This is a genomic window from Nocardia sp. NPDC046473, from assembly GCF_040645995.1.
GTDB lineage: Bacteria > Actinomycetota > Actinomycetes > Mycobacteriales > Mycobacteriaceae > Nocardia.
This window is the reverse complement of sequence record NZ_JBEYZJ010000001.1, coordinates 294162-346479: the sequence shown is the minus strand read 5'-3', so window position 1 is coordinate 346479 and position 52318 is coordinate 294162. Positions and strand designations below refer to the sequence as shown.

Here is a 52318-nt window from a genome sequence, read left to right as displayed (position 1 = left end):
CGACCTACACCGCCAAGCCCTCGCCCTCTACCACCAACTCGGCAACCGCCTCGGCGAAGCCAGCGCACTCAACAACCTCGGCATCGTCCGAACCCGCACCGGCCTGCATGCCGAAGCCGTCGACCTACACCGCCAAGCCCTGGCGCTCTTCCACCAGCTCGGCTACCGGCGTGGCGAAGCCGAGGTACTCATCGATATCGGGAAGCTGCTGCTCGAAACGGGCGAGCCCGGCGGGGCGGTGGGCATGTTCACCGAGGCCCTCGACTGCGCTCGCGAGATCGGCAGCCAACTCGAGCAGGGGTACGCGCTGGAGGGCATCGGCCGGTGCCGAGTCGGCATGGGCGATCTAGGCGGTGTCGTCGAGTTGCGGACAGCGCTGCAGATCTACCAGTACATCGGAGCACCGGAAGCTACCGCGGTGGCCGCCTATCTGGCCGGCCTTTAGCTCGGCTGACGCTATGTCTGGGTTTCGGACCGCTGCGCTGTGTCGGCGGGCTGCTGGGTGCGGTCGATCATGGTTGTGTCCACGATCTGCATCGGACTCAATTCAGTCTTGGTGACCTCGTCGAAGAGATATCGATCGACGGCAACTCTGATTGCCCTTGCCCTGCTCAAATTCGACGCAATGCAGAAATTTGCCAACCGCTCCGTGGTCGATGCATCGAGGTAGATATCTGTCGGCACCGCGAAACGCAACTTGACGCTCCGCCGCGTGCCGCTGCTCGTCAGCGGGTCGAAATCATCGGACGGTATTCCAGCTATGCCGAGAATTCGGTAAGTATCGGCATTTCCGGCACGCGCTTGCCTGTCGAAGGAATCGAGCATTGCGACCACGGCCGCCCGAATCAATACTTCGCTCGATGCGGCCCACTCCCGCGCAAGGATGCCGATCAGTGACGTGACGACTGGTGTGAACCCCACGGTGAGCCGCGTTTCGACGATATGGCGCTTCATGAACTGCGCACCCTGCCTTCCCACCACGGGCAAATGAAGCTGTAAGCAAAACTAACCAAGAACGTGACAGTGCGTCGCCAAACATAATAACATGCACATCCCCCGACGCCGAGACAGTTGAAACACCATGCTCGATTCCGGATACGACTCGGTGACGTAACGCTTTTCCCGATCGGCGGCGGTTTCCACTGGTGAGAGCCGACCGGCGGTGCACGGCGTCGAGCTGCCGGTGCCGCGATCGGCCGCGGTACCACCGGCAGGGTTGCTACGCGGAGTGCGCCGGCGTAGGCCGCCCCAGATGCGCCTCGATATTTTGCGTCGGCCTGCGGACACTCAAACCGTCCTCCACAAAGGCCGGAGTGACGGTGAACCCGGAACCGCCCAACCCACCGAGGTGCAGCACACCGATATCGCCGGTGCTACTCCGCGGCAGCCACTCCCCGACTGCCCGCTCCGCGGCGGGCCGCAACCCATACCAATACCGATTCTCGCCATCGGCAAGGGCCGGGCCGAACACCGGCAGACGTTCGAGCAGCCTGTCCCGGATTTCGTGAATTGCTTCGATGACATATCGCGGCGCACGGGTCAGATCCTCGAGTCCGTGCTCGAGATCGGCGTATTCATCGGATTCGGTGATAAGCCTGCCTGCGGTGCCACCCAAACAGACGTGCCCACATGCCCTGTGCGGAATGCTGTAAGTCAACTCGTGGTCTCGATCCTTGTCCATCAACACGATTCGATCGAAAGGCGCAGGCACTTTCGCCAGATCGACGAGTAGCACCAGGCCGAAGTTTCCTTCGATTCGTTTGTCATCGAGCAGGAATTGCGCCCGGTCGCCTGCCGCGACACAAGCTACTTCCGCGCTGAATTCCGCTGCGATATCCAGCAGGTCCGCGAGATCGCGTATGTGGCGGACCAGTGGCGTGACACCGGGGAACCGACTGATCATGCGATACAACCGAGGCATGAGAGTACATGCGGAGATCACAGATCCGGCGTCGAGGAGCACGGCTCGGTTGTACAAGGGTGCCGAGAAGTCGATCGGGTTCGCGATCGCCGCCTTGCCCGGATACCCGCGGGGCAGTTGCACATGATGGTCCCTACTGAGGAATACGCTTCCGGTGCGCTCGACGAAGTCGGCGAGCCCCAGTTCCGACAGCATCTGCCAACGCTCGAATGATCGCTGTGCCCATGCAGCTATTCTCGGGTCACCATTGAGAAAAGGCATATGCCATCCGCTGGCACCGAAGCTGGCAATGCTGGAGTCGTGCGCGTCGGCGATCCACAGGATCTGAATCGGGCTGAATGCACGTCGGCCGGCCGAATACAGTTCGAACACGATCTGATGGCCGACAATCCCGTGGCCGACAACGACCGCTCGCCCGGTACGCAAAGCGGTCTCGACGAAAGTCTCCGGCTTGATCGCCTCGCTATGTGTGGAGGGAAGGTCATACATAAGAGGCACCTCTTCCACGAGCTCGAGGACCCCTTGTGTGCGTCAGGCCCCGACACTCTCGAGAGTGACGCGACTATGGCACGATGTCAAGCAGAGCTTAGCGAGTATTTCCGAACCGATAAGCACTGCTTGATCGCAACCGGTAGCCCGCCGGCTCGCGATAGCGATCGTCCGCCCCCTCCAACGATCCGGGCGGGCCCAAGCGAAGGACGGCTATGCGCGAGGTGAAGCTGGCAGCAACGCTGAAGCATCTCGTCGACGAGGGTGAGTATCGAGGCAACAGAAGGCTGGTTTGTACCGAGCTCGGTATCACCTCGGCCGCCCTGTCCCAATATATTAACGGCCAAACGCAGCCCAGCCTGGAGAAATTGGTAGCAATCGCCGATTTGTTTAAAGTATCGCTTGACTTCTTGATGTTCGGCGAAGACACCGTCACGGGACCGAGTGGCGTGCTAGAGTACGGGCCGCTTGCTCGCTATCTCGAGGCAGGTCTCTCCTCCGTACGAGACGATATCGCTGCCCAGTCGGCCTTTGTTGCGAAGATCGGGACAATCATGACCGACCAGATCGCTGCGGCGGCCCGGACCGCCGCAAAACGTCCGGCGACCTTCTACGGGATGCTCGACCAAGAACAAGCCCTCGAGCTCGAACGCTTCAGCGAGGCCAGCATTGTCGTCACCCTGGCCCTCGACGACGCCGTCGAGGTCAGTGGCGCCATCGAACAAGGCGTGACGGCCGGCAACTTCCTCGCAGTCGTTGCCGAGAATATCTCCAGAGGGCGCACCTATCACTTTGTCCTGTCACCGGATATGCCGGATCGCGAGGTACGTGTTCAACAATACCGCGCCCTGCTCCTGCGCCAGGATCTCGACGAAAAAGATCTGGAACGCTGCAAGTTCAGTGTCGCTTCGGACACTTTGTATGTCGGTTTCAACTTCTTCAAATTGGACGTCGAAAGCCTGCGGCAGCAGAGTCCTGTTCTGTATCAGTACGTCAAGCCCTACATCGGCAGCGACGACCGGATCGGCTACATAGAGCCGCCGTCTTCGCCCATTCGAGCCTTCTTCCTGGTAGATCCGGAACATCAGGTACTGGCGTCGCGCGCGCTGGACCGCTATGTTTCGACAACTGGGCCCGCTTTCTGACCCACGCAGCACCACATTCACGCCCAACTACCACCTCAACTACCATGAAGGGCCTCATAGGTGAGCCTTTTCCGCTGGACGACCTACAACGTGAACTCCTTGCTGCCACGGGGTTGGCAAGAGCAGGTCATGCAGGTCGCCCAAGAAGAGTATGTCGGCCGTACGCTGGTCAGCAGCCACTCGACATCACGCGAAGCCGCAGCATACGAGCTTCGGTGTGGCGGGGTCGGCGGAAACGCGCTGCGCACCCGCTTGCCCTGGCTGAATAAACTCTATGAGGGCCGTTTCCTCGAACTGGCGCAGTCGATGTCGAATGAAACCGTCACCACAATGCTGGACGATCGATTCAGCATGGTGCTCAACATTCAGCGCGAGACCGAACGATACGAATGCCATGTGGATACGAACCCCATCGAAGGCTTACTTTATTGCACAAGCCATTACCCGGGCGATGGCGGTGAACTCGTGGTATCGAACCGGGGCGACGTCGGCTCTATCGAAGAAGTCGACGAAGATTGCGCAATAATCGAGCCGAGGGCCGGCTACCTGGTGTTCTTCGACGCCCGATACCACAGCCATTACGTCCGGCGTCTCACCGATCCGAGCAACGTCAGAATTGTCGCGGCAATGAATTACTATACCGAGTCCTGCCCGGAGTGGAAAGTGCGACCATCGGACTTGAATCGCCATTTGTCCGGCCACGACTAGTGTCGTGAATAGTCGGCGCCGACGTCCGATGAGCTCGAACCAGCTAGCTCCCGGCGACCGAGTCGAGTGTGCTGTCAGTCGAGCTGCTGAAAGAACAACGGATTCACCAACGAACGATCTTCCCGGGGCTGTACCTGGTCCCGCCCGCCGCCACCCAGGCGCTCCAACTCGCTCGGTAGCCACGACCTGACATACGGCAAAGCACCCGCAGGCGATCGCCTGCGGGTGCTTTGCCGTTCGTGCCTGTCAGCTGCTGATCTCTTCGACGCGGCGGCCTCGCCCGCGCAGGATGGGGCGGATACGGCGGGGTGGCCTGCGGACCTCTGGTGCGTCCGAGGCGACCGACGGGTCCTGGACTCGGGTCTTGCCTGCCTCGATCCATACCGTGGCGTCGAGGGCGCCGTGCCGGGACTGTTCCGCGCCGCGGATGGCGGCCTCGCAGCGGCGGGCCAGATCGCGGCGATCGATGCCCGGCCGCTGGACCGTTTCGAGTACGACCTCGGCGATCATGCCGCGTGAGCGCAGCACCCGGCGGGCGGACGAGGCGAACGTGTCCTCGCCGACGAAGCCGGGAACCGTGCACTGGACGCCGTGCCGATCCAGGTAGCGCAACCGCACCGGCTGGACCGGAGTCGCGGTGTCGACCGCCGCCTGGAACAGCGCGGGCCGCATGCTGCCGTAGGCGCGACCGCACCAGGTGGTGCCCTCGGGGAACACCGCGATCCGCTCGCCCGCGGTGAGCCTGGCACTGATCTGCGCGATCACCCCGGGCAGCGCGCGCAGCTTCTCCCGTTCGATCGGGATGACCCGCATCAGCGTCGCGAGCTTGCCGAGCACCGGCCAGTCGACCATGTCGGCCCGCGCGACGAAGCCGAGCGGCTGCACCGCGGCGAGCGCGACGATATCGGTCCAGCCGATGTGCCCGACGACGACCATGACGCCGGTGCCGGACGGCCCGTAAACGGCGGGCGCGGTGCTGCCCTCATCGACAGCACCGCGCTCGTTCGGGTCGATCCGGCGATCGACGACCCGCAATTCCATGCCGAGACAATTCAGCAACGTGCGCGCGTAGCCGCGCTGCAGACGTTCCCGCTTACCTTGCGGCGTAACCAGATTCACCATCGGGAAGCTCACAAGCAGCCCGGCGACGCCGAGCAGCCTGCCGAGCACCCGGCCGGTGCCGACCTGGTCGATCGACTCGATGCAGCCGGGCCCACACGGGCTCGACGGCATCCACGCGTGTGCGGTGGCCTGTGCGGGCGGCGCGTCGAAGACCACGGTCCTCACCGCCCCCCGTCGAAGGTCGCGGCGGCGTCTTGTAATCGGTTCAGGTAGCGGGTGTTGATGGTGTCGAGCCCGAGGATGGCGACGAAGTCGGCGACCCCGAAGTCCGGGTCGTGCGCGGGCTCGCCGCAGATCTCCGCGCCGAGGCGCAGGTAGCCGCGCAGCAGCGGCGGCAGCTTGGGGCGGGCGGGCGGTGTCATGTCGTCGAGGGTCTTGCCGTCGACGACCACCGGGCGAATCGGGTGCACCCGCTGTTCCGGATCCGAAGCGTGCCGGCCGAGCAGCAGGTCGCGCACGCCGCGCACGTTCACGCCGGGTTCGTCGGCGGGGCTGTCCTGCATCGGCACCGAGACGCAGCCCATCACCCAGTCGTAACCGGTGAGCTGGATGTAGTGCAGGATGCCCGCCCACATGAGCGTGAGCACCGAGCCGTTGCGGTGGTCGGGCACGACGCAGGCGCGGCCCATCTCGACGATCCGGCGACCGGCCGGATCCAGTTGGGAGAGATCGAATTCCGTGGCCGTGTAGTAACCGCCCGCGGCGGCGACCTTGTCCGGCGGCAGCATCCGGTAGCAGCCGACGAAGTCTTCGGTGAGGTCGTCACGGACCAGCAGGTGATCGCAGTGCTCGTCGAACCGGTCGGCGTCGAGGCCGGTGCCGTTGTCGGGGATGTGGAATCCTGGCTCGCTCGCGAACACTCCGTAGCGCAGTCGCTGCGCCGCCGCGCGATGCTCTGCGTCGGATGAGACGACCAGCGAGTACCGTGACCGTTCCACCCCGGAGTCCGTCGAGCGCGCCGGGGCTGTCAACACGGACGTAATAGTCATATCGTCAATGAACCCAGCCGGACACTGCGCTGGAGCAACCCCGAAGTGTCCCGCCGATGCCGGTTTAGTGAACGAGACGATGATCACACCGAGCGTTCACCGGACCGTCGCGCCCCGTTCGCGCCCTCGCGCCGCAACCGCGTCTTTTGCCTGATTAACGCTTCTCGGCGAACACATTTCGCGATGCGGCCGCATCGCGAAGGAGCCGCATCGCGAGGTGCTCGCGATGCGGCTATCGACGTTAGAGCTGCCTTATGCGGCGGTTCTCTCCGCTTCGCGGGCCGGCTTGGCGACCTTGTTCACCTCGGCGAAGCCGGGGCGTCCGGTGCCGATGAAGGCGATCAACCAGGACGCGACCGCGGCGAAGCGGTTGCGGAAACCGACCAGGTAGAACAGGTGCACCGCGAGCCACATGAACCAGGCGATCAGGCCGCGGAAGGTGATCTTGTCGTTCAGCTTGGTCACCGCGCTGAACCGGCTGATCACCGCCATGCTGCCCTTGTCCCAGTACTTGAACGCGGTGCCCGCCTGCTTCTTTCGGCGAATGATGTCGGCGGCGTGCCTGCCCTCCTGCATGGCCACCGGCGACTGGCCCGGGTAGCCGTTCAAGGAGGTCATGTCGCCGATCGCGTAGATGTCGGCGTAACCACCGACGGTCAGGTCGGGATTGATCAACAGCCTTCCGGCCCGGTCGGTTTCGACGCCGGTGGCCTCGGCGAGCACCTTCGCGAACCCGCCGACCTGCACGCCGGCCGACCAGACGATCGTCTCCGCCGCGATGCCGCGCTCGACGCCGCTCTTGTCCTTGACAGTGACCTTGCCCGGCTCGATGTCGGTGACGAAGGTGCCGAGCAGCACGTCGACGCCGGTGCGGGTCAACGACTTCTTCGCGTACTCGGACAGGCCGCCGCCGAACGGGGGCAGCACCTCGCCGGCGCCTTCGACCAGGGTGACCGAAACTTCTTGGTGGTAGTACCTTTTCGCGAGTTCCTTCAGCTGGCCGGCCACCTCGACGCCGGTCGCGCCCGCCCCGACCACCACGAAGCTCAGCAGCCTGCGCTTGGTCTCCTCGTCGGCGCCCGCCGCCTCGGCGAAGACCCGTTGGATCTGCGCGCGAAGCAGTTTCGCGTCGTCGATGGTCTTGAGCGAGAAGGTCTTCTCGGCGAAATCGTCACGGCCGAAGTAGGACTGGCTGGCGCCGGTGGCGGCGATCAGCGAGCCGTACCGGATCCGACGCTGCTCGCCGTTCTGCTCATAGGTGACGATCGCCTTGTCGGGATCGATGGCGACCACCTTGCCCAGGCGCACGTCGGCCTCGCGGTGACGGCGCAGAATGGCGGCGATCGGCGGCGCAATCTCCTCCGATGCCAGCACACCGGTCGCTACCTGGTACAACAACGGTTGGAACAGGTGCTCCGGCGTGCTGGAGATCAGCACGTAATCGATACCCGACTTGGCAAGTTGCTTGGCGGCGGAGAGTCCGCCGAACCCCGATCCGACGATGACGACACCCGCGGTTTCGATTCCCGCATCCACGTACTGCATGACAGCCTCCTTCTCTCATTACCAACCGTCATCGGGAACGAGGATATTTCAGGAGTTAGGGCGCATAATTCAGATGACTCTTATCTCGATCCGTCATTAATCGGAGGCGCTGTGGAACTTCGGCAGCTCACCTACTTCGTTGCCGTCTGCGAGGAGCTCAGCTTCAGCGGTGCGGCCGCGAGGTGCTTTATCTCACAGTCCGCGATCAGCCACCAGATCTCCCGGCTCGAGCGCGACCTAGGCGTGCAATTGTTCGAGCGTTCGACAAGATCAGTGGTGGCCACCGACGCCACCGCACGGCTACTTCCCCTTGCGAAACAGATGCTGAGCCTCGAGTCGGCGATCCGGGCAGCGGTGCGCACCGTCGGCCCGCGCATCCGGCTCGCCGCCAACATGTCCTTCGCGACGCGATCACTGTCGGCGATCGCGGGTGCCCGCGCGACGCACCCGGAGGCGGAGATCGAGTTCGTGATCAAACCGTTCCGGCAGCGGATCACCGCGGTGGCCGACGGCGACTGCGATCTCGCGCTCATCCGCGGCAGCGTCGATCAGCCGGGGCTGGAAGTGGAGCAGCTGTGGGTCGAGGATCTGGTGATCGCGACCTCCAGCGCGCATCCGCTGGCCACCAGGGAGACGGTGACCCTGTCCGATCTGAGCAGGTATCCGTTGCTGCTGCCGCCCGAGCAGGAACAGGTGTTGCTGCACACGGTGATTCGGTCCGCGTTCGCCGAGCTGCCCACCGGGCCGACCTTCGGTCCGCCGATTCCACCCGATCACACCGCGACCCTCGAACTGATCAACCGGCCGGACGCCTGGACCGTCCTCTACGCCGAAAGCTCCACCGAGGGCCTGGTCGTCCTGAAACTGGCCGACCAGAAGCTCCGCATCCCGGTGTCCGCGGTCCTACGCAGCGACGTCCGCCGCTCCCCCATCCTCACCACCCTGCTCGCCGGTCTCCACCGCCCCTGATCGACGGAACGCCCCCGGGCCTGAGCCCGGGGGCGTTCGCTATGAATACCGCAGTGCACAAACGGGTTTCACTCAGGCGTTCTCCCGAGCGAAGCTGCGGGCACCGATCACCATGAGTACCAAGGCAACCGCGACGGTGATGCCGGTGCCGAAGTAGACGTCGGTGCTGCCGAAGTCGCCGCGGAACAGCGCCCGGGCGGCATCGACGGTGTGCGAGAACGGATTCACCTTCGCGATGTACTGCAACCAGTTCGGGCCGACGGTCATCGGCAGCAGGATGCCGGACAGCAACATGACCGGCAGGGTCAGGGTGTTGAGCACGGAGGCGAGCGTGCCCTCATCCCTGGCCCAGAGTCCCAGCGCGTAGGACGCGGCCGCGAGGCCGGCCGACATCACCGCGATCAGTAGCACCGAAAGCACCAAACCCAGTGGGTCCGGCCGCAATCCGAACGCCAGGACCGCGACGCCGACCAGAACCAAAGCCTGGACGATCAGCACGACCATGTCCTTGAGTACCCGGCCGAGCAATAGTGCACCCCGGTCCGCGGGCGTAACCCGTTGCCGCTCTATGACTCCCGCACGCAGCTCCGAGACGATGGCGAATCCGGCATACAACGAACCCATCAAACCGGTCTGAATGACCAAGGCCGGTGTGAGGATCTTCCAGGGGTCGACATCGGTGCCGAGCGAGGGCGCGATCCCCTTGATCAACGGACCGAACAGCACCAGATACAGGATCGGCTGAGACAGGCCGATGATCACCCACATCGGGTTGCGCAGGTTGGACCGCAGTTGGGACCAGAAGATCAGCCCGGTGTCGTGCGTGAACCTCATGACCGATTCCCTTCGCGCAGTGAACGTCCGGTGATAGTGAGGAAGACATCGTCGAGGCTCGGCCGTTTGACGGTGATCGCGCCCGGCGTGATCCCCCGCTCGTCCAGCGCGCGCAGCAAGGGAACGACGGCGGCATCGCCTCGCTCGACCGTCAGGTGCACCACCGTTGCACCCGCGTCGGCCGCGCGAACCCCCGACCGCACGTCGAGTACCGCCTCGGCCACCTGTAGCGCGAGATCGGCTTGCTCGTCGGCGATTTCGAGGCTGACCACGTCACCGGAGATCCGTCGCTTGAGCTCGTCGGGTGCCCCCTCGGCGACGACGACACCGTGATCCATCACGAGCAGCCGATCACACAGCGCGTCAGCTTCTTCCAGATAGTGCGTGGTGAGCACGACGGTGGTGCCCCGATCTCGCAGTCCGCGAATGTGTTCCCACAGGTTGGCCCGGCTCTGCGGATCCAGGCCGCTGGTCGGCTCGTCGAGGTAGATCAGTTTCGGGCCGTGCATGAGGCCGAGCGCGATGTCGACCCTTCGCCGCTGGCCGCCGGAGAGCTGGCCGCATTTGCGCCCACCCAGTCCGGCCAGATCCAGCGCCGCAAGCAGCTCTTCGGCGTTGCGCAGCGCCTGCGTCTTGGTCAGACCGAAAAGCCTTGCCTGCAGCACCAATTCGTCGATGACGAGTTCGAGGTCGTTGCTCATGCCGCCCTGCGCGACATACCCGATGCGCGACCGCACGGTCCGTGCCTCGGTGCGCAGATCAGCGCCGGTGATGGTCGCCTCGCCCGCGGTCGGCTCGAGCAGCGTGCTGATCATCCGCAGCGTAGTGGTTTTGCCCGCGCCGTTCGGGCCTAGGAGACCGAGGATTTCGCCGTCGTGCACGGCGAAATCGACCCCCTTGACCGCCTCGACGGGACCGGTTCTGGTTCTGAAGGTTCGGGCAAGCCCACGCACCTCGATGACCGCGGTACGTGTGCGGCCACGAACGGTGTCGATCGTTTCCACACCGCTTACGGTAGGAACGATCGACCAAATAGTCAAGCTTTACTATTCAGGCTTGATCATGACATCGGCGGTTCCCCGGTGTTCATCGCGGCATTCACGCCACCCCACGCATCGAGTTCACCGGTTTCGATGCGCTCCAACGTCTTTCGTGACCAGTTCAGATCCGCCCTGATGTGATCGGCGGACAGCCGCATCGCATCGGCGACGTGGTGCGGCTCGGCCTCGGCGGGATTGCCACTGCCGGCCAGGATCCGGGCCACCTCCCGCTCGGTGAAGACCAGCTCGGCCTCGAACTTGAGAATCCGGCTGTTCAACGCGGCAATGACTTCATCGCGCGGTGCCGCCGGAAACAGCGCGACCGCGGCGAAGTACGGATTCTTCGGCTGCTCGGCGGAGAACAACGACTCACGCAGCATCTCGCCGAACTCCTTCTCCCCCTCGCTGGTGAGCCGATACGTGGTCCGCTCCGGCCGAGCCCCGTCCTGCGCGACCCCCTCGATCGCGATCAGCCCGTCGCGCTGCAAGGTATTCAGCGCACCATAGATCGACCCCGGCTTCACATTCGCCCAATCGTCGGCGTGCCAGGACAACAGCTCACGCCGAACGTCGTACCCGTGCACCGGTTGCAGCAGCCGAACGATGGCGAGCACCAGCATCCGCGTCGTAGGAACAGCCATACTCGCAGGCTAGCGCACCCGCGGCGCCTCCTTGGAACACGTTCCCACACAACCGGTTCCAGCTGACCAGAGACTCGAATCCAAGTACCGGAGCGGACACCAGCCATTGATCACCAGCTGCGATCAGTCCCGGCGGTCCACAAAGTTAGGATCTACATTAATTGCGCCGGTCAGCCGCCAAACACCACGTTCGAATATCAGATCGCCTGAAACGACAATTGGTTGCTTGCTCTGATGCGCACGAATTGCCCACGCATATTCTTCGCCGGCCAGCGGGACATGGACCTTTCGCAGGCGACCATCTACATGAGTAGACAAAACGATACTGCTGGCCTCTTGATCCTCGTCACCGGAATCGTCTCGATTAAGCGTACGAACTGTGCCGAGCAGCGTCACATAACGCGGCGGCTCCTCGCGCCGAACCAACCGTTCCCGCACGCGGGGCAGACCCGCCATTGCATTGCGATCGACGATGATTCGCGACGTGCCGACGTCAGGGCGCGGCTCAGCGGCCGCCCAATCGAACGACAGCTCCAATGCGCGTAGCATTTCCGGCTGGGTGAGCTCCTGCACTGACTCCACCAAACTTGCGCTCAAGCCCAGTTGTCCGGCCCGGTCGAGTGCACCTTCGTCCCAATCGAGGGCAAGCTGACGAGTCGACTGCAAACCCGTGGCCAGCGTTGTCATCACCTTGCGCGGAAAAGGCACAGCCGGCGACCCGTCGTCGTGTGACGGCAGAACTTCACCGAGACGAGTTACGACAGTGAATACGAAACTGCCCCGTTTCGTGTGCCCCAGCCGGATGTCATCTTCGAGAAATTCGGTGACAATGGCCGACCTCCTGCCGCGGTGCGAATGAGTTGGATCATCTGCGGTTGTAGCGGCGGCCCGCATCATCGTAAACAATGCTTCCAGAGTCTTTTCGGCTTGCCGAAAAGGGATTGTCCCATCCGTCATTTCCTGGTCGAGTCGAACGAAGAAAAGGTCGGCACGTGCTGCGACGATACGCTCTGCCAGCTGCCCGGGATTCCAATCATAAATGGTGGCAAGAGCTTGCAGCGTGTCACGAAAACGCACGGAGAAGTCGGCGTAGTCAGTAGCCAACGGCAGCATGACACGGCCAAGCGGACCGTCCGCGCCCGGCAGCCGCCAGATCTCTCTGACGTCTTGGTCCCGGGCCTCGAGCTGCCAATCGTGGCTGGCAAGGTACTGGGACACAGCGGGCGGCGACAAAGTGGACGCGATCTCCTGGAGACCGTCGAGCGGAACCTCTTTCACCACTGACCTCCTTCGCCGATTGCCTGCATGATGCCTTTAAGGCTGCTCACATCGAACAGGTTGTTCCTGGGCAGATGGACCGTCTTGCTGGCCTTACCATCCTCGATCGCGCCGAGTTCTCTCGCATGCTGCCAGTACATTCGGCTCGAACTGGTCAACCCTGCTTCAGACAGGTCCAGTAGTTGTTCAGGATCCTCAGGGACGAGCAGGACGCCGAGCAGTGCCGGGGCGAACCGTTTCGGGTTCACCAACTTGAGAAACCGATCGCGCTCCAACGACCATGCCAGGTGCTCGGCTCCGAGCAGCCGTTGCTGCGTCGTGCACTTGAGCTGCATCTCGAACTCAGGGCAGTAGTACCGCACGTACTCGGCAGACGACGCAACCGTGATGTCGACTCCGTCATAGTCGGTCAGATGACTCTTGATGGAACAGCCTGCGGCGGCAGCAACCATATGTATGAAGGCGAGGCTGAACTGCTCCTGTCGGGCGGTCATCGACAGACCACCGTCCTGTGCCGATGACACCGCGCCCAGGGGCATACTCCCGCTGCCGCCGTCAACGTCCACCATGCAAACCCTCCCCCGATTCCCCAGAATATGCACCGTGTGGCGCCCCACGCAGACAATAGCTGCCTTGGTCAGCCCGTCACCCAGCAACGAAAAAGGTGGCCTCGACTGAACTTTCCAGCCGAGGCCACCAATTATCGCGCGAAGCGAGCGATCAGCCCTTGTGGGACTTGACCGCTTCGGTCAGCTGCGGGGCGACGTTGAACAGGTCGCCGACGATGCCGTAGTCCGCGATCTCGAAGATCGGGGCCTCTTCGTCCTTGTTGACCGCGACGATGGTCTTCGAGGTCTGCATGCCGGCCCGGTGCTGGATGGCGCCGGAGATGCCGAGGGCGATGTAGAGCTGCGGCGAGACCGTCTTACCGGTCTGGCCGACCTGGAACTGGCCCGGGTAGTAGCCCGAGTCGACCGCGGCGCGCGAGGCGCCGACGGCGGCACCGAGCGAGTCGGCCAGCTCCTCGACGACCGAGAACTTCTCGGCGGAACCGACACCGCGACCACCGGAGACGACGATGTTCGCCTCGGTGAGCTCGGGACGGTCGCCACCGACGATCGGCTCGCGCGCGGTCACCTTGACGACGCCGTCTTCCTGCGCGGGCACCTCGACGGTGACCTTCTCGCCGGCGCCGGCCTGCGCGGACGCCTCGATGGCGCCCGGGCGCACCGAGATCACCGGCACGTCGCCGGTGGCCTTCGCGTCGACGGTGAACGCGCCACCGAAGATGGAATGCACGGCGGTGCCGTCGGACTTCACGTCGATCACGTCGATCAGCAGGCCGGAGCCGATGCGGGCGGCGAGGCGGCCCGACACCTCCTTGCCTTCGGCCGAGGCGGCGACGATGACGGCGGCCGGGGAGACCTGCTCGGTCAGCGCGGCGAGCACGTCGATCTTCGGGGTGAGCAGGTAGTTCTCCACGTCGTCGGACTCGGCGATGTAGATCTTCTCCGCACCCGCGGCGGCCAGCGCGTCGGCCAGCTTCTCGCCGGTGCCCGCGGTGCCGAGCACGACGGCGGCCGGCTCACCCAGGTTGCGGGCGGCGGTCAGGAGCTCGGTGCTGACCTTCTTGATCGCACCGTCTGCGTGCTCGATGAGCACAAGTACTTCAGCCATTTGTGTTCTCTCCTAAGCAGATCGGCGGGATCAGATGATCTTCTGACCGACGAGGTACTGGGCGATCTTGGTGCCGCCGTCGCCCTCGTCCGCGATCTTCTCGCCCGCGGTGCGCGGCGGCTTCGGGGTGGCTCCGGTGACGGTGGTGCCCGCGTTCGCGACACCGACGGTCGACGGGTCGACGCCCAGATCGGCCAGCGTGAAGGTCTGCACTTCCTTCTTCTTCGCGGCCATGATGCCCTTGAAGGACGGGAAGCGCGGCTCGTTGATCTTCTCGGTCACGCTGACGATGGCCGGGAGGGTGGCCTCCAGCTTGAAGACGCCATCATCGGTCTCGCGCTCGCCGGTGACCTTGTCGCCGTCGATGGTGAGCTTGCGCAGGTGAGTCAGCTGCGGCAGGCCGAGGTACTCGGCGATGATCGCGGGGACCGCACCGGCGCGACCGTCGGTCGCCTCGTTGCCCGCGATGACCAGCTCGACGCCTTCGACCTGGCCGAGCGCGCTCGCCAGCACCCAGGCGGTCTGCACGGCGTCGGAGCCGTGGATCGCCGGGTCGTTGATGTGGATGGCCTTGTCGGCGCCCATGGACAGCGCCTTGCGGATGGCCTCGGTGGCCCGGTCCGGACCGGCGGCCAGCACGGTGACCTCGCCGCCCTGCGCCTCCTTGATCAGCAGCGCTTCTTCGACGGCGCGCTCGTTGATCTCGTCGAGGACGGCGTCGGCGGCTTCGCGATCGAGGGTGTAGTCACCATCGGTCAGCTTGCGCTCGGACCAGGTGTCGGGAACCTGCTTGATGAGTACGACGATGTTCGGCATCGGTCTTCGTCGACCTCCTGTTCTGGTTACACGTATGGAGTGGTCGCACAGGCGGCGCCGTACGTCCGTGTGAGTAGCTCAGGGCGTGACACTACCCTACGTTAAGTTACCCGTGGGTAACTTAGCCGCTTCTCTCTCATAACGCCAGACCCAGCGATATCGTGCCGGGCTGGAGCACCCCCGCCGAACGGTCCATCTCGACTGGTAGCGGCATCCCGGTGACCGGGTGCGGGTATCCCGCAAACAGTCAGTGCCAGTAACGTCGGAGCGCATGAGCGAGCGAAGCGAGCGAGCAATAAGCACAGCCGAGCACTCGCTCGTGACGGAACCGAGCGCCAGCGAGGTGGAGTCATGAGCGAGGCTGTGATCCCTGCCGCAGTGGACGACCCGACGGGCATGACCGGCGCCCCGGAGACGACCGTCGGCGCCGTCGAACCGCTGCCGTTGACCGGCGAACGGACCGTCCCCGGCATCGCCGAGGAGAACTACTGGTTCCGCAGGCACGAGATCGCCTACGCCCGCCTGCTCGATCGGTGCGCCGGAAAAACGGTGCTGGAGGCCGGATCCGGCGAGGGCTACGGCGCGGACATGATCGCCTCGGTGGCCACCAAGGTCACCGGCGTCGACTACGACACCGGCGCGGTCGAGCACGTACGCGCCAGGTACCCGCGGGTGGAAATGATCCAGGGCAACCTCGCGGCACTGCCGCTCGATGACGCCTCGGTCGACGTTGTGGTGAACTTCCAAGTGATCGAACATCTCTGGGATCAAGGTCAGTTCCTCCGGGAGTGCCTGCGGGTGCTGCGCCCCGGTGGTGAGCTGCTGATCAGCACGCCGAACCGGATCACTTTCTCGCCTGGTCGCGATACCCCCCTCAACCCATTCCACACGCGCGAACTGAGCGCCGCCGAGCTCACCGAGCTACTGGTCGAGGCGGGCTTCGAGGTCGCACAGATGACCGGCGTGCACCACGGCGCGAGCCTGAAAGCGTTGGACGCCAAGCACGGTGGGTCGTTCATCGACGCGCAGATCGAGCGGGCGCTGGCCGGCGAGCCGTGGCCCGCCGAGCTCACCGCCGACGTCGCGGCCGTCACCATCGACGACTTCACCCTGATCGCCGAGGACATCGATGCGAGCCTCGATCTGGTCGCCATCGCGGTGAAGCCTTGAGCAACGAGGCTGTTCCCGGCCAGTTCACCCTGGTCTTGCACTCCCATCTGCCCTGGCTGGCACACCACGGACGTTGGCCGGTCGGCGAGGAATGGCTCTACCAATCCTGGGCGGCCTCTTACCTTCCGGTCGCCGAGGTATTGAGAACACTTGCCGCCGAAGGGCGTTCGCATCTGCTCAGCCTCGGCATCACGCCGGTGCTCGCGGCCCAGCTCGACGACCCGCACTGCCTGTCCGGCATGCACCATTGGCTCGGCAACTGGCAGCTGCGCGCCGACGAGGCGGCGATGGCGGGCAACGTCGCCCTCGGCCAGCACGAACATCGTTTGGCCACAGCGGCTTTGGCGGATTTCGAGGAGCGCTGGCGGCACGGTGCCGCGCCGGTCTGGCGCGAGCTCATCGACGCCGACACGATCGAACTGCTCGGCGGCCCGCTCGCCCATCCGTTCCAGCCGCTGCTCGATCCGCGGTTGCGTCAGTTCCAGCTCGCCGAGGGGTTGAGCGACGCGCAACATCGCTGGGGTCACACGCCCACCGGCATCTGGGCGCCGGAATGTGGCTACACGCCGGGCATGGAGGTCGGCTACGCCGCCGCGGGCGTGACCCATTTCATGGTCGACGGGCCCGCGCTGCGCGGCGACACCACCCTCGGCCGGCCGGTTCGCGAGTCCGATGTGGTCGCGTTCGGGCGTGATCTGCAGGTGAGCTATCGGGTCTGGTCGCCGAAATCGGGCTACCCGGGCCAGAGTGCCTACCGTGACTTTCATCACTACGACCACGCGACGGGTCTCAAACCGTCCCGGGTCACCGGCAAGACGGTGGCCGGTCCGGACAAGGCGCCCTACGACCCGGAACTCGCCGCCGCGGCGATCGGTCGCGACGTCGACGACTTCGTGCAAACAGTCCGCGAGCGACTGATCAGCGAATCCGAGCGGATCGGCCGACCCGCCCTGGTGGTGGCCGCGTTCGACACCGAATTGTTCGGTCACTGGTGGCACGAAGGACCGCAGTGGTTGGCCCAGGTGTTGCGGGCGCTGCCCGAAGCGGGCGTCACCCTCGGCACGCTGGCCGACGCGCGGGAACGCGGATTCGTCGGGGAGCCGGTGCCTTTGGCCGATTCGTCCTGGGGCTCCGGCAAGGACTGGCGGGTCTGGGCCGGGGATCAGGTACAGGACCTGGTCGAACTCAACGACGACATCGTGCGGCTCACGCTCGACACGATCGACAAGATGCGCGCCGTCGACGGAGCGACCGCGCTGCGCGACAACGTCGCCGACCAGTTGCTGCGCGAGGCCATTCTCACCGTGTCCAGCGACTGGGCGTTCATGGTCAGCAAGGACTCCGCCGCGGGCTACGCGCGCGACCGCGCGCACCGGCACGCGCACGCCGTGCGGGAGATCGCGGCCGCCGTCGGAGCGGGTCAACTCGCGAAAGCACAGCAGTTGGCGGCAGGATGGGGGTCGGCTGACGGACTCTTCCCCGGTGTGGACGCGCGACGACTCGGGAGCGCCGGGTCCGGAGGAAGCTTCGCCGCGGCTGCCGAGCACGCCGCGTCCAGCGCAGAAGGACATGCATGAAGATCTTGATGGTGTCGTGGGAATACCCGCCGGTCGTGGTCGGCGGGTTGGGCAGGCATGTGCATCACCTGGCGACCGAGCTGGCCGTTGCGGGCCACGAGGTGGTCGTGCTGGCACGCCGCCCCTCCGGCACCGACTCCTCGACCCATCCCACCCACTCCTTCATCGCCGAGGGTGTGCTGGTGGTCGCGGTCGCGGAGGACCCGCCGTGCTTCGACTTCGGCGAGGACATGCTGGCCTGGACGCTGGCCATGGGCCACGCGATGGTGCGCGCCGGTATCGCGCTCGGTAAGCCGGGTATCGGTGACGGCTGGGCGCCCGACGTGGTGCACGCGCACGATTGGCTGGTCGCGCACCCCGGTATCGCGCTGGCCGAGTACTACGACGTGCCGCTGGTCTCGACCATTCACGCCACCGAAGCCGGACGGCACAGCGGCTGGGTCGCGGGCAAGGTCAACCGGCAGGTGCATTCCGTCGAATGGTGGCTCGCCAACGAATCCGACGCGCTGATCACCTGCTCGGCCTCGATGCAGGACGAGGTGGAACGGCTCTACGGCCCCGAGCGAGTGCCGATGACGGTGATCCGCAACGGAATCGACGTGGGCGCCTGGACATTTCAGCCGCGCTCGCCGCGCACCGGCCCGCCGCGGCTGCTGTATGTCGGCAGGCTGGAATACGAGAAGGGCGTGCAGGACGCGATCGCCGCGCTGCCGCGCATCCGCCGCGCGCACCCCGGCACCACGCTCACCGTTGCCGGCATCGGCACCCAGTTCGAGTGGTTGCGTGAGCGCGCCCGCGGGCACCGGGTGGCTCGGGCGGTGAACTTCGCCGGCCAACTCGACCACGCCGAGCTGCTCGGCTGGCTGCACGGCGCCGACGCCATCGTGCTGCCCAGCCGCTACGAACCCTTCGGCATCGTCGCACTCGAGGCGGCCGCCGCGGGCACCCCGCTGATCACCTCCACCGCGGGCGGACTCGGCGAGGCCGTCATCGACGGTGTCACCGGAGCCTCGTTCGCCCCCGCCGACGTCGACGGCCTCGTCGACGCCGCCCGCGCCACCCTCGACGACCCCGTCGCCGCGCAAGACCGCGCCTACGCCGCCCGCGAACGCCTCACCGCCGATTTCGCCTGGGACGTAGTGGCCGCCGAAACCGCCCAGGTCTACCACTCCGCCAAACGCCGCGTCCGCAACCCCCTCGGCCGCCCCACCATCATCGAGCGCCCCCTCCCCGAGCGCGACCCGAAGTAGGCCCCCACAGCCGACCCACCTCAGCCGAGCCACCGCCGCGCACGAATCGGTCCCCCGCGCACAGTTTCGCTGACAATTACGTACGCGCCAGAACAATTCACGCGCAGCAGACAAACATCGCCGCGCCAAGCCAGTCCCCGCCCCGGCGCCAACAGTCAGCCCTGACGCCGCGCACGTCCCATCCTGCCGCGCACCTCTCAGCCTGCCACGCACGTCTCGCCCTGCCACGCACCTCTCGCCCTGCCACGCACCTCTCGCCCTGCCACGCACCTCTCGCCCTGCCACGCACCTCTCGCCCTGCCACGCACCTCTCGCCCTGACGCGCACCTCTCAGCCTGCCACGCACGAAATTGCCGACAATTCTGTGCGCTGCACAACAATCCATGCGCAGCAGGCAAATTAGCGCCGCGCGATCGCTACCGCGCACTCTTCGGTGGGCAGCGCACCTCCCATCCCGCAGCGCACAAAATAGCGAGCCACCCCGTGCGCAGCAGAACAATCTATACGCAGCAGGCAATCGCACCGCGCTGAGCCAGTCCCCATCCGGCCGGCCTCGACCGTCAGCGCAGGTGACGCGCACGTTTCAATACGCGGCGTACAAATTGTCGGCAGTTTCTATGCGCAGCAGAACAATCTGTGCGCAGCAGAACAATCTGTGCGCGGCGAACAATCTGTGCGCGGCGAACAATCTGTGCGCGGCGAACGAACAGCGGCGCGCGATCGCGCCCTCACGGCAGCCAACGTTCACGAATCGTTCCGGAGCGGATCCGTCCCGTCTAGCGGCCGACGCGCACGTTTTCCCTTAGTGCGCGCGGAATTGCTGGCTATTGTCCGCGCGCGACGCCAAAATGTGCGCGGGGCAACGTTATCCACAGGCGGGTGGTTGTGCACAGGGGGCGCTTTTCGGAGGTTGGGGGCGAGGGCGGGGGTGCACTATGTGCGGATGGAGGCCTTACCGGTACAGCGACGCGAGGCGTTGGCGAAAGGATTCAGTGACGCCGAGTTGCGGCGATTGACTGCTCGGCGCAGTTTGCGCCGGCTCCGGCCAGGCTCGTATGTGCTACCCGAGGCGTACGAGGCAATGGATCGGGAAGCGCGCTACCAGGTGCTCGTCCGGGCGACCGCAGGACATCTGTCGGCGCCGGCGGTGATCAGCCACCAGTCTTCGGCGGCGGTTCACGGTTTGCCACTGTGGGGGTTGCCGCTCGATCGAGTGCACGTGACCCGGCATCGCAGTAGCGGTGGGCACCGCGGCAAGCACCTGCACGTTCACTGTGCTCCGGTCCAAGATGAGGACGTCACCCAAGTCGGATCGCTACTCGTCCTTTCGCCGGCGCGCACAATTGCCGACATCGCACGGACGGTCGGATTGCAGGAAGCAGTTGCGATCGGCGACGCGGCCGGGCGGCAGTTCGGACTAGGTCACGAATCCTTTTGCCAAGCACTGACTTACGCTGCGGGCCGTCCTGGCTACCGCGCCGCGCTGCGCGCCATCGGACTGCTCGACGGACGCAGTGAAGGTATCGGCGAGTCCCGCAGCCGGGTCGTCCTCAGTGACCTTGACCTGCCCGAACCCGAACTTCAAACGACAATCCTCGACGACGCAGGTAGGTTCGTCGCGCGTGTCGACTTCTGCTTCGAAAGGCTGGGCATCATCGGCGAATTCGACGGCAAGGTGAAGTACAGCGAGGAACTGAACCCAGACGAAAGCCCCACAAGAACGCTCTACCGCGAAAAACTGCGCGAAGATCACCTTCGCGATCTCGGCTGGGAGGTCGTCCGCTGGACCTGGCCAGACCTGGACACCCCCACCATCCTGGACACCCGATTCCGTCGCGCTATCGCCCGCACCTCCCACCGCCCACGCCCTGTCGGCTCAACCATCCATATGCCGCGCACCAATTAGCCCGGCGCGCACGAAATCGTCGGCAATTTCTTGCGCGCCTTCCTATTTCCTGCGCGACACCGCCAACGGCAAGCCGCAACTCGCAACGCGCAACGCGCAACGCGAGCAAGCCTCCGTGCGGCCGTAGCAACCCTGCGCACCGATAGCGTCCCGCGCAGTCCAGGTACAGGGTCTCGCACTCACCGCGCGCACTTTGGCGGGCCGCGCACAAAACAGCCAGCTGATTTGTGCGCGTCACACGAAATCGTGCGCGGCGGCGCGGCGAAGCGTCCGCCGCTGGTGCCGACAAACGTCCGTTCCGCGCACTCGTTAGCGGGCTGCACACGATGTAGCTGACTGGGTCGTACGCGCCATGCGAAGTTGTGCGCAGCGTCCCTTGGCTCAGGTGTACGTCCCCCGCTGCTGCGCACTCTTTGGCTGGCTGCGTGCGAAACAGCTGACTGGGTCGTACGCGCCATGCGAAGTTGTGCGCAGCGTCCCTTGGCTCAGGTGTAGTCCCCTGCCGCTGCGCACTAGTTCGCGTCCTGCGCACAAACCGCTGGCCGTCTCGTGCGCGGCGCAACAGAACGTGCGCGGGGGGCGAGTCGGGAGTCAGCTGTCGGCGGTCAGCGCTCAGGCTTGAAGACGAACAGTTCGCCGATGCGGGTGGCGACGATGACTTCGCCCTGCGCGCCGATCGAGGTGCCGGTGGTGCTGCCTTGCGCGCCCGGCAGCACGTCGGAGTCGATGGTGGAGCCGGTCTTGGTGTCGAAAGTGATGAGGTTCAGGCCCTCGCCGATCGCCGCGGCGGTGTAGCCGGTGCCGCCCGCGGTCTGCACCGGGGTGCCGCGCAGGTCGAGGTCCTTACGCGCCCAGGCGATTTCCGGCGCGTCACCCTTGTCGCGCAGCGCGAGCAGGTAGCCCTCGTCGCCGGACGGGATGATCAGGCCGTCGCTGGACACCGAAATGCCGCCGCGCGGCGTCCATTCCAGCGGCTGCACCCATTTGGTGTGTCCGTCTGCGGCATCGACGGCGATCAAACGTTTGGTGTTGTCGCCCACGTAGACGGTCTTGCCGTCGGGCGACAGGGTCGGGCTGGTGGCGCTGCCGCCGAACAGCAGGTCGGCGCTCCACACCTGCTGGATCTTGTTGTCCGCGTAGCGGAGTGCGACGAGCGCGGCGGTCGGCTTGCCCGGCTGCCATACCGTGACGAAGAAGCGTCCGGTCGCGGTGTCGAGGGCCGAGATGTTCGCGACCGGGCACTGCGGTTCGCCGACGTGGCATTGGTCCAGGCCCTGACCAGCGTCCGGCCAGGTGAGGTTCGGGTTGTCCAGGAAGTCCGGCTGGCCGAGCAGCTGCACTGTGGAGACGACGCGCTGGCCGGTCTGCCGGGAGAGCACGTCGACCTGCCCGGATTGGGTGACCGTCAACAGGTTTCCGTCACCGGTGAACTGCGCCGAGATCGGCGCGCCCGCCACCGTGGTGCGCCACCTCGGCTGTCCGAGGTAGTTGAAGGAGATCACCGCGCCGACGTTGTCCTTGTCGTCGCCGACATAGACATTCGTCATGCCGTCCACCACCGACGGCGTCGCGATCGCGGTCGGGCCGAGCCCACTGCAGAAGCGCTTGCGCCCGGTCAGCATCTGGAAGGAGTAGAGGGTGCAGGTCGGCGTGTTCGTGGTCAGGAACATCTGCCCGTCCGGGCCGATGGTGACCGGCTCGGCGATCGGCCCGCCGATCGGACGCGACCAGCTCAACGCGATCTTCTTGGCGCCGACCACCGGGCTGCTGCCACCGTTGCGCCCGTCGTGATAGGCCGCAGGCCAGCCCTTACCGGGGCCGACCGCGATGTCGTCGACATCGGTGCCGCATCCGGCCAACGCCAGCGCACCGACCGCGGCCAGCGACGCAACTACCCGCAGCCGGGACGGTCGCCACATGGAACTAGCCAGTACGCCACTTCGCACCTGCTGCACTCCTGTCGTCGTTTCCGCTCGCACGAGACTAAAGCGTGCCGACCCACCGCTCTGGAGCGACCCGGTTCGGGTGTACGCGTGTGGATTCGGGGGCGCCGCCCGCGGCGCAGCAGTCACTGTACGGTAGGGGCCCGCGCGAGTGTACGAGTCCTGCCGTTGCGGTCCGCGCGCGTGCGCGGTCCGTGCCCGGATCGGGTCCGAGCGCGCCCGTTATGCTCTACCCGTCGCCATCGAGGTGGCGGCGGGCCGTTGGACCACGACAGGAGAGCCGTTCGTGACGAGCATGTGGGGCGCACCGTTGCGCTCGCGCTGGCGGGGATCGCGCCGCCGGGATCCGCAGCAGGCGCGCTTTCTGACCGTGGCGTCGCTGCGCTGGGTGCTCGCGAACCGGGCCTACACCCCCTGGTACCTGGTGCGTTACTACCGGCTGCTCAAGTTCCGGCTGGCCAACCCGCACATCGTGTTGCGCGGCATGGTCTTCCTCGGCAAGCGGGTGGAGGTCCACGCGACCCCCGAGCTGGGCCGGATGGAGATCGGCCGCTGGGTGCACATCGGCGACGGCAATGCCATCCGCTGCCACGAGGGTTCGCTGCGCATCGGCGACAAGGTGGTGTTCGGCAAGGACAACGTCGTCAACACCTACCTCGACATCGAGATCGGCGAGTCCACCCTGGTCGCCGACTGGTGCTACATCTGCGACTTCGACCACAAGATGGACGACATCACGCTGCCGATCAAGGATCAGGGCATCGTGAAGAGCCCCGTCCGGATCGGCCCCGACACCTGGATCGCCGCCAAGGTCACGGTGCTGCGCGAGACTCGCGTCGGCCGCGGCTGTGTGCTCGGCGCGCACGCCGTCGTCAAGGGCGAGATCCCGGATTACAGCATCGCGGTCGGCGCACCCGCCAAGGTCGTCAAGAACCGCAAGGCCGCCTGGGAGGCGAGCGCCGAGGAGCGCGCGAAATACCTTGCGGCGCTGGAAGATATCGAGCGCAAGAAGAACGGTGCCAAAACCGCCTGACCCGGCGCGCGGCTCGGGCCTGATTCGTCGATGCCAGATCACGGTATCTGTCGGGGGACTTCGGTAGGTTCCCCGATATGAATCGCTATGCCGCACTGTTGCGGGGGATCGCACCCAGCAACCCGAACATGAGCAACGAGAAGTTGCGCGGCGTGTTCGAGCAGCTCGGGTTCGAGAAGGTCGCCTCGGTGCTGGCGAGTGGCAATATCGTGTTCCAGAGCGCCGACACCGATGTCAGCGATCTCGAGGATCGAATTCAGCAGGCGCTCAACGCCGAACTCGGCATCGCCGGCGGCACCATCATTCGCAGTGACGAAGAGCTGCAGGCACTGCTGGCGTCCGATCCGTTCCCCGGCCTCACCCACGGCCGCGGCACCTATCTCATCGCCACGTTCCTCAAGGACCGCAAAAAGGTGGCCCGCAAGCTGCCCGACCAGCCCGATCCGCTGGCCCGCGTCGTCGGCTACGACAAGCCGTGCAGCGCCTACCTCGCGGTGATCGACAACAGCGAACCGGGCAAGACGCCGGACTTCATGGCCTGGCTCGAAAAGACCCACGGCAAGAACATCACCACCCGCACCTGGCTCACGGTCCAGCGCGTCGTCAAGAAAATGAACCAGTAGGGATTCCGACGACTGCCGCGCACGATTCGTTGCGGCGCGTATGAAGTTGCCGGCTATTTCGTGCGCGGGAGGTTAAACGGTGCGCGACGGCGGTACGGGGGCGACGGCGGTGCACAGGAAAACGGTGGGTGTGCGGCCTATTCGGGTGATCACCAAGGTGTAGGGGTGGGTGCCCTGGGGTTTGAGGGTGCGGCGGAGTTTGTCGGGGTCTACGTCGACGCCGCGGATCAGGATTTCCAGGGGGCCGCAGTCGTGGCGGCGGAGTTCGGCGCGGAGGGTTTTCTCGCGGTAGTCGAGGCGGTCGATGATGCGGAAGCCTCGGGTGCCCGGTGGGACGGTGGTGCCGGTGAGGTAGGCGATGCGTGGGTCCAGTTGCCAGAGGCCGTGTTTCGCGGCGTAGTGGCGGACCAGGCCGGCGCGCACGACAGCGCCGTCGGGATCGACGATCCAGTCGCCGGGTTCCCGCTCGGGGATTTCGTCGGGGTCCGCGTCGGTGAGGGTGAAAGATGTTCCGGCCGAGGACGATACGGTCGCGCGGCGGGTGATCCCGGGTTCGGTCAGGCCCGCCGACCACAGGCACGCCTCGCGGACAGCGCCGTCGAGGGAGACCACTTCGATCTCGCCGGACCAGTCGAGTCGATCGAAATCCAGTCCGGGAGCGCACTTTACGGCGAGATCGCGGCCGGGGTAAGCAGCGAGCAGGTCGGGCAGGGGTGGCTGCAGTTTCGCTGGATCGTGGGTACGCCGCCCGTCCGCCCGCCGCGCAGGATCGGCGATGACCACCGTGTCCCTGCTCACCGGCATGAGGGCATCCGCCTTGGCCAGCAACACGTTTCGCGGGCGATCCACGGATTGCGCGGCAGCCGGGCGAGACAGTCCGGCCAGCTCGGCCGCGGGCGGCGATGACAAGCTGCGTGCGCCCACCATCCGACTCGGCCCGCCCGTAAGAAGCACCCGCGCTTCGGCGAGATTGTGCGCGGCCATCGACAGCCGTACAGCGTCCAGGTCACTGCCGATCACGGAAGTGCACACCCGCGCCAGCTCGGCCAGCTCCGCGCCGATCGAGCAGGTCACGTCGTGCACGGCCCGCCCGGCCAACCGGGCGGCCCGCTGCCGGGCGACCAACGTCGGGGTCGCCTGTTGCAAGGCGTCGTCGGTGAACAACCAGTCCCCCGCATCGACGAGCTTGGCGCCCGCCTTCCGCCGCAGCCGCACCGTTTCGACGAGTGCCGCCGCCCAGCCGCCGTGCTCGCGCCGCACCCGCGCCAGATCGCGCAGGTGCGAGGCTTGGGACAGCTCCAGCCGGTCCACCTCGGTCAGCGCGGCAGTGCCCGCCGGGCTGCCGAGGAAGGCGACATCGTCTCGACTGAAGCCGTAGCCCACTACTTGGCGGACGAATCCGGCTTCACGCCGGTGATCATCGCGTTGTAGAAGAACTGACGCGGCACCACGCGGCGCATGACGTTCTCGTCCAGCCAGCTCAGCCGCAGCCACGCCTTGTACATGGCCAGCCGGTAGCCCATGGTGAGCTTCTCGTCCGGCACAGCCGCCTCGAAGGTGCGCACCGGCCAGCCCCACAGCGCGGCCGCGAATTCCTCGGTGGTCGCCTTGACGTCGACGGCACCGGCCGAGCTCGCCATCCGCTCCAGGTCGCGCGGGTCGAACGTGTGCAGGTCGACGACCGCTTCGAGCGCCGCGGCCCGCGAGGACTCGTCGAGCTCGGTCTGCGGACGACGCCACCCGGCCAGCTGCGGCAGCTTGGTGACGGTGGTGGTGGCCTTCCAGGTGGCCCGGCCGAGCCAGCGCGCGTAGAAATTGCCCGCGGTGGTCGGCTCGCCCGCGAAGACGAAGCGCCCGCCCGGCTTGAGCACGCGCAGGCATTCCTTCAGCGCGAGTTCGACATCCGGGATGTGGTGCAGCACCGCGTGCCCGCACACGAGATCGAAGGTGTCGTCCTCGTATGGGATGGTCTCGGCGTCGGCGACCCGGCCGTCCACGTCGAGGCCGAGGTTCTGCGCGTTGCGCAGCGCGACCTTCACCATGCCCGGCGACAGGTCGGTGACGGAGCCGGACTTGGCCACGCCACCCTGCATCAGGTTCAGCAGGAAAAAGCCGGTACCACAGCCGAGTTCGAGGGCCCGGTCGTACGGCAGCGGCGCCGGACCGACGGCCGCGTCGAACCGGCCGCGGGCATATTCGATGCAGCGTTCGTCATAGGAAATCGACCATTTGTCGTCGTAGGTCTCCGCTTCCCAGTCGTGATAGAGCACCTGGGCGAGCTTCGTATCCTTGCGCGCTGCTTCGACCTCTGCCTCAGTTGCATGCGGGTGAGGCGCGGGGTCGTCGGGACGTACCGTCATGGAGGCCAAGCCTACCCAAACACGCAGATCCGGCCTGCTGTCGGCCCATGATTTCCGGTCACATCTGGACCATTGGCCAGATAGGAACCTGTTCCGATCAGGTGATCTTCGACAAACCGCTGCTCAGACCGTCACAAATCGGACTTCGAAGATCGCGTTCGGGACACCTCACCGACCGACGAAAGCGGCCGATCCCGGGCCGTCGGAAAGGTAGGACTCGGCGCCGATTCGGCGGTCTTCGGTGGCGAACAAATCAGACCATTCGGTCTGTGCGCGGTCGAGGCCGTGTGGGCCCGCCTCGAAGACTGCCTTCGCGGCGGCGAGGGCGCGAGCCGGGCCGTTGGTGAACTGTCCGGCCCAGTTGAGCGCGGCGGTGTACACGTCGTCGGGTGGCACGACCTCGTCGACCAAACCCAGGGTGCGAGCTTCCTCGGCCTCGACGAAGCGGCCGGTGTAGACGAGGTCCTTGGCGGGTCCCGGTCCGATCAGCAGGGACAGCCGCCGGATCCCGGCGAGCGGGATGAGCCCGGCCTTGATCTGCGGCAGGCCGAGTTTGACGTTGTCGCCGATGATGCGCCGATCCGCGCCGAGCGCGAGCTCGAGGCCGGCGCCGAGGCAGTAGCCGCTGATCGCCGCGACGGTCGGCTGCGGCAGCCGAGCGAGGCAGCCGAGGTCGCGCTGCAGATCGGCGGCCAGCGCGCGCGCCTGGTCTTCGCCGAGTCCGGCCAGCTCGGTCAGATCGTCGCCCGCCGAGAAGACGCGCTCGTCACCGTAGAGCATGACCGCGGCTACCGACGGGTCCGCGGCGACCGTGTCGGCCGCTTCGGCCAGCTCCCGCGCCAGCTGCGCGTTCACCAGGTTCATCGGCGGGCGGGCGATCCGGAGGACGGCGACGCGGCGCGCGGTATCACCCTCGAGCAGATCCAGGGTCACGAATTCGGCCATGGGACGCCACGCTACCGGCCGTCCGGTGGCTCACTTGCGGACGGATCCCTTGAGCCTGCTCGCATCCGGGAGACCGGCGAAGTAGCGCCGGCTGTCCGGGAACGTCAGCACCCGCTGCCCGGTGGCAGCGTCCAATATCGGCATGATCGGCTCGATCGTCGGCTCGGCGGCGAAAATCTCGGCGGTGGAACCGAATTCACCGAGCGCGTCCAGTTGCGACCAGGTGGGCGGCAGCAGGATGTCGGTGCCTGCCCGCCAGCGGTCCAGCGCCTCGGCCGGTGTCCGCCACTGCACCTCGGCCGCCTCGGAGGTGGCGCCATCGGCCAGCTGCCCCGCCGGGAGCACTGCGACGAAGAACCTGGTGTCATAGCGGCGCGGCTCGACCACCGGGGTGATCCAATTCGCCCACGGCCGAAGCAGATCCGCGCGCAGCACCAGCTTCTCCGCGGCAAGGAAACCGGCCAGCGATAGCTCGCGACGTTCCAGTTTGCCGCGCGCCTCGCGATAGCCGGTGGTATCGGAGACCACGCTGTCCGCGGTCGGACCGGCAAGCAGCACACCACATTCCTCGAACGTCTCGCGCACGGCGGCACAGACGAGCGCCTTGGCGCGCGGTTCGGTGGTAGCGAAACGTTCAGCCCACCAAGCGGGTTCGGGCCCGGTCCAGTCGATCTCGGCGGTGCCGTCGGAGGGATCGACACCGCCGCCGGGGAACACCGTCATCCCGGCCGCGAAGGCCATCGCGCCGACCCTGCGCTGCAGGAAGATCTCGGGTCCCGCAGCGCCGTCGCGCACCAGCATCACCGTCGACGCGTCTTTGGGCGACGGGACCGGCTGAGAGTCAGCCTGCGCGTTTATCTCACTCACTCCTGCACACTAACGCGCGCTCGGTGAGCGCCGTCACGGGCAGCGGGTCAGCGAGTGCGGTGCTTGCCGGCGCGGCGGGAGCGGCGGGCGAAGTAGCGGCCGTCCACGCGGTCCAGCGCGATGGATTGACGGAAGGCGTCGCTCAGGTTTTCGGAGGTCAGGACGTCGGTGAGTAGACCCTGGGAGATGACTTCGCCTTCGTTGAGTAACAGTCCATGCGTGAAGCCGGGCGGAATCTCCTCGACATGATGGGTGACCAGGACGATGGCGGGCGAATCCGGGTCCGCGGCAAGATCACCGAGCCGCTCCACCAGTTCCTCACGGCCGCCGAGGTCCAGCCCCGCGGCCGGTTCGTCGAGCAGCAACAGCTCCGGATCGGTCATCAGCGCGCGGGCGATCATCACCCGTTTGCGCTCACCCTCCGACAGCGTGCCGTAGGTGCGGTCCGAAAGATGTTCCGCGCCCAGGCTTTCCAGCATGTCGACGGCACGGTCGGTGTCGACATCGTCGTACCGTTCACGCCAGCGGCCGAGCACCGCGTACCCCGCCGACACCACCAGATCGCTGACCTTCTCGTCTTTCGGCACCCGACCGGCCACCGCGGCGGAGGACAAGCCGATCCGCGGCCGCAGCTCGCTGACGTCGACCTTGCCGAGCACCTCGCCGAGCAGATGGGCGATGCCCGAGGTCGGGTGCATCTCGGCGGCGGCCATGCGGAGCAGGGAGGTCTTGCCCGCGCCGTTGGGGCCGAGCACGACCCAGCGTTCGTCGAGCTCGACCTGCCAGGTCACCGGACCGACGAGCGTGTGGCCCGAGCGGCGAACAGTGACGTCGGTGAAATCGATGAGCAGATCGGGATCCGGTTGCGGCACGCGGTCCATCTTGGCGCACCCGCCCGGCTACTCGCCAACGCGGGCGGGTCTGAAAAGCGTGTCGCTCGAGTCAGCGGCGGCGGCTCAACACAAAGAGATCACGAAGGCGCTGGTCGTCGGGCTGGTTCGAATGGTGATGGTCCCCATCGTCCGACTTGTGTAGCAGCCGGGCCACGATGAGAGCCAAGGGAACCGACAGGAGCACCCACAGTGCGAGAATCACCAGCAGCGTCGTCATAGCTGGTCCTTCCTTCGGTCGGCAAGGCCGCGATGCCTGCGCCGATGCATCGAGCGTCCGCCTAGGAGCTCGGTCGGGGTAGGGCACAACGTCCTCGGGTGAAGTTGCTCAGAGTGATACCCCAATTCGACCCGCGCAACGCACATTCATACGCGGGCACTCTGTGACGGTTACGAGGATCGCGCGGGCACCGCGATCACCGTCATCGAGCCGGGCGCCACCTCGGTGAACCCGGCGTCGCGCACAGCAACCGCCGTGCCACGCGCGACCTCATCGGCCAACGCCTTCCATTGTCGCGCATCGGCTTCCCTTATGGAGCAACGGAATTGCTGCTCGGCCCAGCACAAGGCCTGTGCCGCGGTCAACGCGCCCGCCAGCAACATGCTGGCGTGACCCACCTGCGCGGCGGCCTTGCCGAGGGTCATGCCCAGTTCCGCATCGATCCACAGCACCGGCAGTTCGGGATCGGGCGGCCCTGGATCGTCGTGCTCGAGGTCGGTGCCACCGATCTGCAAACGTTTGATCCGCGGGTCGATCGCACCAACCGGCCCCGGCACGAACGCGCGTGCCTGCGCGCCGTCGACCTCGACCGTGACACCGTCGACCTCGTTCGCCGCGAGCCACTGGGCACCACGGGCGCGCCGCGCCACCTTGCGGATGCGTGAACGCTTCCAGGCCAGGTAGCGATCCGCCCACTCGCCGCCCGGCCCGACCCGTTCGTCCAGGCACAGCGCCACCGATGCGGTCGCCGCGGCGGCGAGCAGCGCACTGCGCGGCGGCGGATCCAGCTTGGGCAGGTGCAGCACGATCTGCATGGCTTGCACCATGGCCGGATCGTCAGGGTCACCCGCGCCGCCGTAGCCCTGCGCGAGTTCCGCGTGCCGGACGCGGAAACCCTCCGCATCGAATTCCACCGGCGGCACCGGGTTTTCCAGCGCGTCCCGGACTCCGGCACCACATTCCGGGATGCTCGACATCACTCCACCTTGATCGTCAATGAATACGTTTGCGCGGGTTCGACACCCTGCTCCCACGGCCGCAGATAATCCATCGAGAGCTTGGTGATCCCCGCGGCCTTACCGACGAAGGTCCATACCGAGCCGCCACCGGAGCCGGGCGCGACGGGCACGTTCGGATCCGGCTTGAAACCCGGATCGCCCTGCGCCTGAAGCAAATTCGCGTCCAGCTCGGTGATCTGCCACATGTATCCGGTGGACGGATTCGCGGGCAACGTCACCACCAGGGACTGGCCGACGGCGACCCGGCGTTCCTGCCCGTTGTCACCCTCGCCGGCCGTCACCGGCGCAGGCCCCTGGGTGGAGGTCGGCACGGCCGAGGAGGTCGCGTCCGAGGACGAATCGTTCTTGCCGCACCCGACAACAGCCAATCCGAGCAGCAGCACAAGCAGAGATTTCCGCAACGCACCCTCCGATTTCGCCTGACGATCCTGGTCGGCGCCAGCTTACCGACGGCGCCCGACGAATCCGTCCATTGGTCTCAGGTGCGCCGGGTCAGTCGAGCAACCCCCGGTAGGTCTGATGCCATGGCCGAATCCGCTCGAAAGCCGCGGCCAGACTCAGCACGGTGTCGTCACGGAAGCGCCGCCCGACGATCTGCATCCCGACCGGCAGCCCCTGCGCCGTCATGCCGCCGGGCACCGAGATCGCCGGGTGGCCGCTGTAGTTGAACGGATGGGTCAGACACCAGCCGAGCACCGGATCGACGGTCTCCCCCGCGACCGAGTCCGGCCCGACCGTCCAGCCGTCGTCCGCATTGGGCACCCCGGCCACCGCGAGCGTCGGGCTGATGATCGCGTCGTAGCCGTCGAGGACCGCGAGGATCGCATCGAAGATCGCGGTGCGCAGGAACTGATCCCGGCGCGTCTGCGCCATGGTCATCGCGGCGCCGCGGTCGGCGGCGGCGCGCAGCTGCGGCGGCAGGTTGTCCCACGACACCGCGCGCAGGTCGAGCCCGAGATCGCCGAACATCTCGAGCAACGACACCATGGCCGAGCCGGTGAGCCGCAGCCACAGATCGGTGACCTCCTGATGCGGTGCGGGCAGCGCGAATTCGGGTGTCTCGACCTCGACGCCCGCGATCTCGAACGCGCGCACCGCCGCGTCGACGACCGTGCGCACCTCCGTCTCGACCGGGAAGCCGCCGAGCGTCGGCAGATACGCCACCCGCAGGCCGGCCACCGGCGCGAAGATCGCGTCGCTGTACCGCTGGGTGGCCAATGGCACACTGCCCGGATCGTTTTCGTCGAAGCCCGCCATCGCGTCCAGCATCAGCGCGCAGTCCTCGACCGAACGGGCCAGCGGGCCGTTGCCCATGAACGGATCCATGGTGAAGAAGGCGTCCGGCCGCACCACCCCGGCGAGCAGCCCGTAGCTCGGTTTGAGGCCGACCACGCCGCACATGGCGGCCGGAATGCGTACGGAGCCACCACCATCGGAGCCTTGCGACAACGCGCACAGGCCCGCCGCGACGGCCGCCGCGCTGCCGCCCGACGAACCACCCGCGTTGTGGTCCAGGGCGAACGGAGTGCTGGTCGGACCGAACAACCGGTTGTCGGTGGTCGCCTTGTGCCCGAACTCGGGAGTGTTCGTCTTGCCGAGCACGATGGCGCCGAGCTGTTCGAGCCTGCGTACGTGCGGAGCGGTCTCCTCCGGCACATACGCGGCAAACTCCTTGACGCCGAACGTATTCGGCACGCCCGCCTTGAAGTCGAAGAGATCCTTGATCGCGATCGGCACCCCGTGCAGCGGTCCGCGCACCCGCCCGGCGGCCACCTCGGCCTCGGCCGTCTTCGCCACGGCCCGCGCCTCGTCGGCGAGCACGCTCACGTAGGCGTTGACCTGGGTGTTCTTGTCCTCGATCCGGCTCAGGTACGCGTCGACCACCTCGACCGGCGACACCGCGCGACTGCGGATCCGCCGCGCGAGCTCCGCCGCGGGCGCCAGGACGAGTTCTGCCACTTCGTTGTTCGTCATGCAGCGACGCTAGCGACGAAAACCACTGCACTACTGTCGAATTAGATTAACAACAGCGAAAACTACGGTGCGACAACGACAACCGCATCTTGTTTTTGTCTCGAACGACCCACGCCACCTGGCTGTTCACTGATCGAGCGGTACCCGCCGCACGCCGCCGTCGCGGGCGTCGGCCGCCTCCACCTCGTGCCGGGTGACGCCGAGGACGTACAGCACCGCATCCAGGTAGGGATGCGACAGTGCCGCGTCGGCGATCTCGCGGAGCGCGGGCTTGGCGTTGAACGCGACGCCGAGCCCGGCCGCGTTGAGCATGTCGATGTCGTTGGCGCCGTCGCCGACCGCGACCGTCTGCTCCATCGGCACCCCGGCCTCGGCCGCGAACTTGCGCAGTGCGGTGGCCTTGGCCGCGCGGTCGACGATCTCGCCGACGACCCGCCCGGTCAGCTTGCCGCCCTTGATCTCCAAGGTGTTGGCCTGCACGAAGTCCAGCTCCAGCTCGTGCGCCAGCGGCTCGATCACCTGACGGAACCCGCCCGACACCACACCGCAGCGGAAGCCGAGCCGACGCAGGGTGCGGATGGTGGTGCGCGCGCCGGGGGTCAGCTCGATCCGGTCGGCCACCGCCTCGATCACCGACTCGTCCAGGCCTTCCAGGGTCGCGACCCGCTGCCGCAGCGACTCGCCGAAGTCGATCTCGCCGCGCATGGCGGCTTCGGTCACCTTGCGGACCTGCTCCTCCACGCCCGCGTGCGCGGCGAGCATCTCGATCACCTCGCCCTGGATGAGGGTGGAGTCGACGTCGAACACGATGAGGCGCTTGGCCCGGCGGGCCAGTCCGGCCCGTTCCACCGCGACGTCGACCTGCTCGGTCACCGCGACCTCGGCCAGCGCCGTACGCAACCGGGAGTCGGTGTCGGCCCCGGTATCGGTCGCGGTGACCAGCAGCTCCATCCCGGTCACCGGATAGTCCGCGATGCCGCGGATGGTGTCGATATTGGCGCCGAGGGCGGCCAGCTGTCGCGACACCGAGCTGAACGCGTGTGCGGTGACGGGAGAGCCCAGGATGACCACCGCGTGGGTGGACATCGGCTCCCGGCCGATCGCCGCGTCGACCTCCACGTCGACGTGCACGCCAACGGTGTTCATCGCTTCTTCGAGCTCGTCCTGCAGCGACTCGGGGTCACCCGGGCAAGTGACCAGCACGCCGAGGGTCAGTCGCCCGCGGATGACGACCTGCTCGACGTCGAGCAGGCTCACATGGTGCCGGGACATCGCCGCGAGCAGCACGGACGTCACACCGGGACGGTCGGGTCCGGTGACGGTGACGAGAACGGTGGTGTCGGCCACGATGGTGTAGCTCCAAGTCCTGTGTTCGATGGAGACGCTCTGCGCTCAGTGTAAAAAGCTGAGCACAGCAGCGACCTACACCTGGGCACCAGCGCCACCTAACGGAAGCACCCTGCGGTTAGCAATGACACATGCGAGGGGCCGTATTGCGTAAACATTTGCAGAGCAAACGCGCATGCACCTGCTGTGACCAGCAGGTGCACACTCGTCGTTGTATCTGAAATTCCTACTTGGTCGCCACTGCGCTTTCGTGGACCTCGGTCGAGTGCTTACCCGAACCCCAGCCCACGTGCGCTTCGGCGCGCATCCGCTCGACCATGTGCGGGTAGTGCAGCTCGAACGCGGGACGCTCGGACCGGATCCGCGGCAGCTCGTAGAAGTTGTGCCGTGGCGGCGGGCAGCTGGTGGCCCATTCGAGCGAGTTGCCGTAGCCCCACGGGTCGTCCACGGTGACGACCTCGCCGTACCGGAAGCTCTTGAAGACGTTCCAGATGAACGGCAGCATCGAGGCACCGAGGATGAACGCGCCGATGGTGGAGATGGTGTTCAGCGTGGTGAAGCCGTCGCTGGGCAGGTAGTCGGCGTACCGGCGCGGCATGCCCTCGGCGCCCAGCCAGTGCTGCACCAGGAACGTGGTGTGGAAGCCGACGAACGTGGTCCAGAAGTGCCACTTGCCCAGGCGCTCGTCCATCATCCGGCCGGTGATCTTCGGGAACCAGAAGTAGATGCCGGCGAAGGTGGCGAACACGATGGTGCCGAAGAGCACGTAATGGAAGTGCGCGACAACGAAGTACGAGTCGGTGACGTGGAAGTCCAGCGGCGGGCTGGCCAGGATGACACCCGAGAGACCACCGAAGAGGAAGGTCACCAGGAAGCCGATCGACCAGAGCATCGGCGTCTCGAACGTCAACTGCCCGCGCCACATGGTGCCGATCCAGTTGAAGAACTTCACGCCCGTCGGCACCGCGATGAGGAACGTCATGAACGAGAAGTACGGCAGCAGCACGGCGCCGGTGGCGTACATGTGGTGCGCCCACACCGCGATCGACAGCGCGGCGATGCCGAGCGTCGCGTAGACCAGCGTGGTGTAACCGAAGATCGGCTTGCGCGAGAACACCGGGAAGATTTCGGACACGATGCCGAAGAACGGCAGCGCGATGATGTACACCTCGGGATGCCCGAAGAACCAGAACAAGTGCTGGTAGAGCAGCACACCACCGGTCGCCGGGTCGTAGATGTGGCCGCCGAGGTGGCGGTCGTAGGCCAGGCCGAACAGCGCGGCGGTCAGCAGCGGGAAGGCAAGCAGGACAAGCACGCTGGTGACGGCGATGTTCCAGGTGAAGATCGGCAGCCGGAACATGGTCATGCCGGGGGCACGCAGGCAGACGACGGTGGTCAGCATGTTGACGCCACCGAGGATGGTGCCCAGGCCGGACACGGCGAGGCCGAGGATCCAGAGGTCGGCGCCGACGCCCGGCGAGTGCAGGATGTCGGTCAGCGGGGTGTAGGCGGTCCAGCCGAAGTCGGCCGCGCCACCCGGGGTGATGAAGCCCGCGGTCGCCATCGTGCCGCCGAACAGGTACAGCCAGTAGCTGAACGCGTTGAGGCGCGGGAAGGCGACGTCAGGAGCGCCGATCTGCAACGGAAGCACGATGTTCGCGAAGCCGAACACGATCGCGGTCGCGTAGAACAGCAGCATGATCGTGCCGTGCATGGTGAACAGTTGGTTGAACTGCTCGGGCGAGAGGAACTGCAGGCCGGGGCGCGCGAGCTCGGCGCGCATCATCAGCGCCATCAGACCGCCGACGAGGAAGAAGCTCATCGCGGTCACCAAGTACATGACCCCGAGCACCTTGGGGTCGGTGGTGGTGACCATCTTGTAGAGATACGAACCCTTCGGCCCGGTCCGTGCCGGATACGGCCGAGTCGCTTCCAACTGCTGGACTGGCTGGGGCTCTACCGCAGTCACTGATCCTCCTGAAGGTGCCTTTAGGTTCGCTCCGCAGGCTCCGCTGCTTGCATCCATCCCCATGTCGGAACAGACGACAGTTCGCTTGCGCTTCTGGAATCGTAAACCGTGCTGCCGCAGCAATCCGCACGGGTCCTACTCTGTGTCGTATTTCGTTGGTCGGACACTGTTGGTCGGGGTGGACCGACGGCAGCGATGACTTTCGCCCGCGGCAGGGGTCTACATCACTGACCAGTGTTCCACCCCTGCCCAGGAGACCAGCGATGAGCGACCAGAACCAGCCCAAGCCCGGCGATCCCTGTTGGATCGATCTCTACACCTCCGACGTCGACCGCAGCATCGCGTTCTATGGCGAGCTGTTCGGGTGGACCGCCGAGCGCGCCGCCGCGGAGTTCGGCGGGTATGTCACCTTCCGGCAGAACGGTCTCGCGGTCGCGGGCGCGATGGGGCACACCGAGGGTGACGCCGACGCACCCGAGCAGTGGACCATCTACCTCGCCAGCACCGATATCCAGGCGACCGCCGACAAGGCTGTCGCGCAGGGTGGCGCCGTGGTGGTGCCGCCGATGCAGGTCGGCGATCTCGGCAGCATGGCCGTACTCGGCGACGCGGGCGGGGTAGGCGTCGGCGTCTGGCAGGCGGGCACCTTCCGCGGCATCGAGACCGCCGCCCTGGTCACCGGCGGAAAATGGGGCAACAACGAGGGCGTGCCGTCCTGGTTCGAGCTGCACACCCGCGCCTACGACACCGCGCTCGATTTCTATCGCGACGTGTTCGGCTGGCAGGACCCGTTCACCATCTCGGACGCAGACGAGTTCCGCTACACCACGATTCACTCGGACAGCCCGATGCTGGGTGGTGTCATCGATGCGTCGGCGTTCCTGCCCGAGGGCGTGCCGGGCGCCTGGACCGTCTACTTCGGCGCGAACGATGTGGACAAGACGGTCGCCAAGGTCGTCGAGCTGGGCGGTGCGGTCGTCCGGCCGGCGGAGGACAGCGAATTCGGCAGGCTGGCGACGGTCACCGATGTCACCGGCGCGGAGTTCCGCATCGGCGGGGACAAGGCCTGAGGACGCCGGTCCGCGCGGGATTCCCTGTCCGACAGTGGGATTCCGCGCGGCCGAGGCGGGGGTACGACCTGCCGACACATGCGCGCCACCGAATACGGCACGCGGTGGCGCTGACCTGTCCCCCTCCGGCCGCGCCCACGCATGTACCCTCACCCGCATGCCGCTGAGCGCCTTCGTTCGCACCCGAAACCGCACAGCTTCACCCCGATCCGGCACCGCCCGCGTGGCCCGCCGGATCGTCGCCGTCGCGGCGTTGTCCGCGACCGTCGTCGCGGCGGGCTGCAGCAGCAAGCCCGACGACGCGAGCAGCATCGTCCGCACCACCACGAACATCGCCGGTGCGGGCGTCGTCGGGCTCGAACGCGACACCAGCAAGGCCTGCGCGCTGCCGAGCGCACCCGATCCGGCCGGCGGCAGCACGCGCAGTGTCACGCACGCCGCCGGTGTCTCGGAGGTGCCCGCCGATCCGCAGCGCATCGTGGTGCTCACCACCTCGGCGCTGGATGCGGTATGCGCGGTCGGCCTGTGGGAACGCGTCGTCGGCGCGGTCACCCTCGACGGCCCGGACCCGCAGCCCGCCTACCTCGGCACCGGCGTGCTGAAGATTCCGGGCGTCGGCACGGCCGCGCAGCCGAATCCGGCGCTCATCGCCGACCTGCACCCCGATCTCATCCTCGGCGACATCCCCACCGCCACTGCGAGTTTCGACGCGCTGCGGCAGATCGCGCCCACCGTGCTGGTCGGCGCGAACAACAGCTGGCAGGCCGAATTCACCGCGCTCGCAGCGGGATTGGGCCGCCGCGCCGCCGCCGACACCGCGCTGGACAATTACCGCACCGAGGCGACCGACATCGGTAACGCGATCTCGGCCACCCAGACCCAGGCCTCGCTGCTCCGATTCACCGCCGATACCAACGAGGTTCAGGGCAACAACAGCTTCGCGGGCCAGGTCGTCGGCGACGTGGGCGTGCAGCGCCCCACCGCCCAGCGCGGCCCCTCCTTCGACGTCGACCCCGACCAGTTCGCCACCAAGGTGGAAGGCGACCTGATCTACGTGATCCTCGCCGGTGAACAGGGCAAGAAGCACGGCGAGACGGTGATGCGCACCGACGCCTTCAAGGACCTCGGCGCCGCGACCGACAAACGCGTCTTCGCCGTCGAGGACACCGTCTGGCACGGCAACGGCCTCGTGGCCGCCCGCGCGTTGCTCACCGATCTGAACGGCACCCTCAACGGATTCGTCACGGACTGATCTAATTCCGCAGTACCCCCCAAGGGTGAGGATTCCCCACCCTGGGAGGGAGCAGCACCAGCGCTTGGGTTGCTGTCGAAGTTCGCCCTCGTAGCCGAGATTTAGAGGTACGCAAGACAACCTCTGCACCGCGACTTCGAGGGACAACCACAATGCACACGCTGACCGATACGCTCGCCGACAACATCCGCCACCTGCCGCTCACGCGGCCCGTCGCCGAGGTCGATCCGAACGCGGTCGTGGTGTCCACCGACGACTGCGCCCTCACCTACGCCGAGCTCGACCGCTGGTCGAACCGACTGGCCCGGCTGCTGCTCAGGATCGGCGCGGGCGCCAACACCCGGGTCGCCATCGCCATCGACGACGAGATCGAGTCCGTGGTCGCCGAGCGGGCCATCGTCAAGATCGGCGCCACACCGGTACCCGTCGCCGCGGACCGGACGTTCATGCTCGGCACCACCGTCGGCGTGACCACCAAGGCGCAGCGCGGCGAGCTCACCGACGCGATCTCTTGGCTGGTGCTCGACGACCGCTCCACGCTGCAGCGCTACCTCGCGGGCTCGGACGCGCCGCTCACCGAGGCCGACCAGCTGCCCACGGCGGCCTGACGCACTGGGCGCACCTGGTTCGGGCGCGCCCAGCGGCATGTTTGCCGGACTTGTCGGCAATCGGCATCGGTGCACACGTCATCGGTTCAGAATGAATCTTGTCGCGAGCTGTGCGGCAGGGTACTACCACTACCGCACTGGCCGGCGGCGGTCACTCCGCGGCAGCTGCGGGCGGTAAGAACGTAGGACTATTCATGCAACAGCCTCTCCCCTCGCCCCTCGAGACCGGCGGAGCTCTGCCCGAAGGAGCCTTCCCGCTGTCGGCCGCTCAGCGCGGCATCTGGTTCGCCCAGCACATCGCGGGCGACACCCCTATTTCGATCGCCCAGTACGTCGAGTTGAGCGGACCGATCGACCTCGACGCGCTCGCCGACGCGGCACGACAGGCCGGGCGCGAGTTCGGCACCGGCTATCTGCGGCTGCTCGACGTCGACGGCCATCCGTACCAGTTCGTGGACACCAGCCTGGACGACAGCCTGCTCATCATGGATCTGCGCGGCGAACGCGACCCGGAGGCGGCCGCGCACACGTGGATGCGCGCGGAATACGAGGCGCCGCTGGAGTTGACCAGGGACCGGCTGGTGCGCGTCGCGATGCTGCGGCTCGCCGATGACCGCTGGTACTGGTACTCGCGGATCCATCACATCGTGCTGGACGGGATGGGCGCGCTGACCGTGGTGCAGCGCACCGGTGAGCTCTACAACGCGGCGGTCGAAGGCAAACAGCCGCCCGCCGCGAAGGCCGAGGATCTGCGCAAGATCGTCGAAGCCGATCTGGCGTACCGCAATTCGGATCGTTTCGGCGCCGATCGGGAGCACTGGCTCGAACATCTCGACGGGATGGCCGATCCGGTGAGTCTGGCCGGGCGCACCGCCGAGGTCGACGCGCACCCGAGTCGGGTCGCGGGTGCGTTGCCGCAGGAGACCACGGCGCTGCTCGACACCGTCGCGAAGGCCGCCGGGTCCGGGGTCGCGCCGACCGTTGTCGCGGCGTTCGGAGCGTATCTGGCCGCGATGACCGGAGCGCCGGAAGTTGTGCTGAGCCTTCCTGTTTCGGCGCGCACCACGGCGATACTGCGCCGATCCGGCGGGATGATCGCCAATGTCGTTCCGCTGCGGCTGACGCTGACGCCGACCACGACGGTCGGCGACGTGATCCGGGCGGCGCAGGGCGAGCTGACCGGGGCGCTGCGGCGGCAGCGCTACCGCCAGGAGGACATCTTCCGCGATCTCGGCTGGCCGATGGACGAGGCCGCCTCATTCGGGCCCTCGGTGAACCTGATGATGGTGGACACCAGGATTCAGCTCGGCGCGGTCACCGGGCGGCTGCATGTGCTGACCTCCGGGTTGATCGATGATCTGTTCGTCAACGTATATCCGGGCGTCGGCGGCGAGAGCACCCATATCGACTTCCAGGGCAATGGAAACCTGTACAGCGACGCCGAATTGGCGGCGCAGCATCGCCGGTTCCTGTTGTTCCTGCACGCTTTCCTCGCCGCGGGAACCGAGGCCGCGCTCTCGACAGTGCCGGTGGTGTCCGATGACGAGCAGGCCGAGCTGGTGCCTGCTCGTGGGCCCGTCGGTGTCACACCCCGCACGCTGCCCGAAATCCTCGCGGCCGGTGCGGCTCTCGACCCCGACGCGGTGGCGATTCGGGCCGGGGCAGCCTCGTTCACCTATCGGCAAGTAGACGAGCACACCAATCGACTGGCCAGGGTGCTCATCGCCGCGGGCGCCGGACCTGAACGCACCGTGGCTATTTCGATTCCCCGGTCGGTGGAGTCGGTGCTGGCGATGATCGCGGTGGCCAAGACCGGCGCGGCGTTCGTGCCGATCGATCCGACCTATCCGGCCGACCGGATCGAGCACATGGTCGGCGACAGCGGCGTGGTCGCGGGTGTGACCGTCGCGGCTACGCGGAAGTCGTTGCCGGACAAGGTGAACTGGCTGATTCTCGACGACGAGGCGACCGCGCGGCGGGTGCGCGAGCAGGATGCCGGGCCTATCGAGCGGCCCACCGCGATGTACCTCGAGCAGGTCGCGTACATCATCTACACCTCGGGATCGACCGGATTGCCCAAGGGCGTGCTGGTTTCGCATCGCGGACTGGCGAACCTGGCGACCGGCTCGGCCGCCGGTTTCGGGGTGACCGCCGATTCCGTGGTGGCACATGCGGTATCGCCGAGCTTCGACATTTCGGTCGAGGAGATCCTGGTGACCCTAGCCGCCGGTGCCACACTCGCCGTGGTGCCGCCCGCCGCGTACGCGGGCGAGGAGATGGCGCAGGTGCTGCGCGCCCACCGCGTCACCCACCTCAATGTCACGCCGACCGTGGTGGGATCGCTCGATCCGGCGACGCTGCCCGATCTGCGCACCGTGATCGTCGGCGGCGACGCCTGCCCACCCGATTTGGTGGCCAAGTGGGCCGGGCGCACGTTGCTGAACGGGTACGGCCCCACCGAAACCACCGTGACCGTGACGTTGAGCCAGGCGATGGCGCCCGCCGCGCCGGTCACTATCGGCAGCCTTGTGCGCGGCGTCTGCGCCGTGGTGCTCGACCCGTGGCTGCGGCCGGTGCCGCCCGGCACCATCGGTGAGTTGTATCTCGCGGGCGCCGGGCTCGCGCGCGGATACCACCGGCGCAATGGGCTCACCGCGGGCCGATTCGTCGCCAATCCCTACGAGGCCGGCGCGCGGATGTATCGCACCGGTGACCTGGTGCGCTGGAGCACCCGCGGCGGCCGGCTAGAGCTGGAGTATCAGGGCCGCAGCGACTTCCAGGTGAAGGTCCGTGGCTTCCGTATCGAGCTCGGTGAGATCGACGCCGCGCTGCAACGGCAGCCGGATATCGACTTCGCGATCACCCTCGGCGCCGAGACCGGCGCCGGCGCCACCGCGCTGGTGTCGTATGTGCTGCCGAAGCCCGGTGCCGAGGTGCATCCCGAGGCGCTGAAAGCCGCTGCCGGGGAGACACTTCCGGCGTACATGGTGCCCGCCGTGGTGATGGTGCTCGACCGTATCCCGCTCACGCCGCTCGGCAAGGTGGACCGGAAGGCGTTGCCCGCGCCGGATTTCGGGGCGCGCACGATCGTCAGCCGCGCGCCGTCCACCCCGCGCGAGGAGGCGCTGGCGGCGTTGTTCGCCGAGGTGCTCGGGCTGGCGACGGTCGGGGTCGACGAGAGCTTCTTCGCGCTCGGCGGTGACAGCATCGTGTCCATTCAGCTGGTGTCGCGGGCCAAGGCGGCGGGCATCGGGCTCAGCGCGCGGGATGTGTTCGAGCGCAAGACCGTTGCCGCGCTGGCCGCGGTTGCCACCGAGGTGCGGGCGCAGGTGGTGCACGAACTGCCCGGTGGTGGCGTCGGCGCGGTCGAGCTCACGCCGATCGTGCATGCCATGTTGGATCAGGGTGACAGTTGGCCGCGGTTCAGCCAGGCGGTGCTCGTCGGGCTGCCCGTCGGCTTTCAACGGGGGCAGGTCGTCGCGGCGGTGCAGGCGTTGCTCGACCACCATGATCTGCTGCGTTCCGCGCTACGGCGCGGCGACGACGGCTGGGAATGGACCGTTGCCGAACGTGGCACGATCGACGCCGAATCGCTGGTGGAGGCCGTCGCGGCCGGTGCGGACAGCGCGGCGACGCGCGAACGCGAATTGCAGCGCGCCGCGGACCTGCTCGACCCGGCGGCCGGTGTCGTCGCGCGGTTCGTGCTCCTCGAGGAGGCCGAGCCCGTGCTGTGGCTCGTGCTGCATCACCTGGTGACCGACGGTGTTTCCTGGCGTATTCTGCTGCCGGATCTGGCCACCGCCGCGATGGGTGGAGCGCTCGCTCCCGTGGGGACCTCGTTCCGACGCTGGGCACACGGCCAGGCCGAGCAGGCCAGTGTGCGTGCCGCCGAACTGCCGCTCTGGCAGGGCATCCTGGCGACACCCGACCCGGCGCTCGGGGCCGACCTCCCCGATCCGGCCGTCGACGTCGTCGCGACGATGGCCCACCACCAGACCGTCATCGATCCGGCGATCGCGCAGACCGTGCTCAGCACCGCGCCCGACCGATTCCATTGCGGCGCAGATGATGTGCTGCTTGCCGCGCTCGCGATGGCAGTCGGCCGGTGGCGCGGACGGACCGCGACGCTGTTCACCCTGGAGGGCCACGGACGCGCGGAGGAGATACTGCCCGGCGCGGATGTCGCGCGCACGGTGGGTTGGTTCACCAGCGTGTACCCGGTGGCGGTCGATCTGGCGGGTATCGATCTCACTGACGCGTTCGCCGGTGGTTCGGCGGCGGGGACCGCGATCAAGGCAACGAAGGAACAGCTGCGGACGGTGCCGGACAAGGGCATCGGCTTCGGCATGCTGCGCTACCTCACTGCCGAATCCGCTGCGGCACTGGCCGATAGCCCCATCCCGCAGATCAGCTTCAATTATCTGGGCCGAGCGAACACCGGCTCGGAAACGGGACCTTGGCTGCCCCAACGCTTTGCGGCCACCCAGGACGATCGTGCTCCGCTGGCCGCCGTCGTCGACATCAACGCGGTGCTCACCGACGCAGGCATGGAAGTGACCTGGGCCTACGCCTCTCGACTGCTCGACGCGAACGACGTCGCCCAGCTCGCCGAACTCTGGACCGAGGCGCTGCGGGCACTCGCCGCGCACGCGGAGTCCGCGGGCTCGGGCGGGCGCACACCGTCCGACTTCGACCTGGTGTCGGTGACGCAGCGGCAGATCGACACGTGGGAACGCGATTACCCCGACCTCGCCGACGTCTGGCCGCTCTCGCCGCTGCAGTACGGCCTGCTCTTCCACGCGCTGTACGACTCCGACACCGCCGACGGATACACCGTGCAGTCGCTGCTCACCCTGGCCGGCACCGTCGACGCCGCCCGATTGCGTACCGCCGCACAGGCTTTGGTGGCTCGGCATGAGAACCTGCGGGTCGCCTACGTGGAAACCGACGACGGTCCCCGCCAGCTCGTGCTGGCCGACGCCGAAATCCAGTGGCAAGACGTCGATCTCACCGACATCACCGAGGGCGACGCACGGCAGCGGGAACTGGAGCGGGTGATCGCGGTGGACGCCCGCACCCGGTTCGAACTCACCCGGCCGCCGCTGGTGCGGTTCACCCTGATCAAGACCGCCGCCGACGCCTACCAGTTCGTCCTCACCAATCACCATTTGGTGCTGGACGGTTGGTCGACGCCGCTGCTGGTGCGCGAGCTGCTCGCGCTCTACGTCACCGCGGGCGACGCGTCCGCGCTGCCGCCCGCGCACTCCTACCGCGAGTTCCTGTCGTGGTTGGCCGACCGGGACGACGCCGAATCCGTTGCTGCCTGGGCGGAATCGCTGGCCGGGATCGACACCCCGACCCGCGCGGTACCCACCCTGGCCGGCATCGAGTCGACCGAGACCGGGATGGTGTCCACCGACCTGTCCGCCGACACCGTCGCCCGGCTGGAATCGACCGCTCGCGAATCCGGCGCCACGGTCAACACACTCGTGCAGGCGAGCTGGGCGATGCTGCTCGCCATGCTCACCGGCCGCACCGATGTGGTATTCGGCGGCACGGTCTCCGGCCGGCCACCGGAGCTGGCCGGTGTCGAGGAGATGGTCGGCCTGTTCATCAACACGCTGCCGGTGCGGGTGCGGCTCGACCCGGCCGAGAAGGTGGTCGATCTGCTCGCCCGCCTGCAGGCCGAGCAGGCTCGGCTGATGGATCACCAGCACGTCGGGCTGGCCGCCATCCACCAGGCCGTCGGGCTCGCCGAATTGCTCGACACCCTCACCGTTTTCGAGTCGTATCCGATCGACCGCGAAGCCCTCTCACAGGCCCTGGACATCGCGGGCATGCGGGTGCTCGACGTCGAAGGCACCGACGCGACGCCATACCCGTTGAACCTCATGGTCATTCCGCTGCGCGGCGCCGACGGCCACGACACACTGCGGGTCAGCCTGAAATTCATGGCCGATCAGCTCGATCCCGCTGCGGCACAGCCACTGCTGGATCGTTTCGTCGGGCTGCTCACCCAGCTCGCCGACAATCCGCGCGCCCTCGTCTCGCACCTGCAGTACTGCGGCGACGCCGAACGCGCCGCGCTGCTGCCGGTTCGGGGCGCCGCGTCGCTGCCGGCGCGCACGCTACCGGAAATCCTGGCCGCCGGCGCCGCCATCGACAGCGACGCCATCGCGGTCAGCGCGGGCGAACTCACCATGTCCTACGGCGAACTCGACGCCTGGTCGAACCGCTTCGCGCGGCTGCTGCTGCGCCGCGGTGTCGGGCGGGAGGTGTTCGTCGTGCTCGCCCTCACCCGCTCTCTGGAATCGGTGGTCGCGGTGTGGGCACTCGCCAAATCGGGCGCGGCGTTCGCGCCGCTGGACCCCAACTATCCGGTCGAGCGGATCGAGCACATGCTCACCGACTCGAAGGCGCCCATCGGTGTGACCGTCACCGCGACCGGCGAGACGCTGCCCGGCAGCATCGACTGGCTGCTGCTCGACGACCTGAACACCATCCGCCGCGTGATGACCGTCTCCGCCGACCCCATCACCGACGAGGAGCGCGGCGGTCCGATCGATATCGACCAGACGGCGTATCTGATCTACACCTCGGGTTCCACCGGTAAGCCGAAGGCCGTGCTGCTCAGTCATCGCGGCATCGCGAATCTGGTTTCTACCCAACGTGATTCGCTCGATCTCGATCCGACGGCAAGCGCGCTGCAGGTGGCGTCGCCGAGCTTCGACGCCTCGGTATTCGAATTGTTGACCGCCCACGGGGCAGGCGGCAGGCTGGTGGTCTCGCCGCCGGATGTCTACGGCGGCGCGGAACTCGAACGACTGTTGCGCACCGAGCGGGTGACCCACGCGGTGATCACGCCGTCCGCGCTGGCCACCATGGAGCCGACCGATCTCGAGCACCTGCGGGTGCTGTCGGTGGCCGGTGAGGCGGCGACGCCGGAGCTGATCGAACGCTGGTCGACCGGCCGGCGGATGGTGAACCTCTACGGCCCGACGGAGTTCAGCATCTGGGCCACCGGACCGGCGGAACTTGTTGCGGGCGAACCGATCACGATCGGCGGGCCGATCCGTGGCGCGGCGAACATGGTGCTCGACACCTGGTTGCGGCCGGTGCCCGTCGGTGTCGCGGGTGAGTTGTATCTGGCGGGCCCCGCACTCGCGCGCGGCTACTTCAACCGTTTCGAGATGACGGCGAGCCGGTTCGTCGCCGACCCGTTCGGCGCGCCGGGTGAGCGGATGTACCGGACCGGCGACATGGTGCGCTGGGTCGACGGTCGCGACGACTATGAGCTGGAGTACCTGGGGCGCAGCGACTTCCAGGTCAAGATTCGTGGTCTGCGCATCGAACTCGGCGAGATCGACGCGGTGCTGTCGCGCGACGAGGAGGTCGAGTACGCGGTGACCATCGGCCGGTCCGGGCCCGCCGGTGCGACCGTGCTGGTGTCGTATGTGCTGCCCGCCGAGGGCGTCGAGCTGGATACCGAGCGGCTGCGCGTGCGGATCGCCGGAGAGCTGCCCGGGTACATGGTGCCCGGCTATCTCGTTGTGCTGGACTCGATTCCGTTGACGCCGGTCGGCAAGCTGGACCGCAAAGCCCTTCCGGTGCCGGACTTCTCGGACACCAACCGGCCCTACCTCGCGCCGCGCACGCCGGTCGAGCAGGCCGTTGCCGAGGTGTTCGGCGAAGTACTCGGTAACGAGCGGGTGAGCGTCGACCAGTCGTTCTTCGAACTGGGCGGCAACTCGCTCAGCGCGACCAAGGTTGTCGCGCGGGTCAATTCGGCCCTCGGCTCGACCATCGCGCTGCGCGACCTGTTCGACGCACCCACCGTCGCGCAGCTGTCGGCGCGGGTGGTCCCGGCGAACGGCGAGCGGCCCGGCCGCCTCGCGCTCGCGCCGCGGATCCGGCCGGATCGCGTGCCGCTGTCGCCCGCGCAGCAGCGCATGTGGGTGCTCAACCGGCTCGATCCCGCCTCGCCCGCGTACAACATCGCGGTCGCCCTGCGGTTGACCGGCGAACTCGACGTCGACGCGATGCGTCAGGCCTTGACCGACGTCATCGATCGGCACGAAAGCCTGCGCACGATCTACCCTGCCGACTCCGAAGGCCCGCGTCAGGTGATCATGGGCGCCGAGTCGGCGGCGCCCGCACTGGTGGTGATCGAGACCGAAGATGGTGCGCCCCTGCGGGATCGGATCAATGCCCTGGCGGGCAAGGGATTCGACATCGCCAAGGAACCGCCGCTGCGCGTCGGACTGTTCCGCATCGCCGGGCGTTCCGCGGCAATGGACCGTGCTGCCAACGGGCCGGTGTCCGTCGCGTCCACCGCTGCCGGGCGTGCGCCGGTTCCATCCGCGCGCATCGCCGGGTCCGGGCCGGTCTCGTCAGGGCCGTTCGTCGGCGCTCCAGCCGTATCCGCCAGCCCATCGGCCGGTGTGGCTGCCGTGTCATCCGGCCATTCCATGGAGTCGAATCCCGACGATCCGGTGGGCGGTACTCCGGTAGCCGCCGAAACCGATGCGGTGCACGTTGTCGTGCTGGTGGTGCATCACATCAGCGCGGACGGTGCGTCGATGGCACCGCTGGCAGCCGACTTGGTCGCCGCGTACTCGGAGCGCTCGTCGGGTGCGAAGACCACCCGGGTGCCGCTTGCCGTGCAGTACGCCGATTTCGCGCTGTGGCATCGCGAGGTGCTCGGCAGCGAGTCCGATCCGGAATCGTTGGCGGCGCGCCAGGTTCGGTTCTGGACCGACACCCTGGCCGGGGCCCCGGATGTGCTGGAGCTGCCCGCGGACCGGCCGAGACCCGCCGTGCAGACGATGCGCAGCGCCGACGTCGAGTTCGCCGTCGATGCCGAACAGCACAGCGCCTTGGTCGAATTCGCCGGAAGGCACAACGTCAGCGTGTTCATGGTCGTGCACGCGACGCTCGCCGTCCTGCTGGCCCGGCTCGGCGGCACCGACGACGTGGTGGTCGGGACACCGGTGGCCGGGCGCGGCGAGGAAGTCCTGGACGAGCTCGTCGGCATGTTCGTCAACACACTCGCCTTGCGCACCGCCGTCGATCCCGGTGCCGGGTTCCTCGACTTCCTGACCGCGGTCCGCTCGGCCGATCTCGACGCGTTCGCGAACGCCGACGTGGCCTTCGAACGACTTGTCCAGGCGTTGAATCCAGCACGGTCGACCGCGCATCATCCACTGTTCCAAGTGTCGCTGTCGCTGCAGAACTTCATCGAGCCGGTGCTCGAGCTGCCCGGCCTGCGCTTCGAGGTGGAGGACTTCGACCGGCGCGCTTCGCAATTCGATCTGACCCTGGACCTGCGTGAGCGCTTCGACGCGACGGGTCCGGCCGGGCTGGCCGGTGTGCTGACCTACGCGACCGACCTGTTCGACGAGGCGACGGTGACATCGTTCGCCACGCGCTGGCGGCGCGTGCTCGCGACCGTCATGGCCGAGCCGGACGTTCGTGTCGCCGATATCGACATCCTCGACGACAGCGAGCGCACGACGCTGGTGCCGGTGCGTGGCCTCGAAAGCATCGGAGCGACAACACTTCCCGAGCTGCTCGCCGCGACCGTGGCCCGATACCCGAATCGTCCCGCCGTAGTCGCCGCCGGTGACACGACCACCTACCGGGAACTCGACGCGCACGCCAATCGGCTGGCTCGGCTCCTGCTGGCGGCGGGAGCGGGCCCGGAAACCGTGGTCGCCCTCGGCCTGCCGCGCTCGCCCGACCTGCTCACCGGGATGTGGGCGGCGGCGAAGATCGGCGCGGCCTTCCTGCCGGTCGATCCGAAGCACCCGATCGAGCGGATCGATCACATGCTCACCGATTCCGGTGCGCGCGTGGGCCTCACGATGGTCGCCTACCGATCGATGCTGCCGGACAGCACGCAGTGGCTGGTGCTCGACGATCTGGCTCTGGTGGAACGCTGGTCTGCCGCCAGCCCGCGCCCACTGCGGGACAGCGAGTTGCCACGACCGGTCCGGCTGGACAACCCCGCCTGGCTGATCTACACCTCCGGGTCGACGGGTACGCCGAAGGGCGTCTCCGTCTCACATCGCGGTGTCGCGGACTTCGTTGCGGCGCAACGTGACCTGCTCGACCTGGATTCGAGCTCCCGGGTCTTGCATGTTGCCTCACCGAGTTTCGACGCCTCGATTCTGGAGGCGCTGATGGCATTCGGGCGGGGCGGTGCCTCGGTCGTCACGCCCGCGGAGGTCTTCGGTGGTAGCGCGCTCGCCGAGCTGATCGACTCGGAGCAGGTCACGCACGTGATGATCACCCCGTCCGCGCTCGCCACCATCGATCCCGCCGAGGTTTCCGGAGTGCGGGTGCTCGCGGTGGGTGGCGAGGCGGTGGGGGCCGAGCTCATCGAGCGGTGGATCGGCTCCGACACGGCGGATCAGCGCGGTCGCGGCGATCGACGGCGCGGCGCGCGGAACCGGCGGATGGTGAATCTGTACGGGCCGACCGAGTTCACCGTTGTGGCAACGGGTTCCGAACTGGTTCCTGGTGCGACGGTCTCGCTCGGCCCGCCCATCCGCGGTGCGTCCGCTATGGTGCTCGACGATCGGCTGCATCCGGTTCCGATCGGTGTCGCAGGCGAGCTCTATCTCGCGGGGCCCGCGTTGGCGCGTGGTTACCACGCGCGGCATGGACTCACGGCAGGCCGTTTCGTCGCGAATCCCTATGGGGCGCCGGGCGAACGGATGTATCGCACGGGCGACCTGGTGCGCTGGACGCACGATTCGCCAGAGCGCGCGTTGACGCTGGAGTACCTGGGCCGCACCGATTTCCAGGTCAAGGTGCGCGGGCAGCGGATCGAGCTGGGTGAGATCGATGCCGTGCTCGGTCGGATCGACGGCATCGATTTCGCTCTCACACTCGGTGTCAAGGGCCCCGCAGGCTCGACCGCATTGGCGGCCTACCTGGTGCGTAAACCGAACGTACAGCTCGACATCGCCCGCGTACGCGCCATCGCGGCAGATACCCTGCCCGGCTATATGGTCCCGTCCGCCTTCGTCGTCCTGGACGAGATCCCGCTCACCGCGGTCGGCAAGCTCGACCGGAAAGCCTTGCCTGCGCCGCAATTCAGTGCCGAGGAGACCGAATACCTGGCGCCACGGACGCCGACGGAGGAAGCGCTGGCGCAGATCGTCGCCGAGCTGCTCGGTCGCGACAAGGTGGGTGTCGACGATTCGTTCTTCGAGCTCGGCGGCGACAGCATTCTCGCGATCCAGCTGGTGTCGCGGGCGAAACAGCGCGGCATCGTCTGCACGCCCTTGCAGGTGTTCGAGCACCGCACGGTAGCGGCGCTGGCCGCGGCGGTGGGCGCCGGCGATGCCATGGTGACCCTGGCCGAGCTGCCCGACGGCGGCATCGGCGAGGTGCCGCTCACGCCGATGATGCGGTACCTGATCGAGCGAGGCGGGCAGCTCCGTTCGGCTCGGACGGCGGTGCTCGAGCTGCCGGTCGGCATCGAGCGGGCACAGCTGGTCGCCACGCTCGCGGCGGCCGTCGACCGGCACGACATCCTGCGTGCGCGGCTGGCGAACGAGGTGGACGGCTGGCATCTGGCGGTGCGTGCGCCCGGCTCGGTCGATGTCGACGCCTTGGTGCACCGCGTCGAGTTCGACGGGGCCGCCGATCCGATCGATCTGCGCGAATACGTTGCCGCGGAACTGAATTCCGGGTCATACCGACTGGATCCGGCGAACGGCATTGTGCTGCGGTTCCTCTGGCTCGATCCGGTCGGCGATGCCGGGGCACGGACCAGGGCCGGTCGGCTCATCGTGCTGGTGCACCGCCTGCTGATCGATGACGCCTCGTGGGGCGTTCTGCTGCCGGACCTGATGGCCGCCTGGGCACAGGTGTCGGTCGGCAATGCCCCGGTGCTCGCCGAGACCGGCACGTCGATGCGGCGGTGGGCGCATGCCCTCGTGGACGAAGCGCGCTCGGCCGAGCGGGTTTTCGAGCTCGGGCATTGGCAAGGCGTGCTGGCGGGCGCGGACCCGCTGCTCGGCGCCCGCGCGCTGGACTCGACTGTTGATCAGGCGCACACGCTGCGCACCGTGCGATGCGAGGTGTCGGCAGAAGTCACCACCGCGGTGGTGACCACTTTGCCCACCCAATTCGCGGGCACCGCAGGCGATATCCTGCTCACCGCGCTCACGCTGTCGCTGATGCGCTGGCGGGCACGACGATCCGGGGAGACCGAGACGGACATCATGATCCGGCTCGAGGGTGACGGCAGGGTGCTCCGCGGTGCGGCGCCAGCTCGCACGATCGGCTTGTTCACTACCAGCTACCCGGTGCGGTTCGAGCTGGACAGCGTCGACGTCGACGATGCGTTCGCGGGCGGGCCGGCGCTGGGTGCGGCGATCCGCGCGGTGAAGCATCAACTGAAGTCGGTGCCGGACAACGGCATCGGGTTCGGGCTGCTGCGCTATCTCAATCCCGACACGGCACCGCAACTGGGCGGGGCCAACTCGGGGCAGATCAGCTTCAGCTATCACGGCCGTAGCACCGTCGGCGATGTCCCGGCCGGGCTGGACGGCCTCGGCTGGACACCGACCGACGAGTTCGGTGATCTGGCCACCGGCGAAGATCCCCGGGCCCCGGCACCGTCGGTGCTCGAGGTGAACGCGGCTGTGGTCGGTGATCGACTGCGAACGGACTTCACCTTCCCGAAGACGCTGCTGGACCGTGGTGAGGTCGCCGAGCTGGCCGGTCTGTGGGTCGATGCGCTCCGTGCTGCGGCCACGTTCACCGGAACTCCGGCCGCGGCGGCCGCCGCGGCCGAGGAGGCAGCGGCGGTCGCGGCCGGTCAACCGGCGCTGGCAGCCACCCTCGGGCTGGACGTGGTGTTGCCGATCCGGACAGAAGGCACCGAGCCCGCGCTGTTCTGTATCCATCCGTCCTCCGGAATCTCTTGGAGCTACCTGGGATTCGCGCAGGCGCTGCGTCCGGGCCGCCCGATCTACGCCTTGCAGGCGCCTGATCTCAGCGGCAACGAACCGTCCCTGCGCTCGATCGAAGAGTTCGCCGCCCGGTACGTGCGCGAGATCCGCGCCATCCAGCCGTCCGGCCCGTATCACCTGCTCGGCTGGTCG

38 protein-coding genes (1 of these 38 running past the window's edge) are annotated in these 52318 nt (G+C 67.2%); 14 read left to right on the top strand and 24 right to left on the bottom strand.

All coding sequences use genetic code 11. From position 1 onward, the window contains the following. On the top strand, positions 1–445 hold a 445-nt coding region (locus ABZ942_RS01665), incomplete at its 5' end, for a tetratricopeptide repeat protein (protein WP_357377978.1). A gap of 11 nt (positions 446–456) precedes the next feature. On the opposite strand, the gene ABZ942_RS01660 is transcribed toward ABZ942_RS01665, so the two are convergent. Together ABZ942_RS01660 and ABZ942_RS01655 are read right to left on the bottom strand one after the other, a co-directional pair. Beyond that, on the bottom strand, positions 457–954 hold the full coding sequence (locus tag ABZ942_RS01660) for a CopG family transcriptional regulator (RefSeq protein ID WP_357377976.1): 498 nt from the start codon (positions 952–954) through the stop codon (positions 457–459). A 265-nt stretch (positions 955–1219) separates the two neighbouring features. Beyond that, positions 1220–2410, bottom strand: coding sequence for an FAD-dependent oxidoreductase (locus ABZ942_RS01655; protein WP_357377974.1), 1191 nt, complete (start codon positions 2408–2410; stop codon positions 1220–1222). A gap of 215 nt (positions 2411–2625) precedes the next feature. On the opposite strand from ABZ942_RS01655, the gene ABZ942_RS01650 reads away from it, so the two are divergent. Next, positions 2626–3555: a helix-turn-helix transcriptional regulator gene (locus tag ABZ942_RS01650; RefSeq protein ID WP_357377972.1), complete on the top strand. Its 930-nt coding sequence runs from the start codon at positions 2626–2628 to the stop codon at positions 3553–3555. A 60-nt stretch (positions 3556–3615) separates the two neighbouring features. After that, complete coding sequence (locus tag ABZ942_RS01645) at positions 3616–4263, top strand: 2OG-Fe(II) oxygenase (protein WP_357377970.1); 648 nt, start codon at positions 3616–3618, stop codon at positions 4261–4263. A gap of 246 nt (positions 4264–4509) precedes the next feature. Here ABZ942_RS01645 and ABZ942_RS01640 read toward each other — a convergent pair whose 3' ends face one another. The 3 genes from ABZ942_RS01640 to ABZ942_RS01630 form a co-directional block, all read right to left on the bottom strand. Then, positions 4510–5550 carry a lysophospholipid acyltransferase family protein gene (locus tag ABZ942_RS01640; RefSeq protein ID WP_357377968.1) on the bottom strand — a complete coding sequence of 347 codons (1041 nt, stop codon included), beginning with the start codon at positions 5548–5550 and terminating at the stop codon, positions 4510–4512. Then, on the bottom strand, positions 5547–6374 hold the full coding sequence (locus tag ABZ942_RS01635) for a GNAT family N-acyltransferase (protein ID WP_357377966.1): 828 nt from the start codon (positions 6372–6374) through the stop codon (positions 5547–5549). The genes ABZ942_RS01640 and ABZ942_RS01635 overlap by 4 nt, the downstream gene beginning before the upstream one ends. A gap of 252 nt (positions 6375–6626) precedes the next feature. Further along, positions 6627–7919 (bottom strand): NAD(P)/FAD-dependent oxidoreductase, encoded by a 1293-nt coding sequence (locus tag ABZ942_RS01630; protein ID WP_357377964.1) that lies wholly within the window; start codon positions 7917–7919, stop codon positions 6627–6629. Positions 7920–8030: 111 nt separating this feature from the next. Here ABZ942_RS01630 and ABZ942_RS01625 point away from each other — a divergent pair, with 111 nt between their 5' ends. Then, on the top strand, positions 8031–8888 hold the full coding sequence (locus ABZ942_RS01625) for a LysR family transcriptional regulator (RefSeq protein WP_357377962.1): 858 nt from the start codon (positions 8031–8033) through the stop codon (positions 8886–8888). 72 nt (positions 8889–8960) lie between these two features. Here the strand turns inward: ABZ942_RS01625 and ABZ942_RS01620 are convergent, their stop codons facing one another. The 7 genes from ABZ942_RS01620 to ABZ942_RS01590 all read right to left on the bottom strand — a co-directional run bounded on the left by ABZ942_RS01620 (position 8961) and on the right by ABZ942_RS01590 (position 15174). Further along, positions 8961–9722 (bottom strand): ABC transporter permease, encoded by a 762-nt coding sequence (locus ABZ942_RS01620; RefSeq protein ID WP_357377960.1) that lies wholly within the window; start codon positions 9720–9722, stop codon positions 8961–8963. Next, positions 9719–10726, bottom strand: coding sequence for an ATP-binding cassette domain-containing protein (locus ABZ942_RS01615; protein ID WP_357377958.1), 1008 nt, complete (start codon positions 10724–10726; stop codon positions 9719–9721). The genes ABZ942_RS01620 and ABZ942_RS01615 overlap by 4 nt, the downstream gene beginning before the upstream one ends. Before the next feature lie 56 nt (positions 10727–10782). Then, the gene (locus ABZ942_RS01610) at positions 10783–11403 is read right to left on the bottom strand and encodes a PadR family transcriptional regulator (protein WP_357377956.1); all 621 of its coding nucleotides are present in this window, start codon (positions 11401–11403) and stop codon (positions 10783–10785) included. A 123-nt stretch (positions 11404–11526) separates the two neighbouring features. Further along, complete coding sequence (locus ABZ942_RS01605; RefSeq protein ID WP_357377955.1) at positions 11527–12681, bottom strand: hypothetical protein; 1155 nt, start codon at positions 12679–12681, stop codon at positions 11527–11529. Next, a complete protein-coding gene (locus ABZ942_RS01600) occupies positions 12678–13250 on the bottom strand; it encodes a DUF4365 domain-containing protein (protein ID WP_357377953.1) in 573 nt (190 codons plus the stop codon). Before ABZ942_RS01600 ends, ABZ942_RS01605 begins: the two co-directional genes overlap by 4 nt. A gap of 151 nt (positions 13251–13401) precedes the next feature. Beyond that, on the bottom strand, positions 13402–14358 hold the full coding sequence (locus ABZ942_RS01595) for an electron transfer flavoprotein subunit alpha/FixB family protein (RefSeq protein ID WP_357377951.1): 957 nt from the start codon (positions 14356–14358) through the stop codon (positions 13402–13404). A gap of 30 nt (positions 14359–14388) precedes the next feature. Then, the gene (locus ABZ942_RS01590; protein WP_150405401.1) at positions 14389–15174 is read right to left on the bottom strand and encodes an electron transfer flavoprotein subunit beta/FixA family protein; all 786 of its coding nucleotides are present in this window, start codon (positions 15172–15174) and stop codon (positions 14389–14391) included. A 396-nt stretch (positions 15175–15570) separates the two neighbouring features. On the opposite strand from ABZ942_RS01590, the gene ABZ942_RS01585 reads away from it, so the two are divergent. The 4 genes from ABZ942_RS01585 (at position 15571) to ABZ942_RS01570 (ending at position 21077) form a co-directional block, all read left to right on the top strand. After that, positions 15571–16344, top strand: coding sequence for a class I SAM-dependent methyltransferase (locus ABZ942_RS01585; protein WP_357379323.1), 774 nt, complete (start codon positions 15571–15573; stop codon positions 16342–16344). Next, positions 16341–17921: a glycoside hydrolase family 57 protein gene (locus ABZ942_RS01580; protein WP_357377948.1), complete on the top strand. Its 1581-nt coding sequence runs from the start codon at positions 16341–16343 to the stop codon at positions 17919–17921. The genes ABZ942_RS01585 and ABZ942_RS01580 overlap by 4 nt, the downstream gene beginning before the upstream one ends. Next, positions 17918–19171 (top strand): glycosyltransferase family 4 protein, encoded by a 1254-nt coding sequence (locus ABZ942_RS01575; RefSeq protein WP_357377946.1) that lies wholly within the window; start codon positions 17918–17920, stop codon positions 19169–19171. Before ABZ942_RS01580 ends, ABZ942_RS01575 begins: the two co-directional genes overlap by 4 nt. 943 nt (positions 19172–20114) lie before the next feature. Next, positions 20115–21077: a hypothetical protein gene (locus ABZ942_RS01570; RefSeq protein ID WP_357377944.1), complete on the top strand. Its 963-nt coding sequence runs from the start codon at positions 20115–20117 to the stop codon at positions 21075–21077. A 605-nt stretch (positions 21078–21682) separates the two neighbouring features. On the opposite strand, the gene ABZ942_RS01565 is transcribed toward ABZ942_RS01570, so the two are convergent. Beyond that, on the bottom strand, positions 21683–23023 hold the full coding sequence (locus ABZ942_RS01565; protein ID WP_357377942.1) for a PQQ-binding-like beta-propeller repeat protein: 1341 nt from the start codon (positions 23021–23023) through the stop codon (positions 21683–21685). A 283-nt stretch (positions 23024–23306) separates the two neighbouring features. On the opposite strand from ABZ942_RS01565, the gene ABZ942_RS01560 reads away from it, so the two are divergent. Next, on the top strand, positions 23307–24053 hold the full coding sequence (locus ABZ942_RS01560; RefSeq protein WP_357377940.1) for an acyltransferase: 747 nt from the start codon (positions 23307–23309) through the stop codon (positions 24051–24053). 77 nt (positions 24054–24130) lie between these two features. Further along, positions 24131–24676, top strand: a complete 546-nt coding sequence (locus tag ABZ942_RS01555; protein ID WP_357377938.1) for a DUF1697 domain-containing protein — start codon at positions 24131–24133, stop codon at positions 24674–24676. 72 nt (positions 24677–24748) lie between these two features. Here the strand turns inward: ABZ942_RS01555 and ABZ942_RS01550 are convergent, their stop codons facing one another. The 11 genes from ABZ942_RS01550 to ctaD form a co-directional block, all read right to left on the bottom strand. Beyond that, positions 24749–26059 carry a class I SAM-dependent methyltransferase gene (locus ABZ942_RS01550; protein ID WP_357377936.1) on the bottom strand — a complete coding sequence of 437 codons (1311 nt, stop codon included), beginning with the start codon at positions 26057–26059 and terminating at the stop codon, positions 24749–24751. Continuing rightward, positions 26059–27036 (bottom strand): class I SAM-dependent methyltransferase, encoded by a 978-nt coding sequence (locus tag ABZ942_RS01545; protein WP_357377934.1) that lies wholly within the window; start codon positions 27034–27036, stop codon positions 26059–26061. Before ABZ942_RS01545 ends, ABZ942_RS01550 begins: the two co-directional genes overlap by 1 nt. A gap of 168 nt (positions 27037–27204) precedes the next feature. Continuing rightward, positions 27205–27981, bottom strand: coding sequence for an enoyl-CoA hydratase-related protein (locus ABZ942_RS01540; protein WP_357377932.1), 777 nt, complete (start codon positions 27979–27981; stop codon positions 27205–27207). Positions 27982–28011: 30 nt separating this feature from the next. Beyond that, a complete protein-coding gene (locus ABZ942_RS01535; RefSeq protein ID WP_357379321.1) occupies positions 28012–28782 on the bottom strand; it encodes an NUDIX hydrolase in 771 nt (256 codons plus the stop codon). Between the two features lie 113 nt (positions 28783–28895). Further along, a complete protein-coding gene (locus ABZ942_RS01530; protein ID WP_357377930.1) occupies positions 28896–29729 on the bottom strand; it encodes an ABC transporter ATP-binding protein in 834 nt (277 codons plus the stop codon). 61 nt (positions 29730–29790) lie between these two features. After that, positions 29791–29958, bottom strand: a complete 168-nt coding sequence (locus ABZ942_RS01525) for a hypothetical protein (RefSeq protein ID WP_357377928.1) — start codon at positions 29956–29958, stop codon at positions 29791–29793. Between the two features lie 170 nt (positions 29959–30128). Next, positions 30129–30935 (bottom strand): peptidyl-tRNA hydrolase, encoded by an 807-nt coding sequence (locus ABZ942_RS01520; protein ID WP_357377926.1) that lies wholly within the window; start codon positions 30933–30935, stop codon positions 30129–30131. Then, positions 30935–31378 (bottom strand): protease inhibitor I42 family protein, encoded by a 444-nt coding sequence (locus ABZ942_RS01515; RefSeq protein WP_357377924.1) that lies wholly within the window; start codon positions 31376–31378, stop codon positions 30935–30937. The genes ABZ942_RS01520 and ABZ942_RS01515 overlap by 1 nt, the downstream gene beginning before the upstream one ends. Before the next feature lie 91 nt (positions 31379–31469). Further along, complete coding sequence (locus ABZ942_RS01510) at positions 31470–32951, bottom strand: amidase (RefSeq protein ID WP_357377922.1); 1482 nt, start codon at positions 32949–32951, stop codon at positions 31470–31472. 126 nt (positions 32952–33077) lie between these two features. Next, the gene (serB, locus tag ABZ942_RS01505; protein ID WP_357377920.1) at positions 33078–34298 is read right to left on the bottom strand and encodes a phosphoserine phosphatase SerB; all 1221 of its coding nucleotides are present in this window, start codon (positions 34296–34298) and stop codon (positions 33078–33080) included. A 226-nt stretch (positions 34299–34524) separates the two neighbouring features. Further along, positions 34525–36267, bottom strand: a complete 1743-nt coding sequence (ctaD, locus tag ABZ942_RS01500) for a cytochrome c oxidase subunit I (RefSeq protein ID WP_357377918.1) — start codon at positions 36265–36267, stop codon at positions 34525–34527. Between the two features lie 263 nt (positions 36268–36530). Here ctaD and ABZ942_RS01495 point away from each other — a divergent pair, with 263 nt between their 5' ends. The 4 genes from ABZ942_RS01495 to ABZ942_RS01480 all read left to right on the top strand — a co-directional run. After that, positions 36531–37337, top strand: coding sequence for a VOC family protein (locus ABZ942_RS01495; RefSeq protein ID WP_357377917.1), 807 nt, complete (start codon positions 36531–36533; stop codon positions 37335–37337). 157 nt (positions 37338–37494) lie between these two features. Then, positions 37495–38589 carry an ABC transporter substrate-binding protein gene (locus ABZ942_RS01490; RefSeq protein WP_357377915.1) on the top strand — a complete coding sequence of 365 codons (1095 nt, stop codon included), beginning with the start codon at positions 37495–37497 and terminating at the stop codon, positions 38587–38589. A 152-nt stretch (positions 38590–38741) separates the two neighbouring features. After that, a complete protein-coding gene (locus tag ABZ942_RS01485) occupies positions 38742–39197 on the top strand; it encodes an AMP-binding protein (RefSeq protein ID WP_357377913.1) in 456 nt (151 codons plus the stop codon). A 194-nt stretch (positions 39198–39391) separates the two neighbouring features. Continuing rightward, positions 39392–52318, top strand: the 5' portion of a protein-coding gene (locus ABZ942_RS01480; protein ID WP_357377911.1) for an amino acid adenylation domain-containing protein. The gene runs 519 nt beyond the window's last position; only the first 12927 of its 13446 coding nucleotides appear in the window; the start codon lies at positions 39392–39394; the stop codon falls past the right edge of the window.

Coding starts and splice junctions, on each gene's coding strand:
- ABZ942_RS01620 (WP_357377960.1), bottom strand. CDS start 9,722: ATGAGGTTCACGCACGACACCGGGCTGATCTTCTGGTCCCAACTGCGG.
- ABZ942_RS01540 (WP_357377932.1), bottom strand. CDS start 27,981: ATGGCCGAATTCGTGACCCTGGATCTGCTCGAGGGTGATACCGCGCGC.
- ABZ942_RS01585 (WP_357379323.1), top strand. CDS start 15,571: ATGACCGGCGCCCCGGAGACGACCGTCGGCGCCGTCGAACCGCTGCCG.
- ABZ942_RS01520 (WP_357377926.1), bottom strand. CDS start 30,935: ATGTCGAGCATCCCGGAATGTGGTGCCGGAGTCCGGGACGCGCTGGAA.
- ABZ942_RS01495 (WP_357377917.1), top strand. CDS start 36,531: ATGAGCGACCAGAACCAGCCCAAGCCCGGCGATCCCTGTTGGATCGAT.
- ABZ942_RS01650 (WP_357377972.1), top strand. CDS start 2,626: ATGCGCGAGGTGAAGCTGGCAGCAACGCTGAAGCATCTCGTCGACGAG.
- ABZ942_RS01525 (WP_357377928.1), bottom strand. CDS start 29,958: ATGACGACGCTGCTGGTGATTCTCGCACTGTGGGTGCTCCTGTCGGTT.
- ABZ942_RS01590 (WP_150405401.1), bottom strand. CDS start 15,174: ATGCCGAACATCGTCGTACTCATCAAGCAGGTTCCCGACACCTGGTCC.
- ABZ942_RS01595 (WP_357377951.1), bottom strand. CDS start 14,358: ATGGCTGAAGTACTTGTGCTCATCGAGCACGCAGACGGTGCGATCAAG.
- ABZ942_RS01660 (WP_357377976.1), bottom strand. CDS start 954: ATGAAGCGCCATATCGTCGAAACGCGGCTCACCGTGGGGTTCACACCA.
- ABZ942_RS01510 (WP_357377922.1), bottom strand. CDS start 32,951: ATGACGAACAACGAAGTGGCAGAACTCGTCCTGGCGCCCGCGGCGGAG.
- ABZ942_RS01535 (WP_357379321.1), bottom strand. CDS start 28,782: ATGCTGGTGCGCGACGGCGCTGCGGGACCCGAGATCTTCCTGCAGCGC.
- ABZ942_RS01490 (WP_357377915.1), top strand. CDS start 37,495: ATGCCGCTGAGCGCCTTCGTTCGCACCCGAAACCGCACAGCTTCACCC.
- ABZ942_RS01600 (WP_357377953.1), bottom strand. CDS start 13,250: ATGGTGGACGTTGACGGCGGCAGCGGGAGTATGCCCCTGGGCGCGGTG.
- ABZ942_RS01530 (WP_357377930.1), bottom strand. CDS start 29,729: ATGGACCGCGTGCCGCAACCGGATCCCGATCTGCTCATCGATTTCACC.
- ABZ942_RS01655 (WP_357377974.1), bottom strand. CDS start 2,410: ATGTATGACCTTCCCTCCACACATAGCGAGGCGATCAAGCCGGAGACT.
- ABZ942_RS01575 (WP_357377946.1), top strand. CDS start 17,918: ATGAAGATCTTGATGGTGTCGTGGGAATACCCGCCGGTCGTGGTCGGC.
- ABZ942_RS01485 (WP_357377913.1), top strand. CDS start 38,742: ATGCACACGCTGACCGATACGCTCGCCGACAACATCCGCCACCTGCCG.
- ABZ942_RS01610 (WP_357377956.1), bottom strand. CDS start 11,403: ATGGCTGTTCCTACGACGCGGATGCTGGTGCTCGCCATCGTTCGGCTG.
- ABZ942_RS01545 (WP_357377934.1), bottom strand. CDS start 27,036: ATGACGGTACGTCCCGACGACCCCGCGCCTCACCCGCATGCAACTGAG.
- ABZ942_RS01570 (WP_357377944.1), top strand. CDS start 20,115: ATGGAGGCCTTACCGGTACAGCGACGCGAGGCGTTGGCGAAAGGATTC.
- ABZ942_RS01635 (WP_357377966.1), bottom strand. CDS start 6,374: ATGACTATTACGTCCGTGTTGACAGCCCCGGCGCGCTCGACGGACTCC.
- ABZ942_RS01555 (WP_357377938.1), top strand. CDS start 24,131: ATGAATCGCTATGCCGCACTGTTGCGGGGGATCGCACCCAGCAACCCG.
- ABZ942_RS01630 (WP_357377964.1), bottom strand. CDS start 7,919: ATGCAGTACGTGGATGCGGGAATCGAAACCGCGGGTGTCGTCATCGTC.